Below are 57,350 nucleotides of genomic sequence, written 5' to 3' on the forward strand. Positions count from 1 at the left end.
CGTCGTTTTTCCCGAGATCATCGCGGAGGGGCCCGGCGCCCGGCAGGCAGGGCCGAGAACCACCCCGCTGTCGCCGTTGCTGCCATCTCCGGTGACCGCGCACACGCCCCATGGCCGACAGCGCTGCGGTGCGGGCCGCCGACGTCTCCTCATCGCCGCCCTCCACCTTGCACCTCGGCGGTCCGGCGGGCGGCCGGAGCCCGTGAGCGGGGTACCGGCTCTGCCGTCGTCGCCCCTGTGACGGCCTTCTGTGTGCCCGTTCCCTGGCTGTGTGCGTTGTGTCCGCTCGTGCGTCGGATCATGGGCAGGACCGGTGGGTGCGTCCGGGGGCGCGCCGGTGCGGTTTCTGGGCCCCCGGTGTTTCCCGTGATGCTCAGATGAGGCTAGGCTTACCTTCAGTCGCGATCGCCCGTGGTGTCCCGGGCATCCCTGTTCCGCCGTGTTCCGGTCCTCTCCGGGGCGGTGTCGTGTCCAAGGGGGATCCATGAAGAGCTGCCACCCGCTCGCCGGGGTCGTGCGCTGGGTCAACGAGCGCACCCTCTACTTCCGCGTGCGGCTGGTCGCTCCGAATGCCTCCGGCCCGGACGGGGAGGGGTGGATCCGCGCCGACCGGCTGCCCGAGCGGGTGCCCGAGCTGATCGACCTGCTCATGCGCCGCTCCTGCGAAGGCCACCGCACCTCCGCGGCCTCCTTCCTGGCCACCGACGTCGGACGCCAGGTCCTCTGCTTCGCCTCGGCCTCCGCCTACCTCACCGGGCGCGCCCCCGAGTTGGCCCCCGAACGGCTGTGGGTGCGGCCTGACGAGAACGGGCGCATCGTCGAGGCCGCCGTCCGGCAGGGCACCGTCGGCGTCCTGCCCGGCGACCCGATGGGGCGCCGCCCCGGCGTCGTCGAGCTCCCCGGCGACCGTGAACTCGACGAATGGGTCATGGCCGGAGCGGTCGCGGTCCTCGACCCGGTCGTGGAGGCCGTCCGCGCCGCCACCCGGTTCGGGGCGCGGGCCCAGTGGGGCGTGATCGCCGACGCCCCGCACTCGGCGCTGCTCGCGGCGGCCGAGGAGGTCGGCGCCGACCAGGCCGCCGCCTGGGACCGGGCCGCGCGCATGGTCCGCCTGCTCAACCGGGACCGGGACCGGGTCGCGCCCCGGCAGCGGCCGTTCACCGTCGCCCTGGCCGGGCGCCCCGCCCACCGCCCGGAGCGGACGTTCCTGGTCAAGGGCGGGTGCTGCTTCTACTACCGGTTCGGCGGCGCCTACTGCGGCGGATGCCCCCTGCAGAGCGACGAGGCCCGGGAGAGCCTGCTGCGCGACCGCCACGAACCGGCACCGGTCCAGGCCTGATCCCCTGGGTGCCCTCCAAGGGAACGGTGCCCGGGCGGCTGCGGCGCGATCGGCGCCACGGGCGGGGGTGTTGTCCGGAAGGCCATGATTTCCCCAAGTTCGGGTGAAGGGCCTCCGGAACGTCACCGGTCGGGGCTAGCGTCGGTCCATGGCTGAGAACAGGAAAGTCTTCATCAACCTGCCCGTCTCCGACCTCGACCGGGCCAAGACCTTCTACACCGACCTCGGGTTCACGATCAATCCGCAGTTCAGCGACGAGAACGCGGCCTGTGTGGTGGTCAGCGACGAGATCTACGTGATGGTCCTGCTCCCGGAGTTCTTCGGGCAGTTCACCGACAAGCCCGTGGCCGACACCGAGAAGAGCCGCGAGGTCATCGTGGCGCTGTCCGCCGAGAGCGGCATGGAGGTCGACACGCTCACCGAGCGCGCCCGGACGGCCGGGGGCACCGTCACCCGGGAGCCGACCGCCGACGGGCCCATGTACGGCAGCGCCTTCCTCGACCCCGACGGCCACCTGTGGGAGCTGATGTACATGGACATGAGCCAGATGGGCTGACGGCCCGGAATGGCGGCACCGTACGACGGCCCCGTCACCTGCGGTGGGCGCCGCCGATCCGCCACCGGGGCACCTCCAGGTTCGTGGCGGCCCGCAGCGCCCACTCGACGGGGCCGTAGGCGTGTCCGGACATCCACCACGCGGACGCGCCCAGCTGGAGCAGGTAGATCCCGGCGGCGATCAGCAGCACCAGGGCGGGGGAGACCTGGCCGACCAGCCCGAGGCCGACGCCGGTGAACAGCAGCACGCACAGCAGCGACTGGGCCAGGTAGTTGGTCAGCGCCATCCGTCCGGCGGGCGCCAGCACAGCGGCGGTCCGGGATCCGGCGCCGGTCCGGAAGAAGCGGAGCAGGGTGGCGGAGTAGGCGGCCGTGAGGAACGGCGCGGTCACCACCGCTACGGCGACCCCGGCCGGGTCCGCGGTGCCGCCCAGCGCGGCGAGGACCAGTGATCCGGCCAGGCCGACGGGGAAGCCGACCCACTGCGCCAGGCGCAGCGCCCGGTCGTGCGCGGCCGGGTCGGCGAGGACGCGGTGCTTGCCTGCGGCCAGCCCGGTGAGGAACGCGGCGAAGGCCACCGGGCCCTGCATGCCCACCAGGGCCACGGCCATGTGCGGCAGCGACCGGAGGTGCTCGGCGACGACGTCGAGTGGGCCGCCCGCCAGCGCCGAGGTCGTCTGCGCCCCGGCGGCGAGGGCGGCGCCGGTGTCCACCTCGGCCACCCCGGTGGCGGCCATCGCCAGGAACTGGACCGTCATGAGAGCGGTGATCACCCCGGCGGTGATGAGCGCGGCGCGCGGTCGGATCCGGTGCAGGGCGAGGAGGAGCAGGCCGAGCAGGGCGTAGGTGGTGAGGATGTCGCCCTGGAAGAGCAGGACGGCGTGCAGGGCGCCGATGGCCAGGAGCGCGGCCAGCCTGCGCAGGAAGCGCGGCCGGAAGTCGACGCCCTTCCGAGCGGCCGAGTCGATCTGCAGAGTGAGGCTGTACCCGAACAGGAACGAGAAGAGCAGGTAGAACTTCATCTCGAAGAACACCGTCACGACCCAGTGCGCCGCCGTGTCCGCCACGGACGCGAACGCGGGGTCGTGGACCTGGTGGAAGGTGTATCCCGAGGCGAAGTACCCGATGTTGACGACGAGGATCCCGAAGAGCGCGAAGGACCTCAGAGCGTCGATGTCGAGGATGCGCCGAGGCCTAGTGGACGGGCGCGACGGCGCCGCCGATACCGCTGTGGACATGGGGACGACGGTACGGGCGAGGTTGGACGTACGTACATGAACCAGGACCCCGAGTCCGTGGGGGAGCCGGCACCACCCTGAGAGAGGGGGCAGGGCGTCAGCGATCGCCGTCGACCGGCTCACACCTGCTGAACATGGGTCAGTCGATCGGCTCGTCCCACACACGGTTCGCCATGGCGGCCAGAAGGATCGCTTCACGGATGATGTGCGCTTGCGAGACGCCCCGCCGCCGCGCCGTCATCCTTGATGAGGGCGAGGTCCTCCGGGTCCACGTAGATGGTCTTCCTCGTCATCGGCATCTTCTGGCGCTAGCCCGAGTACCGTGAGGCCGCAGGCGAATGATCAGGGGGTGTGCCATGGGTTCCTGGGAGGCCGGGCCGGAGCCGGCTCCGCAGGCGGAAGAGGCCGGAGGAACCATGGAACCGCCTGGTGCGCACGAGGGTGAGCGGCACGGCGACCACCGCATCATGAGAGCTGCGGAGCGCGTCGTCGCACTGTCGGCCGAGCTCAACAGGAAGCTGGCTCAATGAGGGACGAGGATCCGGGCAGTCTGGAAGAGACCTTAGACGTGCTCGCAAGCCCAGAGGCCCTGCACCAACTCGCGGAGTCGCGCGCGGACATCGAGGCAGGGGATGTCCTGGAGGCCGACGAAGTCGCGGCTCTGCTCTCCCGGCGCTCTCGCTGAGCGGTCTTACAAACCCTCAGCACTCGATGACGTTGACCGCCAGTCCTCCTCGGCTGGTCTCCTTGTACTTGTCCATCATCTCCCGGCCGGTGTCCCTCATAGTGCGGATGACAGGGCGAGTGCTACGGTTAACAGCGCATGTCAGGGCACACCACGGCGTGTCGCTCGTGCATGATCAGATCCGTCCAGTGCTCTGGGCTCACGGGATCCGTCTTCTCACTCGGAGGGTTGGCGAAGGCGCGTCACTGTGATCTTGTCCCCTTCCAAGCATCGGAAGTGAGCCTCGGGGTCCAAAGTGCCTCCAGCGGCAGATTCAATTTCGGATCGGTTTATCAACTCCATGTGTGAGGATCCAATTCTCACGGGGCCGAACTGGAACACATGTTCCCCTACGGGGATAGTGAGGCTCTCAGAAACAACGAAAATTGCCCCTCGATTATCGGGGCCAAACTTTTCAAGGAAGTCGCTGATCTCTGCGTGGTTGACCTTCCAGGGGAGTCCCTGGTAGATCCAGTCTGCAGACCCTTTGGTGGCCAAATCTCTAGCCATCTCGATGGTGTACAGGTCTTCGATTGTCAAATCTCCGGGAGTCCTGAAGGACTGCTTGGTTGCTTTCTGGAGGTCATCCAGAGCAATAACCAGTCGGGCCGAGAACTTGAATTCTTCGAATAGTTCACTATTAAATTCCTTTGCCTTGTCCTCGAGATGTCCAAACTTTAGGGAGATGTGGTCCCCTTCGAGTGCCGATAAGATGAACTCGCATATGGGGCGAATAGCGAACGGGAAAAAGCCTTGCATGGCGGCGAATTTTAGATTTATATCTGCGCGTCCGTGGCGTGCTCCTGGGTGGTCAAATCTGGCAGTGACCGTGATCAAGCCTGACGTGTCACCCCCTGAGAGCATGATTCCCTTCCGCCCAATCCCCTTCCTTGTAAACTGAAGAGGGAGGCTCTGTGGAGGTGGGCTCGCTTCAGAGAAAGAGACCTCCAGAGTGGCTGGCAAGGGCAGACCGTCACTACTGTCGATCGGTAGGATATCCAGGTACTCGTACTTGTCCTCCTCGTTGAAATTGAGGAGCTTCTTGGTTTCCTCGGAGGCTTGAATATCGATCCCCTGGATGTAGCGTCCGGGGATTCTACATCCCTCACCGTAGTCAAGTGCATTTTGCAGGGAAGCTTGAGCTGCTCGGGCGCCCTCATCCTGTGCGGGAAAAATGAACGTGGGAGTGGCATGTATCGGATCCATTTCAGAGGCTCCGGGAAACTTCTCTCTGAGGAAGAAGGAAGCCACTCCATCGCGAACTTCAAGGTCTACTGCATAGCATGGAGAAAGCTCATCAACGCGCTTGCTGAGACCCTTTAGGCGCTTCTCGGCATCAGAAATACCGTTGCTTAGGGCAGAAACCTCATGGTTTAGCTCGCTGGCGCGTGTCAGAAGATCATAATCTGATCCCTCGACGTAGCGACGAATGTCCTCATGCAAAGAAAATTGTCCGTCGAGCCAGTCTCTTCCTCGCCATTCTAGGATAATGTCCTTATGAAGCTTCCGGAGGTTGTTGAACCAAACTATCTCCTTGGGTGATGGATCAAGTGGTTGGATTAGGATCCAACACTTGGGGTGATGTGTGCTCGCGTTCTTGAGCGACTTCTTTATTTGACTCTTCTGTTGGCTTGTGAGGCGTTTGGAGAATGATTTTATCTCGAAGATCGTCAAACCTTCGGGGGTGTCCAAGAAGATGTCTTTACCATCGTCCCCGCCTGAGCCGTCGACCCCTTGGGCCGAAGGGTGAAGGCGTCGAATGAGTATCTTTACCGCACGTTCGATCCTTGCTGGATCGAGGTTGCTCCAGTTGATCATCGGGACACCACTACTCCGCAAGGTGGGGCGCCTCATGGTGTTCAGCGCGCTCATGACCAGCCTAGCTATCAGAGGGCGGCCTGGGCGAGCAAAGCTGAAGTTGCCCTCTCCGTCGAGGAGGATTCCTGAGTTCAGGGCTCCGGTAACGCCCCTAGGCAGGGGGCAAGGTGGTTTATAGCGAACATAAGGGTGTATATAGGTAGGTAAGGGTCTGCACAACTATGCATCTGGGGCGTGAGTCCCCGTTGCTGGAGTTGCTTGTTCCAAGAAGGGGTCATACCTATGGGGGTTCTTCGCTTGCCACTCGGCAGACTGCTGCTGTCGCTGCTCTGGTGAAGCTTGGAAGTCAATCTCTTCCATGGGGACGCCTGTAATGCGAGTGGTGCCCTCGCTTGCAAGTTCGACCCGAAGTGCCCAATCTTCGGCCTCAGGGCTTCCGGGATCGATCCCCGTCGCTTGGGTGTACAGCTCTTCGAGATCTCTGCCTGAGAACCGGAAGGCGGGTTCTGGGTGGCTCGTCTGGTTGGTGTCGCGGAACCACACCTTGAAGTCGTGGTTCCGAAGGAAAGCACCTTTCTCCTGGTAGGTCATAGCGTTCCAGGAGTCCCCGGCAGTCACGCCGGTACCAACGAATTTGATTTCCTCAGGGCGAGTGGGAAGGGCTTCGAGTGCTTCTCGTCGCTTTTCCAACTCTTCGATCTGTTTGCGCGCTGCATCCGCTGCTCGGGAACCAGGTTTGAGGGTCGTCATGTTGCCGATAAGGTTTTCTAGCGCCTCATCAACACTGGCGATGTCTCGTGAATAGTCGATGCCAGGGACGACGACACGTTCCTTCTTCTCAAGGTCTCCGACCAGGAAGATGACATAGTCAGAGACAGCCTTCTCGATGGTCCCGGACCGGACCATCTTGTTGGCGCAACGTCCTTCAGGGAGAGAGTAGGAAGAGCATCGGTAGTAGGGGCGTGTCCCGCTCTGGAAGTGGTGCAGGGGTCGGGAGCAGACATCGCACATGGCGACCTGTGCGAGCATCGAGCCGCCCTTTCGGTTCTGCGTCTTCTTACGGCTCGCCCGGTCCAAGCACTCTTGAAGGTCGTTCCAGCGGGAAGGGGCGATCAGAGGTTCAGCCTTCTGGACGACCATGCCGGTCTGTGCGTTGCGTGTGGTCTCTCCCGAATGGGTCTCGTACTCTCCGAGTAGGGCACGGCTCCGAAGGACCTTGATGATCTGCGACGTGGTCCACTTGGCTCCCTTCGGTTCCTTGCCCATGCGGATACGGTGGGCGTCGGATGAGGTAGGGACTCCGCGCTCGGTGAAGTCGTCCCTGATTCGGGCGACGGCTTCATGGTCGTCAACGACCCGACGAACCAGTTCCAGTACCCGGGAGGCGGTGTCCGTCTGGCTCTCGGTGTCCTTGACGAGATACCAGCCGTAGACCTCGTTCCGAACCTCCTTGACCGGACGGTACCCGTACGGCGGGATACCGCCCTTCCACCGACCGCTCTGGATGACGGCGTTGATCCCGTCCTGCGTCCTCCCCTTAATGGTCTTCAGCTCGAACTCAGCGAAGGCCGCGAGGATCTTTGCGAGAAGCTGACCCATGTCCGAGGTCAGATCGATCCTGTCATCCAGGAAGACGAGTTCGACTTCGTTCTTCTCAGCCCACTCCAGGAAGTCAACGAAGCCCTTGAGGCTTCGCGCCAACCTGTCGAGCTTCCAGAAGGTCAGTACGTCGAAGTCCTCTGGACGCTTGAGCCACTCGCCCAGCTCCGGACGCTCCCACGGTGGGACGTCCCCGGAGACGTCCACGTCCACGGCCTGACCCGCGACGACGGCATCGTTCAGGTCCGCCCACGCCTGCCCCTTGGAGAGCTGGCGCTCGACCGAGGCGGACTCGTGACGGTGTTTGGACAGTCGGGCGACCTTGACAACCCTCTTGACCATGCATGTCCTTGTCTGTCAGCACTCGATGACGTTCACGGCCAGCCCGCCGCGACTCGTCTCCTTGTACTTATCAGACATGTCACGGCCTGTGGTGCGAACCGTCTCAATCACCTTGTCCAGGGACACGAAGTGGCTGCCGTCGCCCCGCATCGCCATGCGGGTGGCGGTCACCGCCTTCACCGACGCCACCGCGTTGCGCTCGATGCACGGCACCTGGACCAGCCCCCCGATGGGGTCGCAGGTCAGCCCCAGGTTGTGCTCCATCGCGATCTCCGCGGCGTTCTCCACCTGGGACGGGGTCGCGCCCAGGGCCTCGGCCAGCCCGCCGGCCGCCATCGACGACGCCGAGCCGACCTCGCCCTGGCAGCCCACCTCGGCGCCCGAGATCGAGGCGTTCTCCTTGAACAGGATCCCGATCGCCCCCGCCGCCAGCAGGAACCGGACCACGCCGTCCTCGCCCGCGCCCCGGAGGAAGTGGGTGTAGTAGTGCAGCACCGCCGGGACGATCCCGGCCGCACCGTTGGTCGGGGCGGTGACCACCCGCCCGCCGGCCGCGTTCTCCTCGTTCACCGCCAGCGCGTACAGGGTGATCCAGTCGCTGCCGTGCAGCGGGTCCGACCGGTCGGCGTCGTCCGGCGGCAGCAGGCCCGCCTCGTCGCAGCGCCCCCCGAGCTGCCGGTACAGCCGGTGCGCCCGGCGCGGCACCCGCAGCCCGCCCGGCAGCGTCCCCTCGGTGGTCACCCCCCGCCGCACGCAGGCCCGCATCACCCGCCAGATCTCCAGCAGCTCGGACCGCACCTGCTCGGGGGTGCGGCCGAACGCGCGCTCGTTGGCGAGCATCACCGAGCTGATCGACATGCCGGTCTCACGGCACACCTCAAGCAGCTCCTGCGCGGTGGCGAAGGGGTAGGGCACCGGGGTGGTGTCCGGGATGATCCGGTCCGCCCCGGAGGCCTCCTCGTCCACCACGAAGCCGCCGCCCACCGAGTAGTAGACATTGGAGCGCAGCTCCCCGCCCTCGGCGTCGAAGGCGGTGAACCGCATCCCGTTGGGGTGCCCCGGCAGCGTCTCCTTGCGCAGGAACTCCACGTCGCGCGCCGGGTCGAAGGCGATCTCGGGCCCGGTGCCGCCCAGCCGCAGCCGCCCGCTCGTGCGCACCGCCTCCAGCAGGTCCGGCACCGCGTCCGGGTCCACCCCCTCCGGGGTCTCGCCGAGCAGCCCCAGGACGACGGCGGTGTCGCTGCCGTGCCCCTTCCCGGTGAGTGCCAGCGACCCGTACAGGTCGCAGCGCAGGGCGGCCGTCCGCTCCGCCGCGCCCTCGGCGGCCAGGCCGTCGACGAAGGTCGCGGCGGCCTTCATCGGGCCCACGGTGTGCGAACTGGACGGTCCGATGCCGGTCTTGAACAGGTCGAAGACGCTGATGGCCATCTGTCCTGCCCTCCTCGTCGAGCACAGGGGATGCGGATAGGGGAACGGGGTGCGGATACGGGAACACCCCCCGGATACGAAAATAGCCGGGTCGCGCGCGGCCCCGCCCGAAGTGTCGGGGCCGCGCCCGGCCCGGCCTCGTCGCCGAAGGCTCCCGGCCGTGCGGCCGGGCCCGGGCCTACAGGTCCGGGTAGAGCGGGTGCTTGCGCACCAGGGCCTCGACCCGGCCGCGCAGGGCCGCGGCGTCGTAGCCCGGCTTGAGCGCCTCGGCGATGACGTCGGCGACCTCGGCGAAGTCCTCCTCGCCGAACCCGCGGGTGGCCAGCGCCGGGGTGCCGATGCGCAGCCCCGAGGTCACCATCGGCGGGCGCGGGTCGTTCGGCACCGCGTTGCGGTTGACGGTGATGCCGATCTCGTCCAGGCGGTCCTCGGCCTCCTGGCCGTTGAGCTCGGAGTCGACCAGGTCCACCAGCACCAGGTGCACGTCGGTGCCGCCGCTGAGCACCTTCACCCCGGCCTCGGCCGCGTCGGGGCGGGTCAGCCGCTCGGCGAGGATGCGCGCCCCGGCCACCGTGCGCTCCTGGCGGTCGCGGAAGTCGTCGGAGGCGGCCGCCTTGAGCGCCACCGCCTTGCCCGCGATCACGTGCTCCAGCGGACCGCCCTGCATTCCCGGGAAGACCGCGGAGTTGATCTTCTTGGCCAGCTCCTCCTTGCACAGGATGAGCCCGGAGCGGGGGCCGCCCAGCGTCTTGTGGGTGGTGGTGGTGACCACGTCGGCGAACGGCACCGGGTTGGGGTGCAGCCCCGCGGCGACCAGGCCGGCGAAGTGCGCCATGTCCACCATCAGGTAGGCGCCCACCGCGTCGGCGATCTCCCGGAACCGGGCGAAGTCGAGCTGCCGCGGGTAGGCCGACCAGCCGGCGACGATCATCGCCGGGCGGTGCTCCTTGGCCAGCCGCTCCACCTCGTCGTAGTCGACCAGGCCGTCCTCGTCGCGCACGTGGTAGGGCACGGGGTTGAGGATCTTACCCGAGTAGTTGATCTTCATCCCGTGGGTGAGGTGGCCGCCGTGCGCCAGGTCCAGCCCCAGGATCGTGTCGCCCGGCTTGAGCAGGGCGAAGTAGACCGCGGTGTTGGCCTGGGCGCCCGAGTGCGGCTGCACGTTGGCGTGCTCGGCGCCGAACAGCGCCTTGGCGCGGTCGATGGCCAGCTGCTCCACCACGTCGACGTACTCGCAGCCGCCGTAGTAGCGCCGCCCCGGGTACCCCTCGGCGTACTTGTTGGTGAGCACCGTGCCCTGGGCCTCAAGCACGGCGCGCGGAGCGAAGTTCTCCGAGGCGATCATCTCCAGGGTGCCCCGCTGGCGGGACAGCTCCTTGTCGACGGCCGCGGCGACCTCGGGGTCGAATTCCTTGAGGGTCTGGTCGAGAAGGGTGCGATCGGTCATGGAATCAGCCTTCGCCTTCGGTCAGCTGGGTGTACTTCTCCGGGGAGAGAAGGTCCTTCGGCTCCTCGGACAGCTCGACCTTGAACAGCCAGCCCTGCCCGTAAGGGTCCGTTCCGATGATCTCAGGGTCCTCCACGGCGGCGGCGTTGACGTCGACCACCTCGCCGCTGACCGGAGCGTAGATGTCGCTCACGGACTTGGTGGACTCCACCTCGCCGCAGGTGTCCCCGGCGGCCACGGTGGCGCCCGTCTCCGGCGGCTCGACGAAGACGATCTCACCGAGCGCCTCGGCGGCGTACTTGGTGATGCCGACCGTCGCCACGCCGTCGCTGATGGAGACCCACTCGTGCTCTTCGGTGTAGCTCAACTCCGCGGGAACGCTCAATTTCTCTCCAGGAGGATTCGTCAGTGGTGTCCGGTTACCGGGTCCGGCCGCCGCGGGGGGCCGATCGACCGCGGGCGCTTCGTGCGGATCGCACCCACCCGGTGGCAATTCTGCCCGGTGGGCCGCCTGCCCGCACACACGGCTCGCGACCGGGGCGGCGGCGCCGCGGCGCCGCCGGAACTCAGCGTTCCCGCTTGTAGAACGGGAGCTCGACGACGTCCACGGGCTCGGTGCGCCCGCGCACGTCCACGGCGAACTCCCCGGCCGCGGTGTCCAGGTCGGCGTCGACGTAGGCCATCGCGATGGGCGTGCCCTGGGTGGGGGAGGGGGCGCCGCTGGTGAGCGTGCCGACCTGCTCACCGTCGCGCAGCAGCGGCATGTCCTTGCGGATGGGGCGGCGCCCGCGCGCGGACAGCCCGATCAGGCGGCGCCCGCCGCTGCGGTCGGCGCTGCGCTCGGCGGCGCGCTCCAGCGCCGCCCGGCCGACGAAGTCGCCCTTCTCGAACTTGACGACCCGGCCCAGCCCGGCGTCGAAGGGGGTGAGGTCGCGGGTCAGCTCCTGGCCGTACAGCGGCATCCCGGCCTCCAGGCGCAGGGTGTCGCGCGCCGACAGCCCGGCCGGGACCAGCCCGTGCGGCTCGCCGGCCTTGAGCAGGGCGTCCCACACGGCGGGGGCGGCCGAGGCGGGCTCGATGAACAGCTCGAAGCCGTCCTCGCCGGTGTAGCCGGTGCGGGCGAGCAGCACCGGCTGCCCGGCGACGGTGTGCCGGTACCCCGCGTAGTACTTGATCTCCGACAGGTCGGCGTCGGTGAGCGGCGCCAGGATGTCCACGGCCGCCGGACCCTGGAGGGCGATGAGCGCGGTGTCGGCGGAGCGGTCCTCCACCCGGGCGTCGAAGCCCTGGGCCCGCTCCTGGAGTGCGGCCAGCACCGTGGCGGCGTTGGCCGCGTTGGGGACGACCAGGTAGTCGTCGTCGGCGAGGCGGTAGACGATCAGGTCGTCGAGGACGCCGCCGTCCTCGTCGGTGATCATCGTGTACCGGGCGCGGCCCACGGCGACCTTGGACAGGAACCCGACCATCGCGTGGTCGAGGACGCCGGCGGCCTGGGGCCCGGTGACGCGGACCTCGCCCATGTGGGAGAGGTCGAACAGGCCCGCCTTCTCCCGGACGGCCGTGTGCTCGGCCTTCTCGCCGGAGTAGCGCAGGGGCATCAGCCAGCCCGCGAAGTCGACCAGGGTGGCGCCCAGCGCCTCATGCGCGGAGCGGAGGGCGGTTTCGCGGAGGTTCGCGGACGCGCCGCCGGCGGATGTCATGGTCACTCCCGAGAGGATGGTCGTCGTTGTGAATCCAAAGGCGTAGCCATCCTCCCCCTCTGTCATCGGTGCCTGAGAGCTTCACCGCGCGCACGGCGCGGCTTGCACCTTCGGCGAGGGGCGGCGGTGCCCCTGCTTTCCAGAGTGGTCTCGCCCGTACGGTCCGCAGCGCCTGAGAGGTTCTCTGGGGAGGGTTTGCTCCTTCGGCGGCCCGCGCCGGCTGCGCGGACTCTCTCCCGTGCGGGGTCGTCGACCGGCTTCAGAGTAGCAGCGCACCTCCGGCGAGCACAGGGGCGGCCCCGGGGAGCCGCCCCTGGACAGGCCCATGACCTGGACCGTGGCACCTGCCGTGACCGTGGCGCCCGCCGTGGACGTGGGGCGGCTCAGCCCCGCGCCGGGGCGCCCAGGCCGCGGTCGACGCGGACCTCGCCGCCGCGCACCACCGCGCGCACGTTCTTCTCCGGCTCCGCCAGCACGGTGACGTCGGCCAGCGGGTCGCCGTCGACGACCACCAGGTCGGCGTCGGCGCCCGCGCGCAGGGTGCCCACCCGGCCCTCCAGGTTCAGCAGCCGGGCGGCGGTGCACGTGGCCGAGCGCAGTACGGCCGCGGCGGGCTGCACCTGGGCCCGGATCGCGAACTCCTCGCTCTGGTGGGCCTGCATGCCGCCGAGCAGGTCGGTGCCGAAGACCAGGTCCACCCCGGCCTCGTGCGCCATGCGCAGCGCCTCCAGCCCGCGGTCGAGCACGGTGGACACCTTGGCCTGGCTCTCCGGGGGCAGCCCGTTGCGCGCCCCCTGGCGGGCCAGCTCCTGGTAGGTGACCAGGGTGGGCACGAGGAACGCCCGGCGCTGCAGGAACAGCTCCAGGCTGGATTCGTCGATGAGGTTGCCGTGCTCGATGCAGCGCACGCCCAGCCGCAGGCCCCGGTTGACGGCGCGGGCGGTGTAGGCGTGGCCGGTGACGTACCGGTTGGCGGCCTCGGCCTCCTCGACCACGGCGCGGATCTCCTCCTCGGCGGACTGGGTGGAGTCGATCCGGTCGGTCGGCGAGGCGACCCCGCCGGAGAGCATGATCTTGATGTGGTGGGCGCCGGTGCGCAGCTGGTCGCGGGCGGCGCGGCGGAACGCCGTCGCCCCGTCGCACACCAGGCCGGTGCTCGGGCAGCAGCCGTGCGACCCGGTGTCCTGGCGGCCGGGGCCGCGGAAGTCGCCGTGCCCGCCGGTCTGGGAGAGCGCCTTGCCGCCGAACAGCAGGCGCGGGCCGTCGATCAGCCCCTCGTCGACGGCCTGGGCCAGGCCCCAGTCGCCCCCGGCGACGTCGCGGACGGTGGTGAAGCCGCGGTGCAGCATGTCGTTGAGGGAGCGGGCGGCGAAGGCGGTGGCGTAGGAGGGCGAGTGGTCCATGGCCGCGCCCAGGTCGGCGCTGAAGGCGGTGGGGTGGACGTGGGCGTCGATCAGGCCGGGCATGAGCGTGGCCCCCGCGAGGTCGACGGTGCGCGCCCCCTCTCCGGGGTCGGGGGCCCGGCCCTGCCCGGTGGCGGCGATGCGGCCCTCGTCGGCGAGCAGCCAGGAGCCGGGGGTGCGGGTGCCCGCCTCGGGGTCGAGGAGGGCGGCGCCGGTGAACAGGGTGGTGCGGGGGCGGTCGGCCATGGGGTACCTCCGGTCGCGGGTGCCAGCGGCGCGCCGGGTGATGCGCGCCTCATTCGCAATATATGTTGCATGACGGGGTGGGGGGAGGGCCGGGGGCGCCTTCGCGGTCCCGGCCGCCGGTGCGGTGCCGGGCCGGGCCGGGGCGAGGCGACAATGGTCGCCGGGCCGGGACGGGCCCGAACCGGGCGGGAGAGCGGAGGCGGAGGGCCGAGATGCCGGACTGGATCGAGGAGGCGCTGGCGGGCGGCCGCCTGGGGCGTGCCGCCGAGCGGGTGGTCCGGGTGCTGCGCGACGACCCGAGGTTCGCCTCCTACGCCAGCACCGCCGAGCTGGCCGCGCGGGCCGAGGTGAACGTCGCGACCGTGGTGCGCGCCGCCCAGCAGCTCGGCTTCTCGGGCTGGCCCGCCCTGCGCGTGGAGCTGCGCTCGCGGTACCTGGCCTCGCTCACCGCGGGCGAGGTGCTGGCCGAGCACGCCGACACCGCCGACCCGGTCCGCGACGCCGTCCGCTCCGACCGCGAGGCCCTGCGCACCCTCGACCGCACCCTGGAGCCGGAGCGGGTGCGCGCCCTGGCGCAGGCGCTGCACGGCGCGCGGCGGACCCTGGTGCTCGGCTCGGGGACGTTCGCCGCGCCGGGGCTGCAGCTCTCGCACGCCGCCGGGATCATGGGCTACGACGTGGAGCTGCGCGACACCGGGGGGACCGCGCTCGTTGCCGCCGTGTCCCGGCTGAGGAAGGGCGACCTGGTCCTGGTGTGCGACCTGTGGCGGGTCCCCCGCGTGATCCGCTCGGCCGCCCGCATGGCCGCCGAGCGGTCCGTCGCCACCGCCGTGATCACCGACCGGAGGGACTCGCCCCTGGTCGAGGAGGCCGCGCACGTGATCCTGGTCCCGAGCGAAGGGGTGGGCATGTTCCCGTCCCTGACGCCGGTGATGGCCGTCGTCCACGCACTGCTGGCCGAACTGACCCGCATCGGCGGCGATGAGGCCCTCCAGGCCGTCCGCCGCACCGAGGCCCTGTGGGAACAGGCCGAACTCTTCTGACACGGGCAGGGGCCATCGGTCGGCTCCCCCTCTCCGGGGTGCCTGCCGGGTACCAGGCCACCTGACGTTCCGGGTTGAAGGGCGGTGACGACGCAAGTCAGCAGCCCCTGGCGCAGCGCTGCCAGCCGCGGCGACCACCCGCACGCGCCGCGCTCGGCGGCGCTGCGGTGAGGGGCGCCGACCTTTCCTTGTCGCCGCCCTCCACCCCTCACCCCGCCGGCCCGCCGGGAGGGACGGCGTCGCTCCGGCTCTCTCGTGAGGGGGCTGATCTGGGGGGATGCGGCACCGGAGGGATAGTGATGTGGATCACATCAAATGCAATGAGTGTTGCATGACACAGGTTCGTGCTGCTTACATCGCAATCGTTCGGATCCGACCCCGGCCCTCTGTGGGCCCGTCCCCCTGCCCGGTCTTCCGCGAAGGTGTTCCATGCAGACCGTCCATCTCGTGATCCTCGCCGTGTACCTGCTGGCCATGGTGGGCGTCGCCGTGTACTTCCTCCGCTCGGGCCGGCTCGGCGGCGGTGACGACTTCCTGTTCGCCGGGCGCAGCCTGCCCCGGCCCGTCATGATCGCCACCCTGCTGGTGACCTGGGTGGGGTCCGGGACCATCATCGGCGGCGCCAACTTCGCCTACACCTACGGCCCCGTCGCCGGGCTCGTCTTCTTCGCCGGGACCCCGCTGGGCATCCTCGTCCTGCTGCTCGCCGCCCGGCGCATCCGGCGGGCCTCCCGGCACACCGTCCCCGAGCTGCTGGAGGCCCGCTTCGGCACCGGGGTCCGCACCGTCGCCGCCGCCGTCACCGCGCTCGCCTACATCGGCCTGGTCGCCTCCCAGTTCATCGGCGGGGGCTACGTGGTCGGCCTGATCACCCCGCTGAGCGCCACCCAGGGCACGGTCCTGGTGGCGGTCGTGGTCACCCTGCTCACCGTCACCGGCGGCCTCTTCTCGGTGGCCTACACCGACTTCCTTTCGGCGATCCTCATCGTGCTCGGCCTGTTCGTGTCCCTGCCGCTGGTCTTCGCCGCCGTCGGCGGCCCCGCCGCCTACTGGGACGGCCTGCCCGAGGCGGCCACCACACCCACCGGCGGGCTCACCGCCCTGCAGCTCCTCGGCTACTTCCTGCCGCTGTTCCTGCTCCTGCTCGCCGACCAGAACATCTACCAGCGCCTCACCGCCGCCAAGGACGAGCGCGCCGCCCGCGCGTCCACCGTGGGCATGCTGGTCTCCAGCTTCTTCGTCTTCGTCCCGGTGGTCCTGCTGGCCTCGGCGGCCGCGGTGCTCATGCCCGGCATCAACGGCGACATGGCCGTCCTGGCCCTGGCCTCCGAAGGCCACCTGCCCGCCGTGCTCGGCGGCCTCATCCTCGCCGGGGCGGTCGCCTTCGTCATCACCACCGGCTCGTCGTTCATGCTGTCGGCCGCCTCCAACATCGCCTACGACCTCTACGCGCGCTTCGCCAAGGGCGCGCAGGGCGAGGCGGGCGGGCGCCGCGGCCTGGCGGTGCAGCGGGGCGCGGTGCTGGTCATCGCGGTGGTCGCGTTCGCCCTCGGGCTGTTCTTCCCGACCGTGCTCGAACTGCAGATGTACTCCTACACCATCTACGGTGCGGCCATCACCCCCGCGGTGTTCGCGGTGCTGTTCTGGAAGCGCGCCACCACGGCCGGGGCGGTCGCCGCCCTGGTCGTCGGCGCCGCCACCACCATCGGCTGGCAACTGGCCGGCACGCCCGGCGACGTCAACGGCGTGGTCGTCGCGCTCCCCGCGGCGCTGCTCGCCCTCGTGGCCGCCAGCCTGCTCACCAAGGCGCCGGACCCCGAGACCCTCGAAGCCGCCGGCGTCGACTGAGCGCAGGAGGAGAGACGCGAAAAGGGCCCAGCACGCGGTGCGTGCTGGGCCCTTCGCGGTGCTCAGGCCTTGCGGCGGCGGCGCACCGCCTCGGCCAGGCCCTGCAGGACGTCGACGGTGGTGTCCCAGCCCATGCACTTGTCGGTGATCGACTTGCCGTACACCAGCTCGGACGGGTCGCCCAGCTTCTGGGCGCCCTCCTCGATGAAGCTCTCCAGCATCACGCCGACGATGCCCCGCTCGCCCTCGGAGATCTGGGCCGCGATGTCCTGGGCGACGGCCGGCTGGCGCTTGTGGTCCTTGCCGCTGTTGGCGTGCGAGGCGTCGATCATCACCCGGCGGCGCAGCCCGGCGCCCTCCACCGCGTCCAGCGCGGACCGCACGTGCTCGGCCCCGTAGTTGGGGCCGGTGCGCCCGCCGCGCAGGATGAGGTGGCAGTCCGGGTTGCCGCTGGTGCTGACGACCGACCCGGCCCCGGCCGGGTCGACACCGAAGAAGGTGTGCGGGGCGGCGGCCGCGCCGCAGGCGTCCACCGCCACCTGCACGTCGCCGTCGGTGCCGTTCTTGAAGCCGACCGGCATGCTCAGGCCGCTGCTGAGCTGGCGGTGCACCTGGCTCTCGGTGGTGCGGGCGCCGATCGCCCCCCAGGTGACGGCGTCGGCGATGTACTGCGGGGTGATCGGGTCGAGGAACTCGGTGCCCGCCGGGACCCCCAGCGAGCCGATGTCCAGCAGCAGCTTGCGCGCCGTGCGCAGGCCTCGGTGCACGTCGTGGCTCTCGTCCAGCCCCGGGTCGTTGATCAGGCCCTTCCAGCCCAGGGTGGTGCGCGGCTTCTCGAAGTAGACCCGCATCACCACGCACAGGTCGGCCGCGACCGACGGCGTCAGGTCCTTCAGGCGGCGCGCGTAGTCGAGCGCCGCCTCCGGGTCGTGCACCGAGCACGGCCCCACGATGACCAGCAGCCGGTCGTCCTCGCCGTTCAGCACCCGCGCGACCTCGGCCCGGGCGTCCTCGACCAGCGCCGTGCGCTCGGGGCCCATCGGCAGTTCGGCCAGAACGTCGCGCGGCGCGACCAGCGGCCGGTAACTGGCGATGCGGGTGTCATTGGTGCTGCTCGTCATGGTGTCGGATGCTCCTCATCCCCGTCGTCCCCGGTCGGCCCTCCTGGAACCCTAGCGCCAACACAGGTGCCGGTCCGAGCCGTGGGGCGGGAGTGTGGTGCGGGTCATCGCGGGCCTTCTCAGCAGGTGAGACTCACTCCTTGAGGCCGGGCAGGTCCTCCTCCCAGAACTCCCCGGGGTTGCGCTCCTTCTCCGGCGCCCCGCGCTCGTGCTCGGCGGTGCGCAGCTCCACCCGGCGGATCTTTCCGGAGACCGTCTTGGGCAGCGCTGCGAACTCCAGCCGCCGCACCCGCTTGTACGGCGCCAGCCGCTCCCTGCAGAACGCCAGGATCGAACGGGCGGTGTCGGCGTCGGGCTTCGCCCCCGCCACCAGGGTGACGAACGCCTTGGGCACCGCCAGCCGCACCGGGTCGGGGGAGGGCACGACCGCCGCCTCGGCGACCGCCTCGTGCTCGATCAGCACGCTCTCCAGCTCGAAGGGGGAGATGCGGTAGTCGGAGGCCTTGAACACGTCGTCGCGTCGGCCGATGTAGGTGATGTGCCCGCCTGTGTCCCGGGAGGCCACGTCGCCGGTGTGGTACAGCCCGTCGCGCATCACCTCGGCGGTGCGCTCCTCGCTGTCGGCGTACCCGGCCATCACCCCCACCGGGGCGTCCCGCAGCGACACGCACACCTCGCCCTGGTCGCCGTCCCGCCCGGTCACCGGGTCGGCCAGCACCACCTCATAGCCCGGCATCGGCAGGCCCATCGACCCCGGCCGCACGTCCTGGCCGGGGGAGTTGCCGACCGTCACGGTGGTCTCGGTCTGCCCGAACCCGTCGCGCACGGTGATCCCCCAGGCGGTGCGCACCTGCTCGATCACCTCCGGGTTGAGCGGCTCCCCGGCCGACACCGCCTCGCGCACCGGGGCGGCGCCCGACCCCAGGTCGGCCTGGATGAGCATGCGCCACACGGTCGGCGGGGCGCAGAAGGTGTCCACCCCGCACCGGCGCACCGTCGCCAGGAGCGCGGCCGCGTCGAACCGGGCCTGGTTCACCGACAGCACCGTGGCCTGGGCGTTCCACGGGGCGAACACGCTGCTGTAGGCGTGCTTGGCCCACCCGGGGGAGGAGATGTTCAGGTGCACGTCGCCGGGGCGGATGCCCACCCAGTACATGGTGGACAGGTGCCCGGCCGGGTACGACAGGTGGGTGTGCTGCACCAGCTTGGGCGCCGAGGTGGTGCCGGAGGTGAAGTACAGCAGCAGCGGGTCGTCGGCCAGCGTCCGGTGGTCGGGCGCGAAGTCCAGGGCGGCGTGGCGGCAGTCGGTGTAGGGCAGCCAGCCCTCCATGTAGCCGACGCTGATCCGGGTCCAGTGCCCGGGCACCCCCTCGAACTTGGGGGTGTCGGCGGCGTTGGCGATCACGTGCCGCACCCCGCCGCGCTCGATCCGGTCGGCCAGGTCGCCGGAGGTCAGCAGCGGCGTGGCGGGGATGAGCACCGCGCCCAGGCGGATCGCGGCCAGCGTGGTCTCCCACAGCTCCACCTGGTTGCCCAGCATCACCAGGACCCGGTCGCCCCGGTGCACGCCCTGGTTGTGCAGCCAGTTCGCGGTCTGCCTGCTCCGCTCGGCCATCTCCCGGTAGGTCAGCCGCGTCTCCGAGCCGTCCTCGTCCACGATCCACAGGGCGAGCCGGTCGGGATGCTCCTCGGCGGCCGGGTCGAAGTGGTCCTGCGCCCAGTTGAAGTGGTCGGGCCGGGGCCAGGAGAAGCGCGCGTGCGCCTGGGCGCGGTCCTCCCGGAGCTCCAGCAGCAGGTCGCGCGCCGCCCGGAACTCGGCGGTGGCGGGGTTCGGCATGGAGGGACCTCCGCATCCGGTGTGTGAGCGCTGTCACTCTAACCGCTGGGGGTCCCCCCTGTCCCGGACCGCCGTCCCGGGCCGCTGCCAGGGCCGCCGTCGCGGGCCGCGGAGGCCGTGCGGCGGAGGGCTAGCATCGGTCCGGTGAGCGACCTGAGCGGACACCAGGGCACGTGGACCTTCGGCGCGGACGCGCTCCACATCGACTACGCGGACCGCTGGCGGGTGCACCGCCTGCTCCGCCTCCTGCGCCGCTGCTCCGTGCCCTACGCGGCGGTCGCCGGGGTGGACTTCCAGGCCGGCGCGGGCCGGAGGCGGTGGCGGCTGGCCGTGCGCCTGGCCGACGGCGCCGACCCCTTCGCGGCGAGCGTTCCCGGGGCGGAGGAGAAGGGCGACCCCTTCGAGCTGACCGGGCCGTCCGACACCGTCCTCACCGCCGAGTACCAGGCCGACCAGCTCCGCGTGCTCGCCGAGGGGGCCCAGACGACCGGGGCGGCCCCCGACCCCGGCGCGGTGGCGCGCTCACTGGTGCCCGCACCGCCCTTCAAGGCCTACTGCGACGGCGGCGAGGCGGTCTTCGACGGCGCGGAGGTGCGCCTGCACTGGAAGCGGCCGCGCGGCAGGGACGAGCAGCGCCGCGGCGGGCGGGTGCTGCCCCTCGACCGCCTGGTGCGCGTCGAGTGGGTGCCGGCCGACCAGGGAGGGTGGGCCGGGATCCGCTTCACCGTCGCCGGGGAGCCCTCCTCCGGGGGCTCCGTCCGCAAGGACCCGGCCGCGCTCGGGTCGCAGGACGGCCGCGAGCAGGCGCGCCTGCGCCTGCTGGCCGCGGTGGTCAACGCGCACCTGCCGACCGGGGCGGGCGCCGCCGCGGCCCTCGGTGATAGAGAAGGAGGGGCCCCGGAGCAGGTGGAGGCGCCGGCGCCGGACGCCGGGCCCCGCTCCGAACCGGAGGAGGTCTCCCGGCGCATCCGTGAGCTGGCCGCACTGCGCGACGACGGCCTCGTCACCGAGGAGGAGTTCGCCGCGAAGAAGGCCGAGCTGCTGAGGCGCCTGTAGCCCGACCCGGGGCCGACCTCTAGGCCCCACGACGAGAGAACGGAAGGCGGACGCCGATGTCCCAGCGGACCCTGTACCCCCCGATCACGCCCTACGACAGCGGGATGCTCGACGTGGGCGGCGGCGACAGCGTCTACTGGGAGCTGTGCGGCAACCCCGACGGCAAACCCGCGGTGTTCCTGCACGGCGGCCCCGGCGGCGGCTGCGGCCCCGACCACCGCCGCCTCTTCGACCCCGAGCGCTACAAGATCCTCCTGTTCGACCAGCGCAACTGCGGCCGCAGCACCCCGCACGCCTCCGGCATGGACGTGGACCTCTCGGCCAACACCACCTGGAACCTGGTGGCCGACATGGAGCGGCTGCGCGAGATGATCGGCGCCGAGCAGTGGCTGGTCTTCGGCGGCTCCTGGGGCAGCGCGCTCGCCCTGGCCTACGCCGAGGAGCACCCCGAACGCGTCAGCGCCCTGGTGGTGCGCGGCATCTTCACCCTGCGCGACGACGAGCTGAAGTGGTTCTACCAGGAGGGCGCGAGCCACATCTTCCCCGACGTGTGGGACGGCTACCTCGCGCCGATCCCCGAGGAGGAGCGCGGCGACCTCATCTCCGCCTACGCCAAGCGGCTCGACCACCCCGACCGCGCCGTCCGCCTGGAGGCGGCCCGCGCCTGGAGCGTGTGGGAGGGGTCCACGGTGACGCTGCTGCCCAACGAGGCGGTGCGGGCCCAGCACGCCGAGGACGACTACGCGCTGGCCTTCGCCCGCATCGAGAACCACTACTTCTCCAACGGGGGCTTCTTCACCCCCGGCCAGCTCATCGAGCGGGCCGGGCGGCTGCGCGGCATCCCCGGCGTCATCGTGCAGGGGCGCTACGACGTGTGCACCCCGGCGCGGACCGCATTCGACCTCCACAAGGCGTGGCCGGAAGCGGACTTCCACATCGTCGACGACGCGGGCCACGCCTTCAGCGAGCCTGGCATCCTGCACCGACTCATCGAGGCGACCGACCGCTTCGCCGCGTCGTGACCCCGCCCCCTTGACGCGATCCTGACGCGGCCCCGGGTCCGATCGGGGGCCGCGGCGGCGCGGGGCGGGCGGTGCGGATTAGGCTCGGGATCACGATCCGCGCAAGGAGGCTCACGATGAAGGTCAAGGTCGACTACGACCTCTGCGAGAGCAACGCCGTCTGCATGGGCATCCTGCCCGAGGTGTTCGAGGTCCGCGACGACGACAACCTCTACATCCTGCAGGAGGAGCCGCCCGAGGAGCTCCGCCCCAAGCTGGAGGAGGCCGTCCGGATGTGCCCCAAGCAGGCGCTGAGCCTGGAGGACTGAGGGCGGCACCGGCAGAATCGGCAGAACCGGCAGCACCCGCAGGACGGGCCGGGCGGCGGGCACCGCGGCGCGCCGCCCGGGTACGACCGGGCCGGGGGCACCGCGCCCTACCCGGCCCTCCCCGGTCCTACCTGCCCGCCGCCTCCAGCGCGTCCTCCCAGGCGGTGCGCTCGGCCAGGAGCGGGCGGTAGCGCATCACCTTCGGCGTGGACTTCAGCCCCAGCACCCCGATGAGCAGCCCCTCCCGCCCGAAGAAGGCGACGAACTTGCGCTCCTCGGGCGAGCCGTGCACGAACTCGACGGTGTCGGCGGGCGCGGCCTGCCCCAGCAGCTGGATCTTCCGCTTGTACTGGTCCGACCAGAAGTAGGGCACCGGGGCGTACTCCTCGGCGGCCCCCGACCCGGCCAGCAGGTTGCGCGCGGCCACCCCCGCCTGCTCCCCGGCGTTGGTCCAGTGCTCCAGCCGCATCCGGCCGCCGTAGCGCGGGTGCGGGAAGTTCGCCAGGTCCCCGGCGGCGTAGACGTTCGGCACCGACGTGCGCCCGAGCGCGTCGCACTCCACGCCCCCGGCGCCGCCGGCCAGCGCGACCCCCGACCCCTCCAGCCACTCGGTGTTGAGGTCGACGCCCAGCCCGCAGACCACCACCGGCGCCTCCACGGCCGACCCGTCGGCCAGGCGCACCCGCTCCACGCGACCGCCCGCGCCCTCGTACCCGGACACCCACGTGCCCAGCCGGACGTCCACGCCGGTGTCGCGGTGCAGGTCGGTCAGGATCCGCCCGACGCGCGGGTCGACCGCACGGGTGAGCGGCGTCGGCGCCGCCTCGATCAGCACGACCTCCCGGCCGAGCGCCCGCGCGCTGGCCGCCACCTCGGCCCCGACGAACCCGGCGCCGACCACGGCGACGCGGTCGTACTTGTCCAGGTCGGCCCGGAGCGCCTCGGCGTCGGCCAGGGTGCGCAGCACGTGCACCCCGGCCAGGTCCGTGTCAGGGCGGCGGGCGCGCGCGCCGGTCGCCACGATCACCCCGTCGCCCTGGACACGGGCGCCGTCGTCCAGCTCCACCGCCCGCTCCCCGGGCAGCAGCCGTGCGGCGGCCCGCCCCAGCCGCAGGTCGAGCCCGAGCGCCTCGAAGGCCGCGTCGTCGCGCAGCGCCACCCCGGCGCCGTCGCCGACGCCGGTCAGCACCTCCTTGGACAGGGGCGGCCGGGAGTAGGGGCGCTCGTCCTCCGCCCCGACGAGGATGATGCGGCCCTCGAAGCCGGCCTCGCGCAGGGATTCGGCGGCGTGCAGGCCGGCCATTCCCGCGCCCGCGATGACGACGTTGTCCATGTGGTCCATGGCTCCGCTCTGGATGTGGGGTGGTGGGGACCCGTCTCCACGATAGGCGCGCACCGGCGCCGCGGGGCGGGCGCCCGGGCCGCTAAAGCGGCCGGATCGCGCCGACCGGCTCGCCGCCGCCGAGCAGGTCCACGCTGAGCAGGTCGGCGACGGGGGAGACGTCGGCGCCCAGCTCCCGCAGGGCGGTGAGCCCGACCATGGCGCGGGCGCGGGTCTCGGCGTCGCCGTCGGAGACCTTGACCGCGACGGTGCGCCCCTCGGCGTCGGCGAGCACGATGACGCCCTCGGCGCCGATCTTGGAGACCGTGCCGGGCAGGTCGCGCATGATGCGGGTGTCGACGCGGCCCTCACCGGCCACGTACTCGGGGTGGGCGCGCATGGCCGCGATGACGGCCGCCTCGGGCGTGCCCTCCGGGGCCAGGGCCATGGCGCGGATGCCGCGCGCGAGCCCCTGCAGGGAGACGGCCATCTGCGGGGCGCCGCAGCCGTCCACGGCGGTGTGCGCGACCGGCTCGCCGCACAGCTCCTCGATGGTCTCCCGCACCATCGCCTGCAGCGGGTGGGCGGGGTCCAGGTAGTCGGCGGTGCTCCACCCCTGGGCGGCGCAGGCGGCGAGCATGGCCGCGTGCTTGCCCGAGCAGTTCATCAGCAGCCGGTCCGGCTCCCCGCCCGAGCGGAGCAGCGCGTCGCGGAACCGCCGCCCCATCGGCCAGTCGACCGGGCAGCGCAGGTCCTCGGGGGAGAGCCCGGCGTCGGCGAGCACCTTGCGGACGATGTCGGCGTGGATGTCCTGGCCGCTGTGGCTGCCGGCGGCGATGGCCAGCTCGGGGCCGGAGACCGGCGCCCCCGCGCGCAGTGCGGCGAGCGCCTGGAAGGGCTTGGCGGCCGACCGGGGGAACATGGGGGCCTCGACCGGCCCGCGCGCGTACCCGGGTGCGCCGTCCGCGGTGAGGCCGATGACGGCGCCGTAGTGCACGCCCTCACGGAATCCGGAGCGCACGACCTCGGCGAGCGGCACGTACGCGGGCAGCGGGGACGACGGGTGGGACACCAGGCCCTCCATTCGCGACAAAATCGGACAGACGGCTCAACGTTATGCGCCGCGGCTCTCTTCCCGCACCCGTCGCACGGGTGCCGTAGGGTCGGGCAGCGGCGCGGCGCCGCCGGTCGGGGCGCCGTGACGGGTTCTACGGGGGAGGACGTTCCGCATGCTGGAGTGGATGAGGGCAGGGCGCCCGCGTACGCGCGGGGCGGTCGCGCACGGGGCGCTGTCCCGTGTGCGGGGCGGGTCCGCCCTTCCGGCGCGCGGTCTGGAGTACGCCGTCCTCGACGTGGAGACCACCGGGCTGGACCCCGCCGCCGGTGCGCGGGTGTGCGAGATCGCGGTGGTGCGGATGCGCGGCGACGGCACGGTGCTGCGCGAGTTCAGCACCCTGGTCGACCCGGGCGCCCCGATGCGCGGGCGCGAGTTCCACGGCATCACCGACGGGGACGCCGCGGGGGCGCCGCGCGTCGGCGCACTGGCCGGGGAGCTGGCAGGGCTGTTCTCGGGAGCCGTGGTCGTCGGGCACAACCTGGACTTCGAGGCGGCGTTCCTCGCCTCCGAGCTGGTCCCGGCGGGGCTGCCCGAAGGGGTCCCGGGACTGTGCACGCTCCGTGCGCTGCGCTCCCAGGTCGACCTGGACCGGTACTCGCTGCCGCGGGCGAGCCTGGCGCTCAACGGCCACTGGCCGTCGGGGCAGCACACGGCGCTGGGCGACGCGCGCGCGTGCGCCCGCATCCTGGCGGAGATGCTGAACACGGCACCGGGAGAGCTGTACTACACCGGGCCCGCCCCGCGTGACCTGGTGGCCGAAGGGCCCGGCCCCGAAGGGCGGGGCGGGGAGCAGGGCGGCCCGGTCCGCCTGAAGAGCCGGACGGCGGCCAAGGGGGCGCTCCCCGTGGCGACGGTGTGGCCCCGCCGGTGGCGTCCGCAGGAGCTCCCGGCGGAGCTGTGCGGCGGCGCGTTCAGCGACACCGACCGTGCGGCCGCGCTGAAGGCGGCCCGTGAGCGCGGCCGGCGCCGCGAGGCCGCCGCGGGCGCCGCGGCGCTGGCCGGGGCCGTGGCCGCCGCAGGGGCGGCCCGCTCCCTGCTGCGCGTGCTGCGCTGAGGCCGGGGCGGCCCGGGGAGCACACGGATCGCCGGGGTCGTGTGCGAAGTGATTGTGTGCGAGCCGTATGACATCACTGAAAGCGTCGGCAGCGTCACTCCCCGCAACGCCTAGCGCGCCTCCCGCGATGATCTCGACGAGAGTGCCGTCAAAACCGCCGAAATGGCGGCACTTTCGTCGAGATCATCGCCGCGGGGGCTCAGATCCCGGACAGGGCCAGGAAGAAGGCGATGATCAGCGCGCTCCCGCCCACCGTGGTGAGGGTGGCGCGCCCGGCCTCGGTGAGGCGGGCGGGGAGCACGGCCAGGGCCGGGTAGAAGCGGATCACACGGTTGGTCATGGCGACGGCGACCAGCACGGCGCCGACGAAGAGGAGGACGAGGGACACGTCGGGACAGGCCTTCTCGGGGAGGGGAGGGGCGGGCGGTGTGCGCGCCCGATTGTCGCGCATTCGCCTCGCTTGCGGGAGGGGGCGCCGTGTCCCGCGGGGTTAGGGGCGGTCCCCGACTGCCCCGTTCGCCTCGTGCGCGCCGTTCGTCCGGTCCGTGCGGGGCTCGGCCGCGCCGAGCGCGCGCAGGGTGAAGGACGTCACCAGCGCGTGCGCCTCCTCCACCGAGGTCTCCCCGCGCAGGATGGGCACCCGCTGGGCCCCGATCATCGCCAGCACCAGCCGGGCGGTGGCCGCCACCGGCTCCCCGGTGAACGCGCCCTCCTTGGTCCCGTGCCGCAGGACCTCCTCCAGCAGCTGCTGCATGGGCTCCACGTGGTCGGCCAGGCGCTGGTAGGCGTCCGGCCCCAGGCTGGCGCCGAGCTCGGCGGCCGGGGGGTGGGGATGCTCGGCGATCGCCTCCAGCTGGAGGCGGACGAAGGCCGACAGCCGGTCGGTGGGCTCCGGGACGCCGTGCAGCTCGGTCCGGTAGCGCTCCATGAAGTCGGCGGTGGCCTCGTCGGCGAAGGCGAGCAGCAGCGCCGCCTTGTCGGGGAAGTAGTTGTACAGGGCCGTCCGGGTGATGCCCGCCCGCGCGGCGACCTCGGTCATGGAGATGTCGTCGATGCCCTCGGTCCGGGTCAGCTCGGCGACCGCCTCCAGAATGCGCTCACGCGTCTGGGCCCGGTGGGCGGCGATGGTCGGCGCGGAGATCTTGGGCATGCCCCCATGGTCGCACGGCGGAGGGCGGGGCGGGCGGCGTCGGACCGAGGCGGGAGGCGGCCTGACGGCGTCGGCGGCGGCCGCACCGGCTCGGCCGGGGGTGCTCCTGTCCTGGTCGGTGTCCTCCCGGCATGGGGCGATGGGGCCGGACCGGTCCGCGAGGACGGAGCTCCCGCCGCACCCGGGGGACCGCCCGGGGCCGGACGGGGGAGCGCGCCTCCAGGTGTGCCGCCGGTGGATCAGGCATGCCGCCGGCGGGCTCGGCGGGATGGGGCGTGGGCCGGTCGAACGGCGGCGGGGCCGCCTGCGGCGTCCGGCGTGCGGGCGCCCAGGAGGGCGCCGGGCGGCGCCGTCCCCGCCGCCCGGTGCCCCGTGCGGCCGCTCAGGCGGCCGCGCCGGACGCGTGGCGGCGTCCGAGGTCGGCCAGGACCTCCGTGTTGAGCTGGTAGGCCAAGCCGGTCTCGCGGATCATCGCCCGCCGCGCGGTCTCGTCCAGGTCGAGGGCGTCCAGGCGGGCCCGGTAGGCCTCTTTGAACCGGGGCAGGCTGCCCAGCGCCGAGAAGTCGTAGAACGCCGTCCCCTCGCCGCGGGGGAGGGAGTAGGCCCGTGCCGCCGCCTTGGCGATGAACTGGCCGCCGGACACGTCGCCCATGTAGCGGGTGTAGTGGTGCGCCACGTACCCGGCCGGGTCGTCGGCCATCTGCCGGATGCGCGCGGCGTAGGTGGCGGTGGGCGGTGTGGGGGAGACGCGCCGCGCCCAGTCGGGTCCGTACAGGGCCTCCAGGTCCCGCTCCAGGGCGGGCACGCGGAACAGCAGCGGGTCGACGAACGGTCCGGCCAGGGGGTCGTCGGCCAGGGCCCGGCCGACCTCTTCCAGGGCGGTGTAGGCGAAGTAGTGCTGGGCGGTCATCGCGGCGTACCCGTCCACGGGCATCGCCCCGTCGAGCAGCGCGCGGGTGAACCCGTGCTCCTCGGCCTCCCCGTGCGCCTGCCAGGTGGCGGCCTTGAGCCGCTCGGAGAAGCGCCCGTCCTCCACCATCGGTCTCCCTTCCCGCGGCGGGAGCGGTCGGCCCGCCCGTTTTCTGACATCTTGTCAGCACGATGGTGACGGGTGTCAAGACCGATACGACGCACTGTCGTATAAGTCTCGGCGGATTCTCAGGTGCCCAGGCGGCACGTGGGCCGGGGCGGGGGCGCGGGGTGGCCGTGGCCGGTATTCTTGCCCGGGACGGTGGCGCAGACCTGGCGAAACAGGAGGAAGCGGACCGGTCGGACATGAACCGGGGAACGCCCGGCGGCCGACCGTGCGTTAGCACGTGCAGTGGCGGCCCGCGAGGCGGTGACACTATCGTTTGTCTGCCGCGACGAGGGGCGGCAGACAATGCCAGCGAATCAGGACTTGGGGCAGTGACCGTGACGCGATCCGAACCAGCGGGGCCGGCCGGCGCCGATGCCGCCGCCTCGGCGCCGGCGGTCGCCTCGGTCGACGTCCTGCTGGTCGAGGACGACGCCCAGGACGCCTTCCTGGTCGAGGAGCTGCTCGCCGACACCGACCTGGACTGCCGCATCACCTGGGTGCGCACCTACGCCGAGGCGCGCGAGGCGCTGCCCTCCTTCCGCGGCTGCGTGCTGCTCGACCTCAACCTGCCCGACGCCGACGGCATGCCGCTGCTGCGCAAGGTGCTCGACGCCGCCCGCTCGGCCGCCGTGGTCGTGCTCACCGGCCTGGACGACGAGCACGAGGGCGTGGCCTCGGTCGCCGCCGGCGCCCAGGACTACCTGGTCAAGGGCCAGGTCGACGGCTCCCTGCTGGCGCGCAGCCTGCGCTACTCGGTCGAGCGCCAGCGCGCCGACGAGAACGCCCGCCAGCTCCGCGAGGCCGAGCTCTACGCGCGCGAGAACATGCGCCTGGAGCGCGGCCTGCTCCCGCAGGTGCTGCTGGACGCCTCGCCCCTGTCGCACCGCACCTTCTACCGGCCCGGCCGCAAGCGCGCCCTGGTCGGCGGCGACTTCTACGACGCCGTGGAGAAGGACGGCACCACCCACGTCATCGTCGGCGACGTCAGCGGGCACGGCCCCGACGAGGCCGCCCTGGGCGTGCAGCTCCGCATCGCCTGGCGGGCCCTGGTCATGGGCGGCGTCGACGAGCGGCGGCTGCTGCCCTCGCTGGAGCAGATCCTCGTCAGCGAGCGCGCCCAGGAGGAGATGTACGCCACCCTGTGCCAGGTCAGCCTGGACACCGGGGCCGAGAGCGCCCGCATCCGCCAGTTCGGCCACCCGCCGCCGCTGGTCATCACCGACGGCAAGGTCGCCGAGGTGGAGGCCTCCCCGCACCCGCCGCTGGGGGTCTTCCCCGAGTCCGAGACCGAGGTGGAGGAGTTCGCGCTGCCGCGCGGGGCCACCCTGATGCTCTACACCGACGGCCTCGTCGACGCCTACGACGGCGGGCCGCCCGCGCGCCTGGAGGTCGCCGGGCTGCGCCGCATCCTGTCCGGCCTGCTGGAGGCCGGGACCTCGGTGGTCGACGTGCCCGAGCGGGTCGTCGACGAGGCCGAGCGGCACAACGGCGGACCGCTGCAGGACGACGTGGCCATGCTGCTGGTCACCCATGGGAGCGCCCGTTGAGACCCTGGACGCTGAGGAGGCGGGTCACCGTCCTCCTCGCCCTCGTCGCCGCGCTGCTGGTCGCGGCCGTCTCGTTCATCACCTTCGCCGCCTACACCGCGCGCGACTCGCTGGACCGCCAGGTCGACGAGCTGGCCCCGGCCCTGACCGCGGTGCAGCAGATCAGGTCCGGCTACCTGAACATGGACAACGGTCTGCGCGGCTACGCCCTCACCGGCAGCGAGGACTTCCTCAGCCCCTACCAGCAGGGGCGCAACACCGTCCGGGAGAACGAGGCGACGCTGGAGAACGTCGCCGGGGACAACGCGGACATCAAGAACGCGGTCGACGAGGTGCTGGCCGCCGGGCGCGCCTGGGACGACGACTTCGCCGCGCCCACCCTGCAGAAGGTGCGCGACGGCGAGGAGGTCACCGGCGACGACTTCGAGCTGGGGCGGGAGCGCTTCTCCGCGATGCGGGAGGCGGCCGACGACGCCGAGCGGCGCATCGACGACGAGATCTCCCAGGCCCGCACCGGGCTGAGCTACGCCACCCAGCAGGTGGTGGCGCTGCTGGTGCTGGTCGGCTTCGTCGTGGTGATGCTGTCGGTGTTCCTGTGGGTGATGCTGCAGCACTGGGTGCTGCGCCCGCTCGACGAGCTCGCCGGGCACCTGCAGCAGGTCTCCGAGGGCTACTACGCCCACCGCATCGAGCTGCACGGCCCGCCGGAGATCACCCGGGTGGGGCGCGACGTCGACGCCATGCGCGAGCGCATCGTCAGCGACCTGCACGAGGTCGGCGCGGCCCGCCGCCAGCTCCAGGAGCAGTCCGAACTGCTCGAGCACCAGGCCGACGAGCTGCGCCGGTCCAACATGGAGCTGGAGCAGTTCGCCTACGTCGCCTCGCACGACCTGCAGGAGCCGCTGCGCAAGGTGGCCAGCTTCTGCCAGCTGCTGCAGCGCCGCTACAAGGGGCGGCTCGACGATCGCGCCGACTCCTACATCGACTTCGCGGTCGAGGGCGCCAAGCGCATGCAGACCCTCATCAACGACCTGCTGGCCTTCTCCCGGGTGGGGCGCACCAAGAACTTCGCGCCGGTCGACCTCAACCAGGCCCTGGAGGACGCCCTCAACAGCCTGGAGACCCGGCTGGACGAGGCCGGGGCGGTGGTCACCGGCCAGGACCTGCCCACCGTGGAGGGCGACCGCACCCTGCTCACCCAGGTCTTCTTCAACCTGGTGGGCAACGCGGTGAAGTTCCGCGGGGAGAGCGACGCCCGGGTGGACATCAGCGTCCGCCGCGAGGGCGGCGAGTGGGTGTTCTGCTGCGCCGACAACGGCATCGGGATCGACCCGCAGTACGCCGAGCGCATCTTCGTGATCTTCCAGCGCCTGCACACCCGGGACAAGTACGGCGGCACCGGCATCGGCCTGGCCATGTGCAAGAAGATCATCGAGTTCCACGGCGGCCGGATCTGGCTGGACACCCGCGACGACGAGCCGGGCACCCGCATATGCTGGTCCCTGCCCGCGGTGCCGGAGGAGGCCGACGGCGACGGCGCCGCCGAAGGGGCCGGGGCCGCCGACGCGGACACCGTGGGCGCCGAGGAGGACGCCTCCGCCGACGGAGGGGCCGACGGCGCCGGGGAGGACGCCGAGGGCCGCGTCCGCGCGCTCGGCGAGGACGCACCCGGCGGGGACCGCCCCGCCGGACCGGGGCCCGAGGGCGGCACGCCCGACGGCGGGGACGGCGGCGGACCGGACGCGGAGGGCGAACCCTCCCGGGCCGGCGGCCGCGACGGGGACGAGGGCTGAAGACGATGAGCGAGGTCACTTTGGTGCAACCCATAGAGGTGCTGCTGGTCGAAGACGACCCCGGCGACGTCCTCATGACCAAGGAGGCGTTCGAGGAGCACAAGGTGGGCAACCGCCTGCACGTCGTCTCCGACGGGGTGGAGGCCCTGCGGTTCCTGCGCCGCGAGGGCGAGTACGCCGACGCGCCGCGCCCGCACCTGATCCTGCTCGACCTCAACCTGCCCCGCAAGGACGGCCGCGAGGTGCTGGAGGAGGTCAAGGGCGACGAGTCGCTCGCGCACATCCCGATCGTCGTGCTGACCACCTCCGAGGCCGAGGAGGACATCCTGCGCTCCTACCGGCTGCACGCCAACGCCTACGTCGCCAAACCGGTCGACTTCGAGCAGTTCATCCAAGTGGTCCGGCAGATCGATGACTTCTTCGTCACCGTGGTGCGGCTGCCCAAGGGCTGATCTGCAATACGGTGGTGCCATGAGCTTGCCCGAACCGCGCCGCACCGCCGGGCCCTACCGCATCAGCGTGGTGTGCCTCGGCAACATCTGCCGCTCTCCCATGGCCGAGAAGGTGCTCACCGCCGACCTGGAACGGGCGGGCCTCGCCGACCGGGTCGAGGTGGAGAGCGCGGGCACCGGGAGCTGGCACATCGGATCGGGGATGGACGAGCGCGCCGCGGCCACGCTGCGGGTGCACGGCTACCCCACCGACCACACCGCCCGGCGCTTCGACCCGCGCCGCTTCGAGGAGTTCGACCTGGTGCTGGCCATGGACACCGACAACCTCGACGAGCTGGTCCGCCAGGCGCCGGACGAGCAGGCCCGGGAGCGGCTGGCGCTGTACCGCTCCTTCGCCCCGGGCACCGGGCCGCACCCGGAGGTCCCTGACCCCTACTACGGCGGCGAGGACGGCTTCACCGCCGTTCTGACCATGGTCGAGGCCGCCGCCAAGGGGCTCACCGGCGAGCTGGCGGCGCTGCTCGGCGGCGCCGGCCCGCGGTAGGGGAGGCGGCGTGCTCACCGACCGGGTCCGGGAGCTGACCGGGCGGGAGGCGGTCCGCGCGGTCCCGCTGGGCCGCTCGCACGCCTGGGAGACCTACCGGGCCGAGACCGCCGACGGCGGACGGCTGTTCATCAAGGCCCTGCCCGAGGACGGGACCGCGGGCGCCGACGCCTTCCCCGGGCTGTTCGAGTCCGAGGCGCTGGGGCTGGCGTGGCTGGGGCGCGCCTTCGGATCGCCCGCAGCCGAGGTCCAGGGCTGGGACGCCCGCACCCTGGTGCTGGAGTGGATCGACGAGCGCCCGCCGACGCCGGAGGCGGCCGAGCGCTTCGGCCACCAGCTGGCCTCCATGCACCTGGCCGGGGCCGAGGGCTTCGGCGCCGACCGGGACGGCTACATCGGCCCGCTGCCCCTGGACAACACCCGCGACGCCGCCTGGCCGGAGTTCTACGCGCGGCGCCGCCTGGAGCCGTTCCTGCGCCGCGCCGCCGACCGGGGCGCGCTCACCCCCGCCGACGTGCGGATCGTGGAGAAGGTCGTCGACCAGGTGGAGGACCTGGCCGGGGAGCCGGAGCCGCCCGCCCGGGTGCACGGCGACCTGTGGAGCGGCAACGTCATCTGGCAGGACGACGGCGCCAGCGTGGTCGACCCCTCGGCGCACGGCGGGCACCGCGAGGGCGACCTGGCGATGCTGGCCCTGTTCGGCCTGCCCCACCTGGACCGGGTCCGGGACGCCTACAACGAGGCGGCCCCGCTGGCGGCCGGGTGGCGGGGGCGGATCGCCCTGCACCAGCTCTACCCGCTCCTGGTGCACGTCAGCCTGTTCGGGGCCGCCTACCGGACGACCACCATGGAGGCCGCCCGCGCCGCGCTGCACGGCTGACCCCCGTTGATCTCGGGAGAAACGACGCTACCGGGCCGTTTTTAGGGGCGCATTTCCCGAGATCAACAAGGGGGGGTGGTGCAGGGTCCTGCTGGTGTTGATCTCGGGGAAGTCGGGGTTATCGTGTCCGTTTTAACCCCGACTTCCCCGAGATCAACGAGGGGGTGCCCGGTCAGGACGGGGAGACGCCGTGCGGCAGCGGCACCTTCACCTGGCGGATCTGGCCGTCGCCCAGGTGCAGGTAGGCCGTCCCCGGCGTCAGGCGGGAGCTCGGCACCCCCTTGGGCAGGCGCAGGCCCAGCACCTCGCCGTCGACGGGGGCCTGCGGGGACAGCAGGGCGCCCATCCGGTTCCGCTTCAGGTGCACGTGCCAGGCGCTGAACCCGCCCTGCAGGGCCTCGTTGGTCCCGGCCGCCACGATGGCCCAGCCCTTGCCGACCATGCCGCGGGCGATCCGGGTGAACTCCTTGCCGATGTCGTTGTGCAGCAGCAGCTCCGCGTCGTCGACCATCACCACCGCCGTCTCGCCCTCGAACCGGCCCAGCGCCTTGTGCAGGTCGCCCAGCTTGGGGTCGGCCATGTCCAGGACCGCGGGCACCCCCGGGTGGCCGCGCAGCGCGCCCAGCGCCGACGCGCGCGGGGTCACCAGCAGCAGCTCGGTGCCGCCGATCAGGAGCGACTGGGCCATGGACAGCAGCAGCGACGACCGCCCCGACTTGGGCGGGCCGCTGATCAGGAACGTCGGCGTCTCGGCCAGGTCGGCGCCGAGCGCGGTGAGCTCGTTGCCGCCCACGCCCACCAGGCCCCACAGCGGGCGCGGCGGGTGCGTCAGGTAGCGCTCGGTCTCGGCGAAGGTGAGCTGGTCGGGCAGCACGTCCACGCGCATCGGCGCCGGTGAGGTCTCCGGCGGGGTGCGGCGCGTGGTGAAGGCGGCGATGTTGGCGAGCTCCTGGGCCTGCGCACCGCCCTGCGGGTCGTCGCACAGCAGCGCGAACTGCAGCTCGGTGCCCTCCCCGCCGACGTAAGCGCGGCCGTCCGGGATCGCCTCGGGCAGGTCGCGGGCGCTGAGCCCGACCGAGCTGTAGTCGCCGCGGTCGTTGCAGCGCAGCACCAGCCGGTGCTCGGTGGTGGAGGCGTACTTGTTGCGGGCCAGCGACTTGTCGCCGGTGACGATGACGTGGATGCCCACCCCGGCGCCGTCGCGCATCAGGGTGACCGCGTCCTCCAGCAGCGCCCCGTAGTTGTACTCGCCGAAGGCCTGCTCGAAGGCCTCCCACCGGTCGATGAACAGCACGATGTGCGCGGGCTTCTCGCGCCCGCCGAGCTTGGTGCGCAGCTCGTGCAGGTTGGCGCAGCCCTCGGCGGCCAGCCGCTTCTGGCGCTCCTCCAGCTCCCGGCCGAGCAGCCCCAGCAGCCGCACCACGCGCTCCTGCTGGGTGCGCCCGGCCACCGATCCGCAGTGCGGCAGGCCCTCCATCGGCAGCAGCGCGCCGTTGCCGCAGTCGATGCCGTACATGTGCACGTCGCCGGGGTGGTGGCACAGCGCCAGCGCCCCGGCGATGGTGCGCAACGCCTGGGAGCGGCCGCTGCGCCCCGAGCCGATGACGTGCAGGTGGCCCATGTTCTCCAGGTCGAGCGCGAAGGCCCGCTGCGCCTGCTCGGCGGGCAGGTCCATCAGCGCCACCGGAACCGGCTGCACGCGCCCGGCCTCGGGCTGCGGCAGCGGCGCGCTCCGGTTCAGCTCGGCCAGGGACAGCCGCTCGGGGAGCGCCTGCAGCCACGGGCTGGGCTGGCGCTCGGCGCCGATCTGCTCGGCGGCCTGCCGGACGGCGCCGACCAGCACCGTCAGGTCGGTGACCTCCACGTCGCCCTTGTCGGCCTGCTGCGGCCCGGCGGCCGGCGGCGGCAGCGCCAGGTCGGTCCAGCGCACCGGGTAGGCGGCGGGGGCGGGGGCGTCGGTGGAGGCGACCACGCGCCGCCCGCCGACCCGCCCGGACTGGAACGGCAGCAGCGAGGCGGCGCCGAGCCGGGCGTAGGCGCGGCCGGGGGTGTCGATGCCGATCTGGGCGGACTCGGCGGCGTCGATGACGTCCCGGCTCTCCCCGGCGTCGGTCATCCGCAGCGCGATGCGCAGGTTGGTGTTGGCGCGGATGTCGGAGGTGACCACGCCGGCCGGGCGCTGGGTGGCCAGCACCATGTGGATGCCCAGCGAGCGGCCCCGCTGGGCGATGTTGACCAGGCCCTTGACGAAGTCGGGCAGCTCCCGCGCCAGGGAGGCGAACTCGTCGATGACGATCATCAGCCGCGGCATCTGCGGCAGCGAGGGGTCCCGGTCCAGGTACTCCAGGTAGTCCTCGATGTCCTTGGCCCCGGCCTGGGCCAGGATGTGCTCGCGCCGGTGCAGCTCGGCGCCGAGCGAGACCAGCGCCCGGCCCACCAGGTGGGTGTCCAGGTCGGTGACCATGCCCACGGTGTGCGGCAGGTCCACGCAGTCCTTGAACGCGCTGCCGCCCTTGTAGTCGACCAGCACGAACGACATCGACTCGGGCCGGTTCACCGCCGCCAGCGACGCCACCAGGGTCTGCAGCAGCTCCGACTTGCCCGAGCCGGTGGTGCCGGCGATCAGCGCGTGCGGGCCGTCCCGGCGCACGTCCACCGAGAACGGGCCGTCCAGCCCGGCGCCCAGGGTGGCGATGGTGCTGCGGCCGTTGCTCGCCCAGTGCGCGGCGATCGCCTCCCCGTTGGGCGGCTCCAGGCCGATCACGTCCAGCAGGCGGGCGCTGCGCGGCAGGGCGGCGCCGTCGTCGGAGACGCTGGAGTCGCGCAGCGGCGCCAGGGCCCGGCCCAGCCGCTCGGCCCACTCGGCCGATGGGCCGTCGGGGCGGATGTCCTCCACGTCGTCGAAGGTGGTGCGGCGCAGCTCCAGTCCGTCCGGGGTGAGGCTGACCACCGCCTGGCACTCCTCGGGCAGCATCCGCTCGTCGGTCTCCAGGCACAGCACGTGGATGCCCAGGGAGGGGCCCTCGCGGAGCAGCTGCACCACCCCGGGCAGGGAGCGCAGCCGCCGGGCGCCGTCCAGCACCACCACGATCTGGGCGGCGTCGTCCATCGCGCCGCGGGGGGCGCCGCGGCGCGCCTCCAGCTCGGCCAGCAGCTCGGAGATGCGGCGGGCGCAGGTCTCGGCGTCCATTCCGGTGCGGGCGTAGGAGTTGGGGATCTCGCTGCGCAGGTGCGGCAGGAAGCGCGTCCAGGCCCAGCGCTCGTGGTCCTGGCGCAGCGACAGCAGGTAGAGCTGCAGCTCGGCGGGGCTGTGCAGGGCGGCGAGCTGGGCCACCAGCCACCGCTCCAGGGCGTCGAACCGCTCGCCCCGCCCGGCGCAGCCCACCACGCCGTTGTCCCGGACCGAGACGGTGGCGGGCACGTCGTGCAGGTTCCAGGTGATGTCCTGGCGGTGCGCGTCCCGGGTGGGGTCGTTCAGCACCACCTGGGAGGGGACGGTGCCGGTGCCCACCCGCAGCAGGGTGAAGTCCTCGTCGACCGGGCGCCGCTCCCACAGCCGCGCCCGGGGGCCGGTGGCCAGCAGCAGCACCGCGGCGGGGTCGGGGGCGGTGTCGCGCAGCCGGCGCTGCTCGGTGATGAGGGCCTCGTGCGCGTCGTTCTTGATGCGCTCGGTCTTCTCGTGGAACTCCTTCATCTCCCGGTCGTACTTGGCCTTGCCGGTGCGCCGCTGCAACAGCTGCATGAACACCACACTGATCGGCGAGATGAGGCCGATGGCCAGGTACTGGGGCCGCCCCATGACCAGCGCGCCGCCCACCGCCAGCACCAGCGGCATCATGATCATGACGGCGAGCTGGGCCAGCGGGCGGTCCGGCGGCTCGGGCGGGGCGGGCAGCCGGAACTTGGTCTTGTTGGGCGCCGGGTGCAGCCGGGGCGGGCGGCTGTAGTCGATGGCGGCGCCGTCGTCGGAGCCGTTGACGGCGGCGTCGGGGCGCGTGTTGGGCCAGGCCTCGAACAGGGTGTCGCCGAGGAGGAGCTGGTGCCCGGGGGGCCAGGCGGCGTCGGGCGCCACGTCGTCGCCCTCCAGGTTGGCGCGGTCGCCGCCGCCGGTCCGCAGCACGGTGACGCTCGCGTCGGGGGCGACGCGCACGCGGGCCCAGACGCCGTCGGTGTCCACCGGCACGTCGGAGGGGGCGCCGTCACCGGGCAGGCCGACGGTGTAGTCGCCCGGGTCGACGCGGAAGACCAGGCCCGCCCGCTCGCCGGAGACCACGCGGATCTCCACCACGCCGGGCGGCTCCTCGACGGCGGGGCCGGGGCCGCCGACGGTGACCACCGCGCCGTCGTGCAGGCCCGCCTCGGAGAGGGTGAGTCCGGGCTCGATGCGCTGGGCGCCCAGGTACAGGTCGACGCCGCGGCCGGGGGCGCGCGGCTCCACGCGCACCAGCGGGTCGAGCGACTCGGCGAGCTGGGCCACGCTGGCGCCGCCGTCGGCGTCGACGAGCACGTCGACGCGCGGCGCGGCCGTCGCCCGGGGGCCCACGTGGGCCTGGTGGCCCTGCGGCCCGTACCGCCCCTGCGGCCCCTGGGGGGCGTGCGGGGGGTGCTGGGCGTGTGGGCCGCCGGCGTCGGGCTCGCGGCGGGCGATGTGCGGCGTGGTGGTCAGCAGGAGGCGCACGGGTGTAAGTGCTTCCGGTCGGTTGACTGCGGTGCGGGGCGGCGCGCCCGCGCGGGGGCCGCGGCGCGCGCCGGGCGGGGCGCAGGCCCAGGGGGAGGTGGGCCGGCCCCGCCCGCCTGGGTCCGGCTTTCGAGGTTAACCCAGGCCCTCGCCCAGCTTCTGGTCGGTGTCGGAGAAGGTGTCGCCGACCTGCTTGACGTACTTCGAGATGCCCTCCAGGCCGTCGTTGACCTGCTCGAAGCCGGAGTGGAACTCCTCGAAGAAGGGCTGGAACTTCTGCTGGGCGGCCGGGGTGGAGTAGCCGTCCGAGATGAGGCCCTCGACCTTGTTCTTGATGTCGGCGAGGCGCTCCTGGAAGTCGGCGAAGTCGGCCGCCAGAGAGCCGGAGGTCTCCTCGGTGCGGTCGGAGTCGACTTCGAACTTGGGCATGGTGATGGTCCTTCCGGTTTCCGGTTGGGGGCGGGTGTCCGGCTTCCCGTACCGGACCGCCCGATGGACAGTACGGGCCGACCACACGAGAGGTTCAGCCCCGCCCGAAGCTGGGACGCGGAGTCGGCGGGGAGGGTTCCCGGACACCGGCCCGCGTCGGGCGGTGGCTTTATGCTGGAACTCCCAGCGGACGGAGTCGGGCACGGCTACGGTGGCACTTCTGGAGGTGGCGCGGGATGTCGGTCGCTGTGGTCGGTGCGGAGCACCAGTGGGACGTCCTCCTGCGCGCCTGGCGAGAGGTGGATCTGCCCGGGGAAGGCTGGCGGGCGGAGATCGATGAGCAGAGGATCGCCCTGATGCCGCCCCCGGTGAACCGCACAATCTGATCGCGAGCAGGATCCACCGCACACTGGTGAGCCGCATCCCGATCGAGTGGGAGATCTTCCAGACGATGGGGGTGCAGGTCCCGCACGTGGAGAAGCTGTACGTGCCCGACCTCTGCGTCATCCCCTCCGATGTCTTCCCGACCGCCAAACCTCCCGTGGAGGGGGCGGAGGCGCTGCTCGTCGTGGAGATCACCTCCCCGTCCAACGTCGAGCACGACCGGAAGAAGAAGCGCTGGGCCTACGCGCACGCTCCCGTGCCCCTGTACCTGCTGGTCGACGCGTACGACGTGTCGGGGCCCTCGGTGACCCTCTTCTCGAATCCGAACAACGGCGACTACGGGACGATCACCAAGGGGCATTTCGGGACACGGGTTCACCTGCCCGAGCCGTTCGGCTTCGACATCGACACGGGGGTGTTCCCGGAGGTGTGAGGCGGGCCGTTCAGGGAGCGGCCGAGCCTTTCGAGGCGTGCCGTCCTGCGCCGCAGCGGAGGGTGGCTGTCCATGAGCGGGAGCAGGATGAACCACCCGAGTACCCGTTCCAGGGTGCTCTGGGGCGGCGGGTCGACGGGGACGATGCCCTGTCCCTTGACGCCGGCCACCTTGCGCAGGTCCCGCTGGGGGATGGACTCCATCTCCCCGGTCAGTTCGCTGAGGGCCGACACGAGGGCGGACGGGGCGCCGGTGGTGCGGGCGGCCGCCGCGTCGGCGGCCAGCTCGCGGTGCCGGGTGAGGGCCGCGGTGGCGTAGAACCCCGGGAGGGCGAGGACGATGCCGACGGCGGTGACCACCGGGATGGCCGCGCCCACGACCGGGACCAGGGCCACGAACAGCCCCCGGGCCACGGCGACCAGGGCGATCACGACGGCGGCCACGGGGCGGGGGAGTGTCGCGGCGGGGGCGTTCTCCAAGAACTCCTCCACCTGCTGCCGCCCCGCCCCGAAGGGGAGCCAGCGCCGCCCGCACCGGTGGGCGAGGCGGCACAGCGGCGCGTCGACGGTGAGCAGCCGCTGCGTCAGCAGGAGCGGGAGGTAGGCCGTCCAGTGGGACATCGAGCCCGCGTAGTCGAGGAGGCGCTGGTCCCGGTGCGCGATGTGCGCGTACTCGTGGGCGAGGACCGCCTCCAGCTCCGCGTTTGCGAGCCGTTCCCGCAGCCCTGAGCTGAGGAAGACGGTGGGGCCGTCCCCGGACGGCGGATGCGTCAGCGTGAACGCGTGCGGCGCCGGCGACTCGAAGGACCGGAACGTGGGTTTGGCGAGCCCGGTGAGGGCCGCCAGGCGGTCGGCGACGGCGTGCAGGCGCGGGTCGTCCTCCTCCCCGACGGGCTCCGGCCGCCGTTCGGCGAGCTGGGCGCCGAGGACCTCGCGGTGGAAGTAGTCGGACCCCAGGAGCATGAGCGCGACCGGGACGATCCCCGACCACCACGGCAGCCCGATCGCGGCCGCGGCCCAGCAGGCGAGTCCGGTGTAGAACGCGACGACGGCGACGACCGCGGCACCGGCCCTGACGAGCGGCCCGAGCGCGGAGGGGGCGCGCCTGCGCACCGGGACCCCCTTCACGCCGCCGGGCGGCCCGGCGCGGGACGCTGCTCGCGCCGCGTGTCCCGCCACTTCTCGTTCACCGCGTTCTCCGGGAAGGGGATCCTGACCGCGTTGGGGTTCATCCCGCTCTCCAGCGCGGCCTTGATGATGGCGTCGCCCTCGGTCGTGCTGATGGTGACGTACTTGCCGTCGTTGGCGACGATCTCCAGGCCGGGCCCGCTCTCATTGAGCAGCCGGAGCCGGGTCAGCCGGAACAGGTCCTTCCTGGTGAACTCCGCCTTGCCGATGTAGGCGATACCGCCGAGCGGGATGCGGACGGTCGCGTTGAAGCCGTTGGTGACGTTGAACCGCCTCTTGGGCCTTTCCAGATGGACGGTGACCGAGGAGGCCCTGTATCCGAGGAACCCGAGGACGAGGGCCGCGACGGCGCCGAATCCGGCCGCCCAGGCGAAGGAGACCCAGCTCTCCCAGCCGTCGGCGAGCCCTCCGGCGACGAACCCCACAGCGAACAGGCCGACGGCGGCGAGCACCCACTTGTTGATCTGGGCCCGGCGGTGGAAGTGGTGCCACGTGGGGTTGTCCGCCTCGATCCGGGCCTTGATCTCCTTGTAGCTCTTCTGCTGCGAGCCGGGCTGGGCGCCGCTCATCGGTGCCTTTCCTCCCAAAGCGCGTCGTTCCGGTCGGAGCACACTGTAGTGGCCCGTGATCACGCGGTGAGACGGAGGCGGGGGCGGTGCGTCCCGCCCCCGGCAGGAGCCGTCGTCACGGGGATCCGCCGCCGGTGCCTTCGGGCTCGGGGAACCTCGACGGCCGGTTCCAGGAGTGCTCGGGGGAGGCGGGGTCGACGCCCCGCTTGCGCAGGAACCTGTCGACGCGGCGGTCCTCGTCCTTGAGGAAGCGGAGTTCGTCGAGAACGCGGCCGTAGTACCTGACACGGATGAGCTGAACCCTCGTGTACATCCTGATCAGGTCGGATCTCGCCTGTTTCACCCGGTCGGGCATCGAGGCGACCTTTTCCCGCCTCTTGGCGAACCGCGGTTCACGGCCGGAGAGGTAGCCGATGCCGTGGGCATGGTCCATCTTCTCCAGGAGCCGCCACTGGATGCCGAAGATCTCGGTGAGGTCGCGATTGGCCTGGGCGACGATGTCGGCTCGGCGGCGGAGCTTGAGGGACTTCGGGTCGAGCAGGGAGAGTCCGCCGAACGATGCGACGGCGAGGAGGATCACGCTGACGACGATGATCCACATTTTGACCTGGAGTTCGCCGTCGTCGTCCGTCTCCACCATCCAAGCCGGGAACTTCTCCGGGAAGGCCGAAAGGAGCCAGAAGGCGCAGATGAGGAGGATGACGATCAACGGCAGCTGGTTGAGCAGCGCCCTCCGGGACATGCGTTCATCATCCTTCGCGGAGCCGGGGAAGGGAGGTGCGGACCGAACACTACCGGGCGGTCACCCGGTGTTCTGCGGGAGGCGCTTCCAGAACCAGGCGGTCCCCGTGATCGCGTCGAAGAGCTGCAGGATCTCGTCCTGGAGCTCCACGTTCGGACTGGAGCAGCTCACCACCACCCGCTTGTCCAGCCCGGGAACGCGGAACGCCGTGTGCATGAGCACCGCCCGGAACGCCTCCCCTGTGGCCTGGTCGAGCTTGTAGTCGGCCACCCCGTACATCCGCCCGCACAGGTCCGCGCCTGACTCGGGCAGCTCCACGACCGTCTTGCGCAGCCAGGTGCCCTCGTCCGCCGTAGAGCTCGGCGGGTGGATGTAGTCGAGGAGCTTGATCGGGTCCAGCTCGTGCCCCGGCGGCTCGCGGAAGGACATCACGCACACGGTCGCCATGAAGAAGCCGTCCTCGTACCGCTCCAGCGTCCCCGCCGCCGAGAGCAGCCCGGACGACCGGGAGTCCTGCGCGATCGTCGCCATGGTGGAGAAGACCTCGTTCAGTCTCGACATCTGCTCCGCGTCGGCGTCGGCCCCTGCGGCCTGGAGCAGCTGACCTCGCAGTTCGGCGATTCCGTCCGCGGACAGGTCGTACTGGGTCCAGGTGTCGGGGATCCCGATGTCGAAGCCGATCTCGGCCTCGGGAGGGATCAGCGAGTCTTCGAATGCGTAGGCCACGGGTGCTCCTCAGCGGCGGCGGGCGGGGTTCGGCGGGCGGCGGGGGCGGGGGCCGGGTCAGCCCTCCTCCTCGCCCTCCAGGCTCTTGCCGAGCTCGTCGTCGGCCTCCTTGAAGGAGTCCAGCACCTGGTCGAGCCCTTCGCTCAGGTCCTTGATGTTCTTCGACATGCGGTCGAACATCGCCTTGCTCTCGCCGATGTAGTCGCTTGCCGCGCCGTCGATGGAGCCCGGTCCGATGTCGCTGGCCATGTTCTCGGCGTCCTCGTACGAGGAGTCGTCGAAGGTGTCCTTGATGTCGGACAGCCGGTTGCTGATCCGCTGGAGGGTCGTCCCGTCGACGACGACCTTCTTGGCCATGGGGAATCACCGTCCGTTCTGGAAGTTCGCAGGGGGAGGGGTCGCGGGGGGTGGAGGGGCCGCCCGGGAGCGGCCGACTCGACAGCCGGCCGCTCCCGGGTCGGCGCTACTCGTCCCTGGGACCGGTGACGACTCGGTCGTCCTCGGTGGTGACGGCTCCCGCTTCGCCGTTCACCGTAATGGTCCTCTCGCCCTCCTCGACCGCCTCGGCGTCCGACTCGATCCCCGACCCGACCGGGTCCGTGAGGCCGAACTGCTCCTGGAAGGCCTGGGAGAGGTTGTTCCGCATCTGCTGGTGCGCGAGCTCGTTGAACTGCCCCGCGAACGTCTGGCCGGCCGTGCTCTCGGGCAGGTAGCCGGAGTTCGCGTAGGCGCCTTCGGCGAAGCCGCGGACGCCTCCCGTGGCGATCTGGGCCACCCCGGTGTAGACGTTGTCCGCGGTGAACTCGTACTCGTCGCTGATGCCCGCCCAGATGAGCTTGGCCAGCAGGTCGGCGCCGACGTTGGCACCGGCCTTGAGGGCCTCGAGGCGGGCGTTGGAGAGGAATTCCCGGATGTCGCTCAGCGAAGCGTTCCGCGGGTCGGCGGTCGCCGTTCCCTGCTGCAGGTTGCCGTCCGGGGTCAGGGTGACCGGCTCCTCGCCGTCGGGCCGGTTGTTCAGAGTGGTGGCCTGCCCGTTGGGGTCGATACCGATACGCCAGCTCTCGGCCACGTTGGCCTCGGTCGTGTAGTTGGGCTTGAAGTCGAGTGCCGTCATGGCGTTGTCGGGGGAGATGTCGACGTCCGTCGACTGCACCCCGTCCCCGCTGCGGTGTTCGTCGCGGATCTGAACCGACCCGTCGGAATCCTGCGTGACCCTGGTCTCGTTGCCGGGCCCGTTCTGGGTCGTCGTGGTCGGCATCCCCTCGGCGTCCACGGTCACGTGGTCGTTGCCGCTGCGCACGTCGATCCTGCCGTCGGGGCGGACATCGATGGTGACGCGGTCCCCGGTCGAGGGGTCGCGGTAGGTGACCGTGGTGTCGTCGAGGGCTCCCGGGCGGATGGACAGCCCGTCGCCGAGGTCGAGGCGCCGACCGTTCTCGGTGAGGGGGAAGTCCGTCAGCGGGTTGCCGTCTGGGCCGGTCGGGGCCTGGTTCGGTTCCTGCGTCAGTACCGGCGTGTCGCCGTTGGAGACGGTGATGGTTCCGTCGGGCGAGCGCTCGACCCGGGGCCCAGACCCGTCACCGGAGGGTTCGATCGTCAGGGTGGCCCGATCCTGCACGTACTCGCCCGGAGCGTTCACGTCGGCCTCGGGCGACCGGTCCACCCGCAGGTTGTCGCCCTCCACCGTGACGCGGCCGCTGTCCTGGCGCGTCACCTGCGGGGCGTTCTCGCTCGGACGGACCGTCACCTCCGTGGAGCCGGGGGTGCCGTCGGGCGCGTCGGGGCTCTGGCTGTGCGTGGCGCTGAACCCGTCGTGGGCCACCTCGGTCGTCCTCGACTCGGTGTCCCGGGTCATCGTCGGGGCGTCGACTTCGACCCGGCCGCCGTCGGTCCTCGGCCCCGAGTAGGTCTGCTCCACTGTGGACACGGTCCCCTCGCGGGTCAGGCTCGACCGTGTCGGACCGCCGTCGGCGCCGTCGGCCGGGCGCTGGCTGACCGGCCCGTTCCCGTTGAAGCTGTGCTCGTAGCCGTTGTGGTCGACGTTGACCAGCCCGTCGCCGTCGCCCCCGTGGGTGATGGTGCTCTCGCCCAGCAGCGCGTTCTCGTTCTCGATGCGGGTGGTGGACCCGTCGGCGGTGACCTGGTTGTGGTTCCCGCTGGACTCGAACGACCCCGGGCGCACCTGCGTGGTGTCCCCGTTCGGGCCGTTGACCTGGGCGTGCCCGTCGGCGTGCAGGTCAAGCGAGGTCGGCCCGTCGGGGCGCACCTCCACGACCGACGGCCGCCCCTGGTCGTCGTAGCGCACCGTGTGCGGGGACGCCTCGTCGGGCTGCTGGACGCGGGTCGGACCGTCCCGGTCGATCGTGATGGACGGGCCGTCGTCCACGACCGGGCGCCCCTGCGTCCCAGGCGCCTCCGTCTCCGAACCCGGGCGGGCCCCGTCCGACGGGGACGCGTCGTGCACGGTCTGGGAGGTGGCCTGCACGCCGTCCGGGGTCGCCTCGAACCGGAAGCCGTTGTCCCGGTCCTGCACGGTGACCCCGTCGGCGTCGGTGTGGGCGGTGAGGCCGCCCGCGCTCTGGTCGACGCCGCCGTCCGGCCGGACGGTGGTCGAAGTGGTCGGGGTCTGCGCGCTCACCGTGCCGTCGCGGTCGCCGGAGACCGTGGCCGTGCCGTCGGTGAGCGTCGCACCGCCGTCGCCCGGGACGGTGACGGTCGTTCCGTCCGACCCGGTCAGCGTGGTGTTCTGGCCGGGGCCGACCTCGACTCGGCCCGGGCCGCCGTCGTCGTGCACCGAGGTGCCGTCCGGCAGGTGCGCGGTGCCCTGCCCGTCGGAGTGCTCGGCCACCGGCCGCCCGTCCGGGGCGGCCACGTCGTGCGTGGCGGCGTGCCCGTCCGGGGAGACGGTGCTGATGTAGTGGTCGTCGCTGGCGTGCCGCCCGTTGTCGTTCTGGCCGACCTGCAGCCCGTCGGGCGTGCTCGCGCTGGTCGTCCCGTCCGGTGTTGCCTGGGCCTGGAAGCCGCCCGAGTCCATGGTGAGCGACCCGTCCGCCCCGTGCGTGACCGTGAGCGTCTCGCCGGACCCGTTCGGCGGCGCGGTCAGCGACACCCCGCCGTCCGTCGGCCGCAGGATCCAGCCGTCCGGGGACATGGCGCCGTCACCGGGGCGCACGACCGTGCCGTCGGAGGCGGTGAACACCGGGGAGCCGTCCGGCCCGGCCCCCAGCGGCGGCGGTGCCGGGTGCGTCTCCGGTGTCGGGTACCCGCTGGAGTCGTAGTGCAGGGCCCCGCCCTGCCCGTCGGGAACGCTGACCGACCCGTCGGGGTGCACCGTCCGCTGGGGCGTGCCGTCCGCGCCGTACTCGTGGGTGCCGCCCTGCCCGTCCGGAACGCTCAGCGTCCCGTCCGGGTTCAGCGTGAAGTCGGGGTGGGACACGGTCCCGTCGGGCGAGGCCGTGGTGGCGCCCGCGGTGACGCTGCCGTCCGGGTTGCCGGTGGCGGAGCTGGTGTTCACCGCCTGGTGGTTCGCGTCGTACTGGGTGTTGGTGTAGGTGGTGCCGCCGTCCCCGGACGGGTCGATCCGGGTGCCCGCGGCCACGCCGTTGCCCTGCGGCCCGTCGGGCGTCGTGTGGATCTGGAGGTCGGTGGTGTGACCGGGCAGGGACGAGTCCTGCTGGACGCGCACGCCGCCGTCGTTCACCGAGGCGGAGCCGTTCTCGTTGGAGACGGTCAGGCCGCCGCTGTCGGCGTTGTAGTTGTGCGACGTGCCGTTGGGCGACTGGACGCGGTGGCCGCCCTGGCCGACGGAGGCGGTGGTCCCGCCCGGGGTCTGAACGGAGGTCGCGTGCGCGGCGCCCGCCGCGCCGAGGGCCGCGGTGGCCCCGCCGCCCGCCTGCAGGACGGTGGTCTGGTCGGCGTCGCCGGTGACGGTGACGGGGGAGTCGGCGTCGGCGGGGACCTCGACCCGGGGGCCGTTGGGCCCGGACAGGTCGGTGCCGCCGCCGGGCCGGGGGGTGGCCGAGACCGGGCCGGCCTCCCCGTCGACGGCCACCGAGCCGTCCGAGGCGTCCACGCGGGGCGCGGTGCTGCCGTCGGCGCCGGTCACCGTGGCCTGGCCGTCGGAGTCGACGTGGACCGAGCCGCCGCCGTCCTGGGTGACCGTGTAGCCGTCGCCCCCCGCGTCCACGGTGGTCGGGGGCCCGTCGCCGCCGGTGAGGACCGCCTGGCCCTGCTGGGACAGGTCGGCGCTGAAGGGCGACCCCGCCGTGGTGCCGTCGTCCAGGGCGGCCGGGGTGTGGTCGTAGGAGGCGCCGGGCGCGTTCGGGTCGGAGGTGTCCATCGTGAACGAGCCCTGGCCGCCCTCGGTGGTGATGCCCGTGTCGGAGACCGTGGTGGAGGTGGCGTCCACGGGGGCGTCCAGGCCGCGCCCGTCCACCCCGGGGGTGCCCTGGTTCTCGGTGTGCACGGTGGTGGTGCCCGACCCGCTGTCGGTGGAGACCTGGTAGCCGCTGCCGTGGCTGTCGGTGACCGTGCGGTCGGTGCCCAGGACGCCGCCGTCGGAGTCGAAGTGCGTGGACACCTGGGAGCCGTCCGGCAGGTCCGTCGTGGCGCTCTGGTCGGCGCCCTCGCGTGCGGGGGAGTCGGGGAAGCCCGGCTCGGAGGTGTTCTGGGTGCCGCCGTCGCCGGCCGGGTCCGGGGCGGGGGTGCCGTCCGGGGTGGGCGCGTCGTTCGCGGACACGTCGGCGGGGGAGGAGTCCCCGGCCGAAGTGTCGATCGGGGACACGTCCGCCGTCCCGCCGGTGTCCGTGCCTCCCCCGGTGGTGGAGAAGTCTCCGCCCGATGTGGAGAGGTCCCCGCCGGTGGTGGAGAAGTCCCCGCCGGTGGTGGAGAAGTCCCCGCCCGATGTGGAGAAGTCCCCGCTCGGCGTGGAGAGGTCGCCGCCGGTGGTCGAGAAGTCCCCGCCCGACGTGGAGTCCGGGACCGTGGAACCCGAGGACGAGACGTCGGAGGTCGGGGCCGACGACCCCCCGGAGGAGTCGCCCGACCCGCCGCTGATGCTGGTCGTCGTCCCGTCCCCGGTGCTGACAGATCCCCCGTCGCCGGAGAAGTCGCTGGTCACCCCGCCGAAGTCGCCGGAGGTGGAGGGGGTGCCGGTCAGGTCGCCGCCGCCGACCGCCGCGCTGAACGCGTTGTGGTCGTGCCCGGCCTGCACGGCCCCGCCGGGCGCACCGCTGATGGTGCTGAAGGCGACGCTGTCCCACTTGATGTTGTCGAACGCGCCGTTGCCGCTGTCGATGTTGCCCGCGGCCTGCAGCATCACGTCGGAGGCGCCGCTGAAGGCGGCGTCGCGCCCGGCGCTGATGCCCACGTCGAGGGTCAGGCTCAGCTTGGGGCTGTTGCGGAACGTGCCCGCCGAGATGGCCGACGCCGTGTTGCCCAGGCGGTTGGTGACGGTGCTCAGGCCCGTGCGGTTGAGCGCGCTGTTCGTCATCCCGGAGATGGCGTTGCGGACGGTCCCCATCCGCGTGGTCACCGCCATGGAGGCGCCCTTGAGGGCGTTGCCGAACTTGCCCGCCGAGGCGAGGGCGCGCACGCCCGGGATGACGGAGAGCAGGTCCAGCCCGAGGGTGAGGAAGGTCTCCAGGTTGAAGCCGAGCTTGCCGCGGTTGTACAGGCTGGTGACGCTCACCAGCAGCGCGGCCAGGCCGATGATGATGCCGACGACCGGGACGAAGATGGCGACGATGCCGAGGATGACCATCGCCACCGCGTAGATGATCGGGTTCTCCTCGATCCACTGGACGATGCCGTTCCAGCCGTCCAGGAACTTGTCCCAGCCGTCCCGGGTGGCGTCGTTCAGCTTGTCCTTGGCGTCGTCCGCCGCGTCGTTCATCGTGGAGAGGACGCCGCTGAGGCGGTCGGCGTAGACCTCCTTCTTGTCGTCCTCCCACTCCTCCTCGTCCTTGGCGTTCGCCTTGGCGGTCTGGGCGTCGGTGATGATCTCCCAGCTCTGCTCGCGGGCGGTCTCCAGGGCGTTGCCCCAGATCCGGAAGGCGTCCTCGGCCTTGCTGTAGGAGTCCTCGGCGTCGTCCAGCAGGTCCGGCAGGCGGCCGATCAGCTCCTTGAGGGCGTCCATGGCGTCGCCCTCGCCGAGTTCGTCGTTCTTCAGGCTCCGAACGTCGCTCGCGGCGACCCGGCAGGAGCTGGCGAGCTTGCTGAAATGCTCCTTGAGGTCGTCGGGGTCGGTGGTCGTCCAGGGGACGGGGTCGCTTCCATGCCCCAGGATGTGCCATTCAGCCTCGCGCTCGGACCTGCTCACGTCGCCTGGCTCTCCTTCTCCTGGTCGGTCGGGGCGGCCGCCGGGTCGGCCGCGCTCCGTCCCTACGGGCGGGGGGTTCACTGCGCATGTACGGACGCGCGCCGTGCCGGGTTCACCCGCTTTCGGGCGGGATCCGCGTCCGCGCAGCGGTTTTCGACGCGTGCGGCGCCGGGTGCGTTCCGTGCGCGCCGGGTGGGGTTTCCGTCACCGCGGCCCCGCCGCCCGAGTGAACCCCCGGCGCCGGGTTTCCGTACCCTGTCCTGGACCCCCAACCCGCCCCCATCGGGGCGGTGACCAGGAATCCGGGCAATTCGGGAGCGGCGAGTGAGCGGGACGCGGACGGCACTTCAGGCGGGAATCGGCGCCACCGCGCTGGTCGGCGCCGTGCTCGCGGGGCTCGCCGTGCCGGTCGCCGCCGCCCCGCCCGCGCTGGCCGACCCACAGCCGTCGACGAGCGCCGAGGCGCCGCCGCCCGAGGAGACCCCCGAACCCGAGCCGGAGGAGACCCCCGAGCCGGAGCCCGAGCCCGAACCGGTGCAGCAGCCGCAGCCGGTCCAGCCCGACTACAGCATGTGCCGGGAGGTCAAGTACTACACCGTCCCGCCCGACGAGACCCGGGGCCTGTTCGGGCTGGCCGAGGACCTGCTCGGAGATGAGCGGCGCAGCTCCGACATCGAACAGCTCAACTCCGGCCGCACCCAGCCCGACGGGTGGGCGCTGGACGACAGCGGCTCCATCCGCCCCGGCTGGCACCTGGTCCTGCCCTACGACGCCGATGGCCAGGGCGTGCAGACCGGCACCGACCCGCTGTGCATCATCGCCGCCGACCAGGCCGCAGCCCAGGGCGGGCCGCCGCCCTCGCCGCCCGTGCCGCCGTCGGCGGCCCCCATCCCCGCCGAGTCCCCCTCGCCGTCCGCCTCCCCGTCGGAGGGCGCCGCCGACCAGCCCAAGGGCCTGCGCGACCGGATGGGCGACCTGGACCCGATGATGCTCGCCGGCGGCCTGGGCGTCCTGATCGTGCTGACGGTCGTCGCGCTGTTCTGGAAGCCCATCTTCACCGCCGTGGCGTGGCCGTTCCGCAAGATCGCCGCGCTGCCGTGGCGCAGACCGCGCCCGCCCCGGTTCGTGCGCACCCGCCGCCGTCGCCGCCTGCGCGACGAGGTGACCGACCGGATCGAGGCCGACCGCGGCTCCTCGCGCCGCGCCGGGCTGGCCCTGGTGGAGCTGGTGAACGCCCCCGCCGAGGTGCCCGCCCGCCCGGTGGCCATCCTCACCGCGGGGGAGAGCGTCAAGGCCGTCGTCCCGGCCAACGCGACCCCGCCGGTGTCGTCGTGGACGGTGCTGGACGCGACCACCTGGCAGTACGTGAAGAGCAAGTCGGCCACCCAGGCCGTCAAGTTCAACACGATGACCCAGACCGCCACCGGCCTCTCCTCGACCCTGGGCACCCTGGTGGGGCTGGGCCTGACCCCCGACGAGGACGGCGGCGAGCAGGTGTTCGTCGACTTCACCTGGCTGGACGGGCTGCTCGCGATCGCCGGGCACCGCCTGGTGGCCGAGGACGCGCTCGACGTGGTCGCCGACGGCCTGCGCCAGCGCGGGCTGCGGGTCTCCGAGGTGGAGGACGGGCAGCGGCTGCGCGACGTCCTGCCGCCCGCCGACCGGACCGTGCCGGACACCCCGGGGACCGGCGGCGACCCGATCACCGGCCCACGCGACCCCGACCGCCGCCACGCCGTGCTGGTCTACCGCCCGCTCGACCCCGACGAGGAGGAGGCCGTGCGCACCCTGCCGTCGAACACGCTGGTGGTGGCCCTGGGCTCCTCGCGCGCCGCGCGCTGGCAGTGGACCGCCGGGGAGGACGGCTACCTGGACACCGGGGCGATCGGCCTGCGCGTGGCGCTGCGCCACCCGGCGGCGACCTAGGAACCCGCGCGGACGGGCGGGTGCGCTCGTCGTTGATCTCGGGGAACCCGGGGTTGAACCGGACACGATAAGCCCGACTTCCCCGAGATCAACACCAGTGCGCCCCGCACCGCCGCCCCCTCGTTGATCTCGGGGGAAACGACGCTTCCGGGCCGCCTTTAGGGGCGCTTTTCCCGAGATCAACGGCGCAGGGGCGGCGTTCAGCGGCGGCGGGCGGGGCGGGAGGAGCCCGTGCGCAGCCCGTCGCGGATCATCAGGACGCAGCCGAAGGCGCTGAGCCCGGCGACGACGATCAGGGCGGTGCCGATGAGCAGCGCGCCGAACGGCGCGCCCCAGCCGCCCCCGCCCTCGACCTGGGCGACGTCCTTGTCGTCGTTGACCCACGCGCTGGGGTTCTTCGGGACCAGGCGGGCGTCCTCGTAGACGGCGCCCGCCTCGCAGTCACCGGGCACGGCCGCGTGGACGCCCTTGTAGACCTCCCCGTCGTCGGCGGTGAAGGTGCCCTTGCACGGCCCGTCCGGCGCCTCGGCGCCGGGCTTGTGGGGCTTGCGGACGCCGACCTCCCCATCGAGCTCCAACACTCCGGGGATGCCGGTGGAGGTGCCCCGGAAGTGCTCCCAGAAGTGCTGCGCCCCGGCCGGGAGGGCGGGCAGGAGTACGCCCAGCACCACCAGCGAGCCGAGGAGGATCACGAACGTTCCGCCCAGTGAGGGGTCCTTCGGTCGACGCTTCCGTGCCATGGGCGCGACTCTAACGGGACGGGGGGGCGACCGCACCCTCTGGGTTTTCGGCGCCGCGCGGGCGGTCGGGGGAGGGCGGTCAGCAGGCCGCCGCGAGCTCCTGGTCGGCGCGCAGGGTGCGCAGGGCGTAGTGGCAGCGGGACTTCACCGTGCCCACCGGCACGCCCAGCTCGTGCGCCGCGGCCTTCATCTCCTTGTCCTGCAGGTAGACCAGCTCGACGGCCCGCCGGTGCTTGGCGGCCAGCCGCTGGACCGGGCGGCGCAGGGCCATCCGCTCGACGACGCGGTCGCTCTCGTCCTCGGTGACCGCGGCCTCCTCCACCGGTCCGCGGTCCGCGCCGTAGGACACCTCGTCGGGGCGGGCGCGGCGGGCCCGGTCGGCGTCGATGGCCACCCGGCGCGCGACCGTGCGCAGCCACGGGCCGAGCTCGTCGGCCCCGCCGGCGAGCCGGGGCAGGAACCGCCAGGCGCGCAGCATGACCTCTTGGGCGAGGTCCTCGGCGCCGTGGCGGCCGACGTCGGTGCGGGCCATCAGGAAGACGACGAGGTCGCCGAAATGCGTCGTGTACATCTCGATGAACCTCGCCGGGTCCGCTTCGGAGGCGTCGCGGAGTGCGGTCATGGCGGGGAGGCTCCACAATGCGTGAGGGAGGGCCGGGCGGGCGCCGGCGGCCGTGATCCGATACAGCGACCCTAGACATCCCCGGCGCCGGAACCGCACGCCGCCGCGTGTGCGTTGTGCATCGAAAGGGGCGCGGGATGGAAACGGGGCTTGTGGGGCCAATGGTCCTGAGCTGCGCAAAGCACGCGTACGCGAAGGTCACCCGGCGCAGTCTCACCATCGCCGGGTGACCGACATCACACGCACGGCGACCGGATTCGGCCGCCCTCTCCGCCGAATCGCGGTCCTGTCACGCACTGAGCTGGTTGAATCCTGAATCATCCGTGGCCGGCCCGAGGAACCGCGCGCCCGCGGCCCGGGACGCGGAGGCGCCCGAACGGCTTCACCGTCGACAGCAGTACCGTCGCCAGCAGCACGGTGAACGACACCGACAGCGCCCCGATCGCCTGCGTCGTCCCGGCCCCGCCCGCCGCACCGGGGTCGGCGGCCAGCTCGCGGACCATCGGCCCGATGCTCAGGTTGGAGCCGGCCACCAGGATCAGCGTCAGCACCAGCTTGGCCGCCACCCACGTGTGCCGGAACAGCCCCCACGGCGTCCCCAGGGCCAGCAGCAGACCCGTGCCCGCCGCCGTCAGGCTCAGCGGCAGCACCAGCATCCCCGACAGCAGCCCGGCCGCGCCCAGCGCCTCGGTGCGCACCCCCGGATCGGCGGCGGCCGCGACCGCCAGCGCGAGCATGCTCCCGTGCACGCCGAGCCAGCCCACGGAGGTGACCACGTGCAGGCTGAGCGCCGTCTTGCGCCATCCCTGCGGCAGCCGCCGGGCGCGCGCGGCGCCCGACGGCCGAAGGGTGGCCGCCTGGGCGGTCACGTCCGCCCCTTCTTGGCGTCCTGGCCCGGGTTCCAGTTCAGGGCGCTCGCGCGCTCCATGAACTCCTCGACGGTGATGTCGCCCTTGGCGAACCGCTCGGCCAGCACCCGGCGGGCGGCGGTCTCGGGCGGCTCGGGGGCGGCGCCGGCCCACGGCGGGCGGTGGCCCTTGGCACGCATCAGCAGGAATACGGCGAAGGCGGTCAGCAGCAGAAGCAGGAGGAACATGGCGACTCCAATGAACGGGACGAACGGCGGCGGCGACCCCGCCCAGGGCGGACCGTGGGGCGGGCCGTGTGCCGCCGCGGCGGCCGAGGCGAATGCGATCGTGTTCATGGCCCCACGCTCTCCCGGCGCGCGCGTCGCGGTCGTCGCCCCGGGCGCGTCTTCGCGTCTACGCAGCCGGGACGACGCGCTCTACGCACGGCGGCCGATGACCGCCCCGGCCCACGCGGGCTAACGTCACCGATGTGACGCCCTTCCTCGAACGCCTCCGCGCCGCCTTCGGCCCCGGGGCCGGCCGCAAGCTCGCCCTCGACGTCCCCCTGGGGCTGCTGCTGGCGATCGCCGGGACCATGGCGCTGGCCGCCAAGGCCGCTGGGCCCCCGTGGGAGCGTGGGCCCGGGAACGGGCCGCCCGGCCCGCCGGACGGCTTCGGCCCCGGCGCGGGGCCGCCGCCGTGGGCCGATATCGACCTGCCCGTCCTGCCGCTGGTGTGCGTGGCCGCCGTCGCCGTCTGCGTCGCACTGCGCAGGATCTGGCCCCGCTCGGCCTTCGTCGCCTCTGCTGCGGCCTGCACGGTCTTCGTCGGCGCGGCCGGGTTCCACGGCCCGATCCTCGCCGGGATGCTGCTCACCCTGTACACCATGGCCTCGCGCATGGCCCCGCGCGAGTGGCTGCCCTGGACCGCCGCCGGGCTCCCGCTGCTGCTCACCGTGCGCTTCGATCAGTCCTACCTGGGGCTGCTGGAGGCCGACACCTACCTGCTGTTCATCCCCTACACCGCGATGATGGTGGCGGCCGCCGCGCTGGGCGCGACCGTCCGGGGCCGCAGGGAGGGCCGCCGCCGCGAGCACGACCAGGCGCTGCGCCGCTCGGCCTACGAGGAGCGGCTGCGCATCGCGCGCGAGGTGCACGACGTCGTCGGGCACAGCCTGTCGGTGATCAACATGCAGGCCGGGGTCGCCATGCACGTGCTGGACAAGCGGCCCGACCGGGCCCGCGAGTCCCTGGACGCGATCCGCCGCACCAGCAAGGACGCCCTGGAGGAGCTGCGCGGGACCCTGGCGGTGTTCCGCGAGGGCGCCGCCGGCACGGCCGGGGACCGCGCCCCGCTGCCCGGCCTCGACCGGGTCGGCGACCTCGCCGCCGGGATGGCGTCGGCGGGTGTCTCCGTGGAGGTGCACACTGAGGGGGAGCAGGCGGTGCCCCCGGCCGCGGTGGACCACGCCGCCTACAGGATCGTGCAGGAGGCGCTGACGAACGTGGCACGGCACGCCCCGGGGGCGTCCGCGTCGGTGCGCATCGCCTACGAACGCGGGGAGGTCGCGGTGGAGATCGAGGACGACGGGCCGCGCATCGCGGGGCCGGGCCCTGCGGAGGGCAGCGGCATCGCCGGGATGCGCGAGCGCGCGCGGGCCGTCGGCGGCAACCTGCACGCCGGCCCCCGCCCGGACGGCGGGTTCGCCGTCCGCGCCCGGCTTCCCCTGGGCGCGCCGCGGAGCGGCCGGTGAGCGGCACGGTGCGGGTGGCGTTGGCCGACGACCAGGCGCTGGTGCGCATGGGGCTGCGCGTGCTCATCGAGGAGGAGGACGGCCTGGAGGTGGCCGGGGAGGCCGCCGACGGCCGGGAGGCGGTCGAGCTCGCCCGCAGGGAGCACCCCGATGTGCTGCTGATGGACGTGCGCATGCCCGATGTGGACGGCATCCGGGCGCTGAAGGAGATCGCCGCCGACCCGGAGCTGTCCGGTACCCGCGTGGTGGTGCTGACCACCTTCGAACTGGACGAGTACGTCTTCGAGGCGCTGCGCTCCGGGGCCGCCGGGTTCCTCATCAAGGACAGCCCGCCCGAGGACCTGCTGCGCGCGATCCGGCTGGCCTCCGAGGGCGAGTCGCTGCTGTCGCCCTCGGTCACCCGCCGGGTCATCTCCGCCTTCGCCTCCAGCTCCCCCTCGGGGGAGGGGCCCCGCCCCGACCTGAGCGGCCTGACCGAGCGGGAGCGGGAGGTCCTGGCCCTGGTGGGGGAGGGGCTGAGCAACGGCGAGATCGCCGAGCGGCTGTTCGTCAGCCCCGCCACCGCCCGCACCCACGTCAGCCGCGCCATGGTCAAGCTGCACGCGCGCGACCGCGCCCAGCTCGTGGTGATCGCCTACCGCTCGGGGCTGGTGCGCTGACCCGCCCCCTCGGCGATGGTCCCGACGAGAGCGCCGTCGAATCCGCCGCAACGGCGGCACGACCGTCGAGACCATCGCGAGGCGGGGTCAGCCCTTCATGCTCCCGGCCATCAGGCCCCGGGCGAAGTACCGCTGCAGGGAGAAGAACACCAGCAGCGGCACCACCATCGACACGAACGCCCCCGCCGTGAGCCGCTGCCACTCGTTGCCGCGGGTCCCGGCCAGTTCGGCCAGGCGCACGGTCAGCGGCGCCACGTCGATGCTGCCGCCCGCGAAGATCAGCGCCACCAGCAGGTCGTTCCACACCCACAGGAACTGGAAGATGGCCAGCGACACCAGCGCCGGGACGGTCAGCGGCAGCACGATGCGCCGGAAGATCGTGCCGTGCCCGGCGCCGTCGGCGCGCGCCGCCTCGATGATGCTGGAGGGCAGCCGGGAGATGAAGTTGTGCATCAGGAAGATGCCCAGCGGCAGGCCGAACATGGTGTGCGCGATCCACACGTTGGTGAACTGGAAGGCGCCGGGCAGGTCCAGCGGCGGCACCACGGTGGTCGTGCCGATCGCCACCCCGTCGGAGAACAGCCGCAGCAGCGGCACCAGCGACATCTGCAGCGGCACGATCTGCAGCGCGAACACGCCGATGAACAGCCAGTCCCGCCCGGGGAAGCGCATCCACGCCAGGGCGTAGGCGGCCATGGCCGCCAGCAGCACCACGAACACCATCGTCGGCACCGCGATGGTGAAGGAGTTGACGAAGTAGCTGGCCAGGCGTCCGTCGCTGGAGCTGCCGAAGAGCACGTCGGCGTAGTTGCGCAGGGTGAACTCGGGGTCGAGCGGGACGGTCCACCAGCCGGTCGTCTTGATCTGCTCCTCGGGCCGGAACGAGGAGATGAGCAGCCCGGCGGTGGGCAGCGTCCACAGCACCGCGATGGCGATCGCCGCCGCGCTGCCGGCCGCGCCGGAGAGGCGGGCGCGCACCCGGGCGGCCTGGGGGGCGGGGCCGCGCCGGTCCGGGGAGCGGCCGCCGGGGTCCGTGCGGGTCGGGGTCACTGGGCCTCCCTGGAGCGCCGGGTGCTGCGGATCTGGATCAGCACGAGCGGGACCACCAGCACGAACAGGAACACCGCCAGCGCCGACCCCTGTCCCAGCTCGCCGTAGCGGAACGCCTGGTTGTACATCTCGTTGGCGATGACCGAGGTGGAGAACTGGCCGCCGGTGACGGTGCGGACGATGTCGAACACCTTCAGGGTCTGCACCGAGATGGTGATCAGCACGACCGCCACCGTCGGCCAGATCATCGGGAGGGTGACCCGCCAGAACAGCTGCAGCGGCGACACCCCGTCGATCCTGGCGGCCTCGATGATCTCCACGGGGATCGCCTTGATCGCCGCGGACAGGATGACCATGGCGAACCCGGCCTGGATCCAGATCAGGACCACGATCAGCAGCAGCGTGTTGAGCGGCTGGTCCAGCAGCCACAGCCGGGGCTCGCCGCCCAGCATGGTCCAGACCTGGTTGAGCACCCCGATCTGGTCGGACTCGGCCGGGCGGTGCGCGTAGACGAACTTCCAGATGATGCTCGCCCCGACGAAGGAGATCGCCATCGGCATGAACAGCAGCGACTTGGCGAGCGACTCGTAGCGGGCGCGGTCCACCAGCACCGCGTACACCAGCCCGGTGGCGGTGGCCAGCGCCGGGGCGATGAGCACCCAGAGCAGGGTGTTGCGCAGCACCACCAGGATCTCGGGGCGGGTGAACATCCAGGCGTAGTTGCGCAGCCCCACCCAGGCCTGCCCGGGCCCGTCCATGAAGGACAGGACGGTGGTGCGCACCACCGGGTAGACCAGGCCGACCAGCAGGAGCAGGCCCGCCGGGCCGAGGAAGCAGGCCGCCTGCCACCACTCCCGGCGGGTGCTCGGGCCGCCGTCCACGGCGACCAGCAGCACCCCGAACACCGCCAGGAAGCCCGCGACCCCGATCACCAGCCAGAGCAGCTTGGGCAGTTCGGAGAGGAGGTCGAATCCCATCGCGCCGGCGCTCTTTCTACTCGCTCCAGGAGTCCTCGATGTAGGCGAGCGTCTCCTCGTTGCCCTTGCCGTTGATCCAGTCGGTCATCCCGCGCCAGAACGTGCCCGAGCCGACCTCGGCGGGCATGTTGTCGCCGCCGTCCCAGCGGAACACCACCTCGGGGTCGCGCAGCAGCTCGGCGGAGAGCCGGTCGATGGGGTTCTCCAGCAGCTCCAGGTCGGCGTCCCGGTGCGCGGAGAACCAGCGGCCCAGGGAGGCGCGGCTGTCCGCGAACTCCACGGTGGCCAGGTACTCCTG

The 57,350-nt window shown here is 72.3% G+C and carries 48 protein-coding genes and 1 riboswitch (1 of these 49 running past the window's edge); of the genes, 18 read left to right on the top strand and 30 right to left on the bottom strand.

Annotated elements, in window-relative coordinates; all coding sequences use genetic code 11:
- Positions 1-484 precede the first annotated feature (484 nt).
- Both O4J56_RS14435 and O4J56_RS14440 read left to right on the top strand, forming a co-directional pair.
- Positions 485-1,339, top strand: a complete 855-nt coding sequence (locus O4J56_RS14435; protein WP_270686292.1) for a hypothetical protein — start codon at positions 485-487, stop codon at positions 1,337-1,339.
- Positions 1,340-1,487: 148 nt separating this feature from the next.
- Positions 1,488-1,895 carry a VOC family protein gene (locus O4J56_RS14440; protein ID WP_270686293.1) on the top strand — a complete coding sequence of 136 codons (408 nt, stop codon included), beginning with the start codon at positions 1,488-1,490 and terminating at the stop codon, positions 1,893-1,895.
- A gap of 34 nt (positions 1,896-1,929) precedes the next feature.
- Here the strand turns inward: O4J56_RS14440 and O4J56_RS14445 are convergent, their stop codons facing one another.
- The 8 genes from O4J56_RS14445 to O4J56_RS14480 all read right to left on the bottom strand — a co-directional run bounded on the left by O4J56_RS14445 (position 1,930) and on the right by O4J56_RS14480 (position 13,839).
- Entirely contained in the window at positions 1,930-3,132 is a 1,203-nt protein-coding gene (locus O4J56_RS14445) for a DUF418 domain-containing protein (protein WP_270686294.1), read from the bottom strand.
- A gap of 901 nt (positions 3,133-4,033) precedes the next feature.
- On the bottom strand, positions 4,034-5,728 hold the full coding sequence (locus tag O4J56_RS14450) for a hypothetical protein (protein WP_270686295.1): 1,695 nt from the start codon (positions 5,726-5,728) through the stop codon (positions 4,034-4,036).
- Between the two features lie 165 nt (positions 5,729-5,893).
- Positions 5,894-7,615: a recombinase family protein gene (locus O4J56_RS14455; protein WP_270686296.1), complete on the bottom strand. Its 1,722-nt coding sequence runs from the start codon at positions 7,613-7,615 to the stop codon at positions 5,894-5,896.
- Positions 7,616-7,630: 15 nt separating this feature from the next.
- The gene (locus O4J56_RS14460) at positions 7,631-9,043 is read right to left on the bottom strand and encodes an L-serine ammonia-lyase (RefSeq protein WP_270686297.1); all 1,413 of its coding nucleotides are present in this window, start codon (positions 9,041-9,043) and stop codon (positions 7,631-7,633) included.
- A gap of 178 nt (positions 9,044-9,221) precedes the next feature.
- On the bottom strand, positions 9,222-10,490 hold the full coding sequence (locus O4J56_RS14465) for a serine hydroxymethyltransferase (protein ID WP_270686298.1): 1,269 nt from the start codon (positions 10,488-10,490) through the stop codon (positions 9,222-9,224).
- Positions 10,491-10,494: 4 nt separating this feature from the next.
- Complete coding sequence (gene gcvH / locus O4J56_RS14470) at positions 10,495-10,875, bottom strand: glycine cleavage system protein GcvH (RefSeq protein WP_270686299.1); 381 nt, start codon at positions 10,873-10,875, stop codon at positions 10,495-10,497.
- Positions 10,876-11,056: 181 nt separating this feature from the next.
- Positions 11,057-12,190 (bottom strand): glycine cleavage system aminomethyltransferase GcvT, encoded by a 1,134-nt coding sequence (gcvT, locus tag O4J56_RS14475; protein ID WP_270686336.1) that lies wholly within the window; start codon positions 12,188-12,190, stop codon positions 11,057-11,059.
- Positions 12,191-12,239: 49 nt separating this feature from the next.
- Positions 12,240-12,343, bottom strand: a riboswitch (glycine riboswitch).
- 230 nt (positions 12,344-12,573) lie between these two features.
- Positions 12,574-13,839, bottom strand: coding sequence for a metal-dependent hydrolase family protein (locus O4J56_RS14480; RefSeq protein ID WP_270686300.1), 1,266 nt, complete (start codon positions 13,837-13,839; stop codon positions 12,574-12,576).
- Between the two features lie 212 nt (positions 13,840-14,051).
- Between O4J56_RS14480 and O4J56_RS14485 the strand changes: the two genes are divergently transcribed.
- Positions 14,052-14,882 (top strand): MurR/RpiR family transcriptional regulator, encoded by an 831-nt coding sequence (locus tag O4J56_RS14485; RefSeq protein ID WP_270686301.1) that lies wholly within the window; start codon positions 14,052-14,054, stop codon positions 14,880-14,882.
- Between the two features lie 429 nt (positions 14,883-15,311).
- Positions 15,312-16,730, top strand: a complete 1,419-nt coding sequence (locus tag O4J56_RS14490; protein ID WP_270686302.1) for a sodium:solute symporter family protein — start codon at positions 15,312-15,314, stop codon at positions 16,728-16,730.
- A 62-nt stretch (positions 16,731-16,792) separates the two neighbouring features.
- On the opposite strand, the gene O4J56_RS14495 is transcribed toward O4J56_RS14490, so the two are convergent.
- Both O4J56_RS14495 and O4J56_RS14500 read right to left on the bottom strand, forming a co-directional pair.
- Positions 16,793-17,851, bottom strand: a complete 1,059-nt coding sequence (locus O4J56_RS14495) for a 3-deoxy-7-phosphoheptulonate synthase (protein WP_270686303.1) — start codon at positions 17,849-17,851, stop codon at positions 16,793-16,795.
- Between the two features lie 133 nt (positions 17,852-17,984).
- Positions 17,985-19,688 (bottom strand): AMP-binding protein, encoded by a 1,704-nt coding sequence (locus O4J56_RS14500; RefSeq protein ID WP_270686304.1) that lies wholly within the window; start codon positions 19,686-19,688, stop codon positions 17,985-17,987.
- A 144-nt stretch (positions 19,689-19,832) separates the two neighbouring features.
- On the opposite strand from O4J56_RS14500, the gene O4J56_RS14505 reads away from it, so the two are divergent.
- From O4J56_RS14505 to O4J56_RS14515, 3 genes are all read left to right on the top strand, one after another.
- Complete coding sequence (locus tag O4J56_RS14505) at positions 19,833-20,744, top strand: DUF4429 domain-containing protein (RefSeq protein ID WP_270686305.1); 912 nt, start codon at positions 19,833-19,835, stop codon at positions 20,742-20,744.
- A 56-nt stretch (positions 20,745-20,800) separates the two neighbouring features.
- On the top strand, positions 20,801-21,766 hold the full coding sequence (gene pip, locus O4J56_RS14510; protein ID WP_270686306.1) for a prolyl aminopeptidase: 966 nt from the start codon (positions 20,801-20,803) through the stop codon (positions 21,764-21,766).
- A gap of 116 nt (positions 21,767-21,882) precedes the next feature.
- A complete protein-coding gene (locus O4J56_RS14515; protein WP_270676230.1) occupies positions 21,883-22,074 on the top strand; it encodes a ferredoxin in 192 nt (63 codons plus the stop codon).
- A gap of 127 nt (positions 22,075-22,201) precedes the next feature.
- Here O4J56_RS14515 and O4J56_RS14520 read toward each other — a convergent pair whose 3' ends face one another.
- Together O4J56_RS14520 and O4J56_RS14525 are read right to left on the bottom strand one after the other, a co-directional pair.
- Positions 22,202-23,407: an NAD(P)/FAD-dependent oxidoreductase gene (locus O4J56_RS14520; RefSeq protein ID WP_270686337.1), complete on the bottom strand. Its 1,206-nt coding sequence runs from the start codon at positions 23,405-23,407 to the stop codon at positions 22,202-22,204.
- Between the two features lie 91 nt (positions 23,408-23,498).
- Positions 23,499-24,479, bottom strand: coding sequence for an asparaginase (locus O4J56_RS14525; protein ID WP_270686307.1), 981 nt, complete (start codon positions 24,477-24,479; stop codon positions 23,499-23,501).
- 145 nt (positions 24,480-24,624) lie between these two features.
- Between O4J56_RS14525 and O4J56_RS14530 the strand changes: the two genes are divergently transcribed.
- A complete protein-coding gene (locus O4J56_RS14530) occupies positions 24,625-25,566 on the top strand; it encodes a 3'-5' exonuclease (protein WP_270686308.1) in 942 nt (313 codons plus the stop codon).
- 199 nt (positions 25,567-25,765) lie between these two features.
- On the opposite strand, the gene O4J56_RS14535 is transcribed toward O4J56_RS14530, so the two are convergent.
- The 3 genes from O4J56_RS14535 to O4J56_RS14545 all read right to left on the bottom strand — a co-directional run bounded on the left by O4J56_RS14535 (position 25,766) and on the right by O4J56_RS14545 (position 27,755).
- Positions 25,766-25,954, bottom strand: coding sequence for a hypothetical protein (locus O4J56_RS14535; RefSeq protein WP_270686309.1), 189 nt, complete (start codon positions 25,952-25,954; stop codon positions 25,766-25,768).
- A gap of 102 nt (positions 25,955-26,056) precedes the next feature.
- On the bottom strand, positions 26,057-26,716 hold the full coding sequence (locus tag O4J56_RS14540; protein WP_270686310.1) for a TetR/AcrR family transcriptional regulator: 660 nt from the start codon (positions 26,714-26,716) through the stop codon (positions 26,057-26,059).
- A 382-nt stretch (positions 26,717-27,098) separates the two neighbouring features.
- On the bottom strand, positions 27,099-27,755 hold the full coding sequence (locus tag O4J56_RS14545) for a biliverdin-producing heme oxygenase (protein ID WP_270686311.1): 657 nt from the start codon (positions 27,753-27,755) through the stop codon (positions 27,099-27,101).
- Positions 27,756-28,123: 368 nt separating this feature from the next.
- Between O4J56_RS14545 and O4J56_RS14550 the strand changes: the two genes are divergently transcribed.
- The 5 genes from O4J56_RS14550 to O4J56_RS14570 are packed head-to-tail and all read left to right on the top strand — an operon-like array spanning position 28,124 to position 33,010.
- Positions 28,124-29,341: a PP2C family protein-serine/threonine phosphatase gene (locus O4J56_RS14550; RefSeq protein WP_270686312.1), complete on the top strand. Its 1,218-nt coding sequence runs from the start codon at positions 28,124-28,126 to the stop codon at positions 29,339-29,341.
- Positions 29,338-31,134, top strand: coding sequence for a sensor histidine kinase (locus tag O4J56_RS14555; protein ID WP_270686313.1), 1,797 nt, complete (start codon positions 29,338-29,340; stop codon positions 31,132-31,134). Before O4J56_RS14550 ends, O4J56_RS14555 begins: the two co-directional genes overlap by 4 nt.
- Positions 31,135-31,139: 5 nt before the next feature.
- Positions 31,140-31,586 (top strand): response regulator, encoded by a 447-nt coding sequence (locus O4J56_RS14560; RefSeq protein WP_026124219.1) that lies wholly within the window; start codon positions 31,140-31,142, stop codon positions 31,584-31,586.
- A gap of 19 nt (positions 31,587-31,605) precedes the next feature.
- A complete protein-coding gene (locus O4J56_RS14565; protein WP_270686314.1) occupies positions 31,606-32,130 on the top strand; it encodes a low molecular weight protein-tyrosine-phosphatase in 525 nt (174 codons plus the stop codon).
- Positions 32,131-32,140: 10 nt separating this feature from the next.
- Positions 32,141-33,010, top strand: coding sequence for a fructosamine kinase family protein (locus tag O4J56_RS14570; RefSeq protein WP_270686315.1), 870 nt, complete (start codon positions 32,141-32,143; stop codon positions 33,008-33,010).
- A 172-nt stretch (positions 33,011-33,182) separates the two neighbouring features.
- Here O4J56_RS14570 and O4J56_RS14575 read toward each other — a convergent pair whose 3' ends face one another.
- Entirely contained in the window at positions 33,183-37,688 is a 4,506-nt protein-coding gene (locus O4J56_RS14575) for an FtsK/SpoIIIE domain-containing protein (RefSeq protein WP_270686316.1), read from the bottom strand.
- A 135-nt stretch (positions 37,689-37,823) separates the two neighbouring features.
- Positions 37,824-38,117, bottom strand: a complete 294-nt coding sequence (locus tag O4J56_RS14580; RefSeq protein ID WP_270686317.1) for a WXG100 family type VII secretion target — start codon at positions 38,115-38,117, stop codon at positions 37,824-37,826.
- 236 nt (positions 38,118-38,353) lie between these two features.
- Between O4J56_RS14580 and O4J56_RS14585 the strand changes: the two genes are divergently transcribed.
- Together O4J56_RS14585 and O4J56_RS14590 are read left to right on the top strand one after the other, a co-directional pair.
- Complete coding sequence (locus tag O4J56_RS14585; RefSeq protein ID WP_270686318.1) at positions 38,354-38,503, top strand: hypothetical protein; 150 nt, start codon at positions 38,354-38,356, stop codon at positions 38,501-38,503.
- 26 nt (positions 38,504-38,529) lie between these two features.
- Positions 38,530-38,934 (top strand): Uma2 family endonuclease, encoded by a 405-nt coding sequence (locus tag O4J56_RS14590; RefSeq protein WP_270686319.1) that lies wholly within the window; start codon positions 38,530-38,532, stop codon positions 38,932-38,934.
- On the opposite strand, the gene O4J56_RS14595 is transcribed toward O4J56_RS14590, so the two are convergent.
- The 6 genes from O4J56_RS14595 to O4J56_RS14620 form a co-directional block, all read right to left on the bottom strand.
- Complete coding sequence (locus tag O4J56_RS14595) at positions 38,877-40,046, bottom strand: M48 family metalloprotease (RefSeq protein ID WP_270686320.1); 1,170 nt, start codon at positions 40,044-40,046, stop codon at positions 38,877-38,879. The two genes, O4J56_RS14590 and O4J56_RS14595, sit on opposite strands and share 58 nt — an antisense overlap.
- 11 nt (positions 40,047-40,057) lie before the next feature.
- Positions 40,058-40,690, bottom strand: a complete 633-nt coding sequence (locus O4J56_RS14600) for a phage holin family protein (RefSeq protein WP_270686321.1) — start codon at positions 40,688-40,690, stop codon at positions 40,058-40,060.
- Positions 40,691-40,805: 115 nt separating this feature from the next.
- Complete coding sequence (locus O4J56_RS14605; protein WP_270686322.1) at positions 40,806-41,432, bottom strand: hypothetical protein; 627 nt, start codon at positions 41,430-41,432, stop codon at positions 40,806-40,808.
- A gap of 60 nt (positions 41,433-41,492) precedes the next feature.
- Complete coding sequence (locus O4J56_RS14610; protein WP_270686323.1) at positions 41,493-42,158, bottom strand: hypothetical protein; 666 nt, start codon at positions 42,156-42,158, stop codon at positions 41,493-41,495.
- Between the two features lie 57 nt (positions 42,159-42,215).
- Positions 42,216-42,515 carry a hypothetical protein gene (locus O4J56_RS14615; RefSeq protein WP_270686324.1) on the bottom strand — a complete coding sequence of 100 codons (300 nt, stop codon included), beginning with the start codon at positions 42,513-42,515 and terminating at the stop codon, positions 42,216-42,218.
- 106 nt (positions 42,516-42,621) lie between these two features.
- Complete coding sequence (locus O4J56_RS14620; RefSeq protein WP_270686325.1) at positions 42,622-48,477, bottom strand: beta strand repeat-containing protein; 5,856 nt, start codon at positions 48,475-48,477, stop codon at positions 42,622-42,624.
- A 324-nt stretch (positions 48,478-48,801) separates the two neighbouring features.
- Between O4J56_RS14620 and O4J56_RS14625 the strand changes: the two genes are divergently transcribed.
- Positions 48,802-50,403: a hypothetical protein gene (locus O4J56_RS14625; RefSeq protein WP_270686326.1), complete on the top strand. Its 1,602-nt coding sequence runs from the start codon at positions 48,802-48,804 to the stop codon at positions 50,401-50,403.
- Between the two features lie 200 nt (positions 50,404-50,603).
- Here O4J56_RS14625 and O4J56_RS14630 read toward each other — a convergent pair whose 3' ends face one another.
- The 4 genes from O4J56_RS14630 to O4J56_RS14645 all read right to left on the bottom strand — a co-directional run bounded on the left by O4J56_RS14630 (position 50,604) and on the right by O4J56_RS14645 (position 52,969).
- Positions 50,604-51,143 carry a hypothetical protein gene (locus O4J56_RS14630; RefSeq protein ID WP_270686327.1) on the bottom strand — a complete coding sequence of 180 codons (540 nt, stop codon included), beginning with the start codon at positions 51,141-51,143 and terminating at the stop codon, positions 50,604-50,606.
- Between the two features lie 79 nt (positions 51,144-51,222).
- Positions 51,223-51,765 (bottom strand): sigma-70 family RNA polymerase sigma factor, encoded by a 543-nt coding sequence (locus tag O4J56_RS14635; protein ID WP_270686328.1) that lies wholly within the window; start codon positions 51,763-51,765, stop codon positions 51,223-51,225.
- A gap of 317 nt (positions 51,766-52,082) precedes the next feature.
- On the bottom strand, positions 52,083-52,634 hold the full coding sequence (locus O4J56_RS14640) for a hypothetical protein (protein ID WP_270686329.1): 552 nt from the start codon (positions 52,632-52,634) through the stop codon (positions 52,083-52,085).
- Entirely contained in the window at positions 52,631-52,969 is a 339-nt protein-coding gene (locus O4J56_RS14645; protein ID WP_270686330.1) for an SHOCT domain-containing protein, read from the bottom strand. The genes O4J56_RS14640 and O4J56_RS14645 overlap by 4 nt, the downstream gene beginning before the upstream one ends.
- 134 nt (positions 52,970-53,103) lie before the next feature.
- On the opposite strand from O4J56_RS14645, the gene O4J56_RS14650 reads away from it, so the two are divergent.
- Together O4J56_RS14650 and O4J56_RS14655 are read left to right on the top strand one after the other, a co-directional pair.
- Positions 53,104-54,366, top strand: a complete 1,263-nt coding sequence (locus O4J56_RS14650; RefSeq protein WP_270686331.1) for a sensor histidine kinase — start codon at positions 53,104-53,106, stop codon at positions 54,364-54,366.
- Complete coding sequence (locus tag O4J56_RS14655) at positions 54,363-55,025, top strand: response regulator (protein WP_270686332.1); 663 nt, start codon at positions 54,363-54,365, stop codon at positions 55,023-55,025. The genes O4J56_RS14650 and O4J56_RS14655 overlap by 4 nt, the downstream gene beginning before the upstream one ends.
- An 87-nt stretch (positions 55,026-55,112) precedes the next feature.
- Here O4J56_RS14655 and O4J56_RS14660 read toward each other — a convergent pair whose 3' ends face one another.
- The 3 genes in view from O4J56_RS14660 to O4J56_RS14670 are tightly spaced (at most 16 nt apart) and all read right to left on the bottom strand, a layout consistent with a single transcriptional unit that may run on beyond the window.
- Positions 55,113-56,075, bottom strand: coding sequence for a carbohydrate ABC transporter permease (locus O4J56_RS14660; RefSeq protein ID WP_408639120.1), 963 nt, complete (start codon positions 56,073-56,075; stop codon positions 55,113-55,115).
- Positions 56,072-57,052, bottom strand: a complete 981-nt coding sequence (locus O4J56_RS14665) for a carbohydrate ABC transporter permease (RefSeq protein ID WP_270686333.1) — start codon at positions 57,050-57,052, stop codon at positions 56,072-56,074. Before O4J56_RS14665 ends, O4J56_RS14660 begins: the two co-directional genes overlap by 4 nt.
- A 16-nt stretch (positions 57,053-57,068) precedes the next feature.
- Positions 57,069-57,350, bottom strand: the 3' portion of a protein-coding gene (locus tag O4J56_RS14670) for an ABC transporter substrate-binding protein (protein WP_270686334.1). Its footprint extends 1,122 nt past the window's final position; only the last 282 of its 1,404 coding nucleotides appear in the window; its start codon lies beyond the right edge, outside the window; it ends in the stop codon at positions 57,069-57,071.

The organism is Nocardiopsis endophytica, assembly GCF_027706725.1.
Lineage (GTDB): Bacteria > Actinomycetota > Actinomycetes > Streptosporangiales > Streptosporangiaceae > Nocardiopsis_A > Nocardiopsis_A endophytica.

Excerpts from the sequence above, each read along its gene's own strand:
- O4J56_RS14435 (WP_270686292.1), top strand. The coding sequence starts at position 485 with ATGAAGAGCTGCCACCCGCTCGCCGGGGTCGTGCGCTGGGTCAACGAG.
- O4J56_RS14440 (WP_270686293.1), top strand. The coding sequence starts at position 1,488 with ATGGCTGAGAACAGGAAAGTCTTCATCAACCTGCCCGTCTCCGACCTC.
- O4J56_RS14445 (WP_270686294.1), bottom strand. The coding sequence starts at position 3,132 with ATGTCCACAGCGGTATCGGCGGCGCCGTCGCGCCCGTCCACTAGGCCT.
- O4J56_RS14450 (WP_270686295.1), bottom strand. The coding sequence starts at position 5,728 with ATGAGCGCGCTGAACACCATGAGGCGCCCCACCTTGCGGAGTAGTGGT.
- O4J56_RS14455 (WP_270686296.1), bottom strand. The coding sequence starts at position 7,615 with ATGGTCAAGAGGGTTGTCAAGGTCGCCCGACTGTCCAAACACCGTCAC.
- O4J56_RS14460 (WP_270686297.1), bottom strand. The coding sequence starts at position 9,043 with ATGGCCATCAGCGTCTTCGACCTGTTCAAGACCGGCATCGGACCGTCC.
- O4J56_RS14465 (WP_270686298.1), bottom strand. The coding sequence starts at position 10,490 with ATGACCGATCGCACCCTTCTCGACCAGACCCTCAAGGAATTCGACCCC.
- gcvT (WP_270686336.1), bottom strand. The coding sequence starts at position 12,190 with ATGACATCCGCCGGCGGCGCGTCCGCGAACCTCCGCGAAACCGCCCTC.
- O4J56_RS14480 (WP_270686300.1), bottom strand. The coding sequence starts at position 13,839 with ATGGCCGACCGCCCCCGCACCACCCTGTTCACCGGCGCCGCCCTCCTC.
- O4J56_RS14485 (WP_270686301.1), top strand. The coding sequence starts at position 14,052 with ATGCCGGACTGGATCGAGGAGGCGCTGGCGGGCGGCCGCCTGGGGCGT.
- O4J56_RS14490 (WP_270686302.1), top strand. The coding sequence starts at position 15,312 with ATGCAGACCGTCCATCTCGTGATCCTCGCCGTGTACCTGCTGGCCATG.
- O4J56_RS14495 (WP_270686303.1), bottom strand. The coding sequence starts at position 17,851 with ATGACGAGCAGCACCAATGACACCCGCATCGCCAGTTACCGGCCGCTG.
- O4J56_RS14500 (WP_270686304.1), bottom strand. The coding sequence starts at position 19,688 with ATGCCGAACCCCGCCACCGCCGAGTTCCGGGCGGCGCGCGACCTGCTG.
- pip (WP_270686306.1), top strand. The coding sequence starts at position 20,801 with ATGTCCCAGCGGACCCTGTACCCCCCGATCACGCCCTACGACAGCGGG.
- O4J56_RS14515 (WP_270676230.1), top strand. The coding sequence starts at position 21,883 with ATGAAGGTCAAGGTCGACTACGACCTCTGCGAGAGCAACGCCGTCTGC.
- O4J56_RS14520 (WP_270686337.1), bottom strand. The coding sequence starts at position 23,407 with ATGGACAACGTCGTCATCGCGGGCGCGGGAATGGCCGGCCTGCACGCC.
- O4J56_RS14525 (WP_270686307.1), bottom strand. The coding sequence starts at position 24,479 with ATGGAGGGCCTGGTGTCCCACCCGTCGTCCCCGCTGCCCGCGTACGTG.
- O4J56_RS14530 (WP_270686308.1), top strand. The coding sequence starts at position 24,625 with ATGCTGGAGTGGATGAGGGCAGGGCGCCCGCGTACGCGCGGGGCGGTC.
- O4J56_RS14540 (WP_270686310.1), bottom strand. The coding sequence starts at position 26,716 with ATGCCCAAGATCTCCGCGCCGACCATCGCCGCCCACCGGGCCCAGACG.
- O4J56_RS14545 (WP_270686311.1), bottom strand. The coding sequence starts at position 27,755 with ATGGTGGAGGACGGGCGCTTCTCCGAGCGGCTCAAGGCCGCCACCTGG.
- O4J56_RS14560 (WP_026124219.1), top strand. The coding sequence starts at position 31,140 with ATGAGCGAGGTCACTTTGGTGCAACCCATAGAGGTGCTGCTGGTCGAA.
- O4J56_RS14565 (WP_270686314.1), top strand. The coding sequence starts at position 31,606 with ATGAGCTTGCCCGAACCGCGCCGCACCGCCGGGCCCTACCGCATCAGC.
- O4J56_RS14580 (WP_270686317.1), bottom strand. The coding sequence starts at position 38,117 with ATGCCCAAGTTCGAAGTCGACTCCGACCGCACCGAGGAGACCTCCGGC.
- O4J56_RS14585 (WP_270686318.1), top strand. The coding sequence starts at position 38,354 with ATGTCGGTCGCTGTGGTCGGTGCGGAGCACCAGTGGGACGTCCTCCTG.
- O4J56_RS14600 (WP_270686321.1), bottom strand. The coding sequence starts at position 40,690 with ATGAGCGGCGCCCAGCCCGGCTCGCAGCAGAAGAGCTACAAGGAGATC.
- O4J56_RS14605 (WP_270686322.1), bottom strand. The coding sequence starts at position 41,432 with ATGTCCCGGAGGGCGCTGCTCAACCAGCTGCCGTTGATCGTCATCCTC.
- O4J56_RS14615 (WP_270686324.1), bottom strand. The coding sequence starts at position 42,515 with ATGGCCAAGAAGGTCGTCGTCGACGGGACGACCCTCCAGCGGATCAGC.
- O4J56_RS14630 (WP_270686327.1), bottom strand. The coding sequence starts at position 51,143 with ATGGCACGGAAGCGTCGACCGAAGGACCCCTCACTGGGCGGAACGTTC.
- O4J56_RS14635 (WP_270686328.1), bottom strand. The coding sequence starts at position 51,765 with ATGACCGCACTCCGCGACGCCTCCGAAGCGGACCCGGCGAGGTTCATC.
- O4J56_RS14645 (WP_270686330.1), bottom strand. The coding sequence starts at position 52,969 with ATGAACACGATCGCATTCGCCTCGGCCGCCGCGGCGGCACACGGCCCG.
- O4J56_RS14665 (WP_270686333.1), bottom strand. The coding sequence starts at position 57,052 with ATGGGATTCGACCTCCTCTCCGAACTGCCCAAGCTGCTCTGGCTGGTG.